We start from the raw sequence: 45,460 nt of genomic DNA, 5'->3' as shown, positions 1-45,460 counted from the left end.
GCTCTACTACCTCCTACGCCCCGCCCAACGAGCCCAGAACCTCACCGCGGCAGCTTGACGATCCATAGGAGCATCCCAGGGCCATAGTGGCCACTTCGGCCCTCAGGGGTGGCGCGCCAGGTGGTCGCGGATCCGCTCCACGACGAGCGCGAGGTCGCGCAGGTCTTGAGCGCTGAGCCGGATGACGCGCCAGCCGGCGGCGACCAGCCGCGCGTAGCGCTCGTCGTCCCGGACGATCTGCTCCTCCTCGAAGTGGTAGGCACCTTCGTACTCGATCGCCAGGCGTGCCTCGGGAAACGCGAGGTCGATCCGTCCCAGGCTCATCCCGTCCACTTGCACCTCGTACTGCGGAACGGGGGACAGCCCGGCGAGGACGCACGCCACGCGGACGCGGGACTCCGGCGGTGATTCGGCCCGTGGGTCGACGAGGGCGGCGGCGCGACGCACCTTCGTGACGCCCCATCGGCCGGCGCCGCGGTCGATGAGGCCCTGGAGCGCCTGCACGTCGAGGCTGCCGGCTCGCACCATCGCGTCCAGTGCGGCGACGGCAGTGCCGACGGGTTCGAGGGCTGTGACATCCCACGCGGTACGGAGGGCCGATGTGACCGGGACACCGTCCCGGTCCTCGATCTCCCCACCGGCCAGCGGTGCCCTGTGTACCTTCGTTCCGCGAGGGCCACGCCACGCGATCGTCGGCGGCCGGACGACCGTGACCAGGTCGTTGGGTGCGGCGAACGGAGCTCCGTGCCAGGCAGCGGCCGAGTGACCGCCGATGGCTGTGCCCCGCGGCAGGAGGAGCGCGACGCCGCGACACCGGAGTCGGTGGTCGAATGGTTGCCCCGGGTCGCTGTAAACCCCTTGGACCAGACGGCGGAAGCCGCGCTCGCGCAGCTGCTTGCGTGTGATCAGGCCTTCCGAGACGGCGTGGCTACCGATGAAGACGCCGGTGAGGTGACGCATGGACACCGAGCGAGGATGCCGCTTCTCGGCGCGCCGCGTCGCCGTCGTCCACAGGGGCCGAAGTGGCGATATTGGCCCAGGTCAGCGGGTCTTGCGCCACGCCTTGACGACGTCCTGGGCGACGACGCCCTCGCGCACCCGCTGCGGGTGGTCGCCCACCGGGACGGTGGCGACCACTGCGGCGGTGTCGTAGTCGATGACGACGACCTCGTCCTCGCCGCTCACCGACACCCAGCACTCGTTGCCGTGGACGCCGTTGGTGGACCAGTACGGCTTCTCCCCGACGTCGACCAGCGTGTGCTCCTCGGTCTCGCGGTCGACGAGGGCCGCGTAGCCGTCCATCGTCCCGGCCGCGCAGAGCGTGGTGCCCTCGGGGTCGATCGCCAGTCCGTGGTGCGCGGAGTCGAGGACGTAGAGCTCGCGGGGCTCCGTGGTCCGCCGGGGCAGGTCGACCACGCGGGTCACGGCGCCGACCGTCGGCTCGCCCTCGTAGGTGACCTCCGGGTCGGCGGCCTGGGTGTCGAACTCGATCCAGCCGTGGAAGAACGACACCTGCAGGTAGACGAAGCGCTCGTCCGGGGCGACGGCCATGGGGCGCACCGCCGAGCTCATGTCCGGGTAGCCGGCCTCCGCGAGCTCCAGACCCATGTCCCACCGGTTCTCGATGGACATGTCGGCGTTGCGCACGATCTGGAAGACCCGCTCGCCCTTGGTGGTGTCGAACAGCGGCCGGTCCGTCGGCGTGTAGACCGTCCCGATGCTGGCGTGGAAGATCCGCTCGCCATCGGCGGTGTAGTTGTTCTCGTGCGGGGTGTCGCCGCTGGGGAACTCCCGCAGCTTCGTGCCGGTGCGGATGTCGAGCTCGTGCACCTTGTTGGCCGTCGAGTCGCTGACCAGCAGGCGTTCCCCGTCGGGCGAGACCCCCATGTGGTCGGCCCGGTAGCCCTCCATCGGGAAGCGCCAGCGGATGGCGCCGGAGGCCAGGTCGATGCCGACGACGTCGGCGAAGCTGGGCCGGCTGACGGCGACCATCCGCCCGTCGTGGGTGGTGAACATGTCGTCGGTGAACTGGTCGTGGCCCTCGCCGACGCCGAGCCGGATCGCCAGGTAGAAGGCCAGCCGGTCGGGCCGGGTGACGATCTCCAGCATCCGCTGCCCGCGGTCGGGGATGGTGCCGATCGTCCGGATCGACCGGTGGGTGGCCGCGTCGACGACGGTCGCGGTGCCCTCCCAGTTGTTCCCGACGAACATCACGTCCCGGAGCCCGCCGCCCTGCCCGGGCGGGTCCGCCGGGCCGGGCCGGGCAGCCGACGTGCCGCCGGCGGTGAGCACCGAGGCGAGGGCGAGGGCGGCGACGAGCGGGGCGGTGCGGCGCATGGGGGCCTCCGGTCCTGGGATCCGCTCTGAGAACGCGCCGATCGGCGACGGGTTACGCCGACGGGCCGGGTGTCGTCGCGGGGTGCGGACGCGCCGGGCGTGACCCGAAGCTGGGAAAAGGCTCGGAGAAGGGGTCCATCGGCCCCCGCGCCTGCCGATATCCACCTCGTGACGCCGCGCCCGAGTTCCTGCCGCTCTGCCGCGCAGGCGCCGTCGGGAAGCGTGTCGTGGTACCGGGGCGGCGGCCGGTGAGCGCGCTGCCCGCCGGTGACGCCGGCGCCCAGACGATGATCCCGCACTGGCTGGACGCCACCGCCCGCGAGCGGCTGGCCGGCACGGTCCGTGCGGCACTCGACGAGCCGTCGGTCCACCCGGTGACGACCATCCACCTCCACGACGTCCTCACCGAGCTGCACGTGGCCACCGCCCGGGAGGCGATCTGGCCCGCGTCGACCGCGCGCGTGCGCCTGGCCACCGGCTGGGACGAGGACGTGCTGCCGGTGCGGTTGAGCTCCGACGAGCTGTCCGCCGTGCTGTCCCTGCCGGGACTGCCCGAATCGGTCCGCGTCCTGCTGGGCGACCGGGACCGTCGCGCATGACGGCCTCGGGACTGTTCGGCGCGACCTCGCCCCGGCTGGTGCGCCGTTTCCGCCCGCCCGTGGACGTCGGCGACCTGCACGACGTGGCGGTCGAGCTCCTGCCCTGCCTCGCCACCCCCCGGCTGCACCTCGGGCTGGTCCGGCGCCCCGGCGCCGGCACCGTCCTCCGGCTGGAGGAGGACGAGCGCAGCCAGGTGGTCCCGCTGGTCGACCTCGCCGACGACATGACCCGCGCGGGCGTGACCGCGACGACGGCCGGCATCACGGCGGCGCTGCGCACCTGGGTGGCCCGCCGGCCGGTCACCGACGAGGCCGCCGCCACCACCGGCGTCGCGGCGCTGGACTGGGCCGACGCGGCGGAGACCACGGTCGGCTGGACGGTGGTGGTCACCCGGGGCCAGCTCGCCGTGCCCTGGGCGCCGTCGCCGGCCGCCCGCACGGTGGCGCTGCACCGGATCCGCTCGGCCGCCACCGGCCGCGCGCACGACGTGCCCGTCGAGCTCCGGATCGAGGGCCCGCTGGCGCTGTGGTCGCACCGGGTGCCGATGCTCGCCACCACCGCGCTCGTCGCCCCGGAGCTGATGCTGCACCGGATCGCCGCTGACGGGCTGGCCCTCCCGGACATGCACGTGGTGATCACGCCGCACCGGCCGGTGGTCTGCGCCTCACCTGGCGTGGCGCGGCGGCTGGCCGGCCAGGCGGGTCAGCCGAGCGTGACGCTGCCGTGGCGCCGCCTCGTCGACCTGCCCTGGATCTAGGGCCCGGTCACCGGGAGGACGATGCGGTCAGGAGATGACGCCGTACTCCCAGTGCCACGGTTCCGGCTTCTCCGCGCCGGGGCGCGCCCAGTCGGGCTGGACGAACCCGAACCGGGCCGCGTTGGCCGTCATCCAGTTCCACTGCGGGGTGAAGGCGACGTTGACGCCACCGCACAGGTCCACGGCCAGCGCCCACCCGTGGTTGGACGTCCCGGGCACGGCGGCCAGCTTCGGCTTGGCGTAGAACGCCGCCACCTGCCCGCCGAAGGAACGGTAGGAATCGGTGATGCACAGCGGTGTCCCGAACTCGGCGGTGTACGCGTCGGCCAGCGCGCCGTAGGACGCGGCGGCGTCGCAGCGCAGCGCGTGCCCGGCGACGCCGAGGCGGCACAGCGCCTCCACCGGGATGCGGCCGTTCAACCAGCCGCCCCAGGCCGGGTTCACCGGGCCGGGTGCGGGCAGCGGCGCCCCGCAGTCGCCCTCGCGGACGGCGGGCAGCGGGGCGTTGGCCTCCGTCGGTGCGGCCAGGGGAACCCGGACGGCGGCCGAGCCGGGCACCATCGCACGCACGCCGACCTGGTAGGAGGCGGCCGAGGCGCCGACGACGTCGCCGTCGCCCAGGTAGATCCCCACGTCCGCACCGCCCGGGGAGAACACCAGGTCGCCGATCTGCAGGTCGCGCAGCGGCACCGCGGCGCCCGACGCCCACTGCGCGGCGGGGGTGCCGGGCAGGGCGTGGCCGCCCATCAGCCAGGCGGCGGCGGTGAAGCCACCGCAGTCGTAGGTCTCCGGTCCGGCGGTGCCGGCCACGAACGGCTTGCCCAGTTGGGAGAGCGCGTTGCTGACCGCCGCAACGGTCTCGGCCGGCAGCACGGTGACCGGCTCGCTGCCGATGATGGCCCACACGACACCGGGAACGGGGTTGCCGTCGGCGTCGAGGGCGGGGGAGAGCCCTGCCGGCAGGTCGTCCAGGTCGGTGAGCTCCGCGGCGGGCGGCGGCGCGATGCCGCCGGCGGTGAGCCTGGCCAGGTAGTCCCGCCAGCGCTGCATGGCCTGCTCGTTGCGGGCCTGCTGCGCGCCCGCGACCGGGATCGTCCCCAGCCCGGCGAGCACGCCGGAGACCTCGGGGGCGAGCTGGTCCACCTCGGCCCGCATGCCGGCCAGGACGGCGTTCGCGCGGTCCTCGGCGTCGGTGAGCGCGGCCCGGGCGGCCGAGACGCGGGCGACGGCGGCATCGAGGGACGCGGCGGTGCGCTCGGCGCGGGCGACGGCGCTCTCCCGCTCGCGCTCGGACCGCTCCGCCAGCGCCTGCTGGTAGAGCACGCCTTCGGCGGCTGCGGCGTTCCGGATGTCCAGGCCGAACACGGGGAGCCGATCGGTGGGACCGGACCGGTAGAGGGCGGCCGCGTCCGCGCCGACGGCCTGCTGCCGGCCGGCGACCCGCTCGCGGGCCTCCTGCTCGGCGGCCCGCGCGTCGGCCAGCCGCTCGCGCCGGCGGTCGACGTCCTCGGCGAGCCGGCGGTAGACGTCGGCCTGCTCGAGCAGGGAGCTGCGCGCGGTCAGGGCCAGGGTGGTGGTGTCCAGGGGACCGGCGGGCTGCTGCGGAGTGGGCAGCATGATCGCCAGGACGGCGGGCAGCAGCAGGGCGCTGGTGGCGACGACGCCCAGCCGGGTCGACCACGGAGTGCCGGTGCGCTCGGCGCGGATCCTCTTCGTCCGGCGCTTCGCCGGGGCGCGGCGCACCGCCTTGCGGCCGGGAGCCGGGCGACCCCGCCCGCGCGAGGGCGCGCCGGAGGAGCGGGCTCCGCCGGGAGCCCGTGCGGCGACCGCCGCGCGGGCCGCGGCCAGCTGCTCGGCGGTGACGCCGGGGCGCGCGGCCGCGGCCTGGCGCAGGGCGAGCGCCTCCCGGAGCGCCATGGCCTCGCGAAGTGCCGTGGCCTCCGCCGGGGTCAGGGGCGGTCGGCCGGTGGCGCGCCCGGCGCCCGTGGTGCGGGGTGCCGGGGCGGATCGGGCAGCGGGAGCGCTGCGGGTCGGAGCGGTACGGGCGGCAGCCGTGCCGCGGGACGGGGTGGTACCGCGGGTCGGGCCGGCGCCGCGGGTCGATCGGGTACGGCCGGTGGAGGCCGCGCGCGCGGGCGTACGCGATGCAGGCACTGCGGCGTCCCCCCGGGGCGTCCTCGTCGTTACGGATGGGGCTCCTGGTGCGCGTGGGCACAGAAGCTGTCGACCATCCATCGACACGCCGGGGGAGGTGCTTGAAGTCGTTCCGGAACGGGTTCACCCGTCCGGGGTGGGGTGAACCTGGGGTGAGGCGGGGAACGGGGCCGGGCTACCGGCTCAGGGCGCCCACCACGCGCCGTGCCGCTCGACGAGGGGGATGCGCAGCTCCTCGCCGTCCTCGGTGGAGACGACGAACTCGAGCTTGGTGATCCGGACCGGCGGTCCGCTGCCGTCGGGCTCCAGCAGCTGGCCCGTCGCCAAGGGCATGGGCGGCAGGACGAGGAAGTCCTCGCCGGGGAGCTCGGCCATGCGCGGTCCTCTCGAGTGCGGGGGCGGATCCACCGTAGGGACCCCACCGGGACACGCAACGGGCCGGGTGACCCTGGAGGGTCACCCGGCCCGGAGGCAGGTCGGTCAGCGGTCGCTGATCGGCACGTAGTCCCGCTCGGTCGCGCCGGTGTAGATCTGGCGCGGCCGGCCGATCTTGGTGGTCGGGTCGGCGATCATCTCGCGCCACTGGGCGATCCAGCCGGGAAGCCGGCCGAGGGCGAACAGCACGGTGAACATCCGGGTCGGGAAGCCCATCGCCTGGTAGATCAGCCCGGTGTAGAAGTCGACGTTCGGGTAGAGCTTCCGCTCCACGAAGTAGTCGTCCTTCAGCGCGATCTCCTCGAGCTGGCGCGCGAGGTCGAGGAGCTCGTTGTTGCCGCCCAGCTTGTCCAGCACGGTGTCGGCGGTCGACTTCACGATGGCCGCGCGCGGGTCGTAGTTCTTGTAGACCCGGTGCCCGAAGCCCATGAGCTTGACGCCCGGCTCCTTGTTCTTCACCCGGGCGACGAACGAGGGGATGTCGCCGCCCTCGCCGCGGATGGACTCCAGCATCTCCAGCACCGACTGGTTGGCGCCGCCGTGCAGCGGGCCGAACAGCGCGTTGATGCCGGCCGAGACCGAGGCGAAGAGGTTCGCGTGCGAGGAGCCCACGAGGCGCACGGTCGACGTCGAGCAGTTCTGCTCGTGGTCGGCGTGCAGCACGAACAGCATGTCCAGGGCCTTCACCAGGTCCGGGTCCATGTCGTAGGGCTCGGCCGGGAAGCCGAACGTCATCCGCAGGAAGTTCTCGACCAGGCCGTAGGAGTTGTCCGGGTAGAGGAACGGCTGCCCGACCGACTTCTTGTACGCGTAGGCCGCGATCGTCGGCACCTTCGCCAGCAGGCGCAGGGTGGAGATCTCCACCTGCTCCTCGTCGAAGGGGTCCAGCGAGTCCTGGTAGAAGGTCGACAGCGCGCTGACCGCCGAGGAGAGCACCGGCATCGGGTGCGCGTCCCGCGGGAACCCGTTGAAGAACTGCTTGAGGTCCTCGTGCAGCAGCGTGTGCCGGCGCAGCTTGCCGTCGAACTCCCCGAGCTGGTCGGCAGTGGGCAGCTCGCCGTAGATCAGCAGGTAGGTGACCTCGAGGAAGCTGGACTTCCCGGCGAGCTGGTCGATCGGGTAGCCGCGGTAGCGCAGCACGCCGGCGTCGCCGTCGATGTAGGTGATCTCCGACGTGCACGACGCCGTGTTGACGAAGCCGATGTCCAGGGCGACCTTGCCGGTCGTGGCCAGCAGCTTGCTGGTGTCGAGGCCGTCGGACCCCTCGGTCCCGTGCTTGACGGCCAGCGGCAGTTCGCCACCGGGGTAGCGGAGGGCTACGTCTGGGGTGCTCGCTGTCTCGGTCATCAGGGAGCCACGCTACTGCGAACGCCCGCATCGGCGCACGACGAATCGACCGCCCACACGGCCTCCGCTCGACCGCCGTGCCAGGTCTGCCCGCGCAGGGCCACCGCCAGCCAGGCGTCGCGCAGGAGGGTCGAGGGGGAGTCGGTGGGCACGAGCTCCACGTCGACGTCGTCGCCCTCGGCCAGCGCCGCCTCCACCAGCGGGACCGCCGCGTCGAGGAGCTCCGGTGCCACGGCCAGCAGGAACCGGTCGGCCGCGCCGGCCTCGCGCACCTCGCGGAACGCCGCCACCAGCGCGGTCGCCTCGGCCGCGTCCGGCGTCGTTGCCGTCAGCGCGGCCAGGGCCACCGGCAGCGGCTGCGACCAGACGTCGAGCTCCTGGGCGAACCGGTCGTACAGGGGGCCGGCGTGGGCCCGCACGGTCAGCGGACGGAGGTCGTCGCCGGCGTCGGGCCGGTTGAGCTCGGTGAGCCGCGCCGTGGCGAGGAAGGTGGCCTCGAGGACCGCCTGGGCCTCGGGGCCGCCGCCGAGCTCGCCGGTGCGGACGGCGGCCATGAGCAGCGCCTTGAGGTTGGCCCGCCGCTGCTGCTGGGGGTCGGCCAGGAAGCCGGCGCGGGTGGCCCAGTCGATGAGCAGCGGCCAGTCCCGCAGCCCGCGCGCCAGCGACCGCGGGTCCTTCGAGCTCTGGCCGCCGTGCACCCGGAACCGGCTGAGCGCGCGCGGGGTGTAGAACGCCGGCCCGCGGGCCAGCAGCCGCAGCCACAGCGCCAGGTCGCCGAGCACCGCGAGCCGCCGGCCGTCGACCTGCCACAGCTCGGCGGGGTCGACGTCCTCCCGCCGGAACAGGACGGTGGTCAGCTCGCCGATGACGTTGTTGCAGTTCTCCAGGACGCCGTCCCCCAGCTCCCGGCCGTCGATCGCGCCCGGACGGTCGAGCAGCGCGGGGAACTCCCCACCGGGGATGGGCCGGCCGTCCTCCCCGATGACCACCCGGCGGGAGAACGCCATGGATGCGCCCGGGGTCGCCTGCATGCCGCGGACCAGTTCCCGGACGCAGTCGGTGGCCAGCACGTCGTCGTGGAGGAGGTACTTCACGTACTCGCCCTGCGCCAGCTCCAGGAGCCGGGCCGGGTTGCCGAAGCCGCCGAGGTTCGTCTCGTGCCGGACCACCCGCACCCGGGGGTCGGTGGCGGCGACGTCGGCCAGGATCGCGGCGGTGCGGTCGGTGGACGCGTCGTCGCCGACGATCACCTCGATCGACCGGTAGCTCTGGTCCAGCGCGGAGCGCAGCGCCGCACGCAGGAAGCGCTCGCCGTTGTAGGTGGGGACGAGGATGCTCACCAGCGGGTCGGTCATGGCCGGAAGCTCTCGATCGCGTCGATCACGGTGTCCTGCTGCTCCTCGGTCAGGTGGGGGCCCATCGGGAGGCTGAGCACCTCGCGGGCCAGGGTGTCGGCTCCCGGCAGGGACGCCGCGGCGACGGGCGTGCCGGCGAAGGCGGGCTGCCGGTGCGGTGGCACCGGGTAGTGCACGAGCGTCTCGACGCCGTGGGCGCCGAGGTGGTCGCGCAGCGCCGCCCGGTGCGGCGTGCGGACGACGTAGAGGTGCCAGACCGCGGTGGCCCGCTCGACGGTGGTGGGCAGGACCAGAGCCGACCCCGCCAGCCGCTCGGTGTACCGGGCCGCGAGCGCGGCGCGGCGGGCGTTGTGCTCGTCCAGCCGGCGCAGCTTCACCGACAGCAGCGCGGCCTGGAGCTCGTCGAGCCGGCTGTTCCAGCCGATCTCCGTGTGCACGTACTTCTCCGCGGACCCGTAGTTGCGCAGCGACCGCAGCCGCTGGGCGACGTCGTCGTCCGACGTGGTCACCGCGCCACCGTCGCCGAGCGCGCCCAGGTTCTTGCCCGGGTAGAAGCTCCAGGCGGTGGCCGAGGTCAGCCCACCGAGCGGACGACCACGGTAGGTCGCGCCGTGCGCCTGGGCGGCGTCGTCGAGGACCGCCAGACCGTGCCGGGCGGCCACGTCGAGGAGCGGGTCGAGGTCCACCGGGTGCCCGTACAGGTGCACCGGGACCATGGCGCGGGTCCGGGCGGTCACCGCCGCCTGGACGGCGTCGGCCTCCCAGGCGCCGGTCAGCGGGGAGACGTCGACGGACACCGGGGTGCCGCCGGCGTGCACGACGGCCAGCCAGGTGGCGACGAAGGTGTGCGAGGGGACCAGCACCTCGTCGCCGGGGCCGACGCCCAGGGCGCGCAGCCCCAGGGTGAGCGCGTCGAGGCCGTTGCCGACCCCGACCGCGTGCCCGGCACCGGTGAACCGGGCCCACTCCTGCTCGAACGCCGCCAGCTCCGGCCCCAGCAGCACCCGGTCGCTGTCGAGCACCCGCAGCGCGGCGGCGGCGAGCTCCTCGCGGAGCTCGACGTGCACGGCCCGCAGGTCCAGGAAGGGCACCCGGGTCCCGGTCGAAGCACCGCTCACCGGGTCGCCCCGTCGGCCGTCCGCCGCGCGGCGAGGAAGTCGTCGTAGTCGCGGTAGTAGTCGTCCTCGCTGTAGGGCAGCGAGGCCAGGACGAGGCAGACGCTGCCGGTGGAGAAGTTGCCGAGCTCCCGCCAGGTCAGCCGGGGGAGGAGCAGGCCGTAGTAGGAGCGGTTGAGGTGGAAGCGCGCCGTATCGGTGCCGTCGGTGACGATGACGTCGAAGCTGCCCGCGGCGGCGATGATCAGCTGCTGCAGGTTCTCGTGCGCGTGCCCACCGCGCGACTCCCCGCCCGGCACGTCGTAGAGGTAGTAGACCCGGGCGACGTCGAACGGGATCTGCGAGCCGCCCTCGATGAAGGTGAGGTTCCCGCGGGGGTCGGTCACGCGGGGGAGTTCCACGATCCGGCAGCCGGCGCCGTTGCCCTCGGGCAGCGGGTTCCAGTCGGACACCCGGCGGCCGGGGTGCATGGATCGGCGGTCGGGGTGCGGACCGAGGGGAGACGTCACGGTCCTTCCATCGGCAGGGGGCAGGATCAGTGGTACGGATCGGGTGACGGGAGAGCGTCGGTGGGGGAGCAGTTGCACGGTGGCGGGGCGTTGTTCGGGGACCCCCGGTTCCACGACCTCAACGAGGTGCCGGAGGCGCAGCGCTGGCGGTACGAGCACCGGGTCGACGGCCGGCTGGTGGGCGTGCTCTCCGGCGTGCTCTCCGACGGGGTGCTGCTCTCCGGGCACAGCGCCCCGTTCGGGGGGCCGGACCTGGTCCGGGACGACCCCACGGTCGACGACGTCGTCGGGCTGGTCGAGGGCGTGCTGGCCCGGGCGCGTGCCGACGGCGTGCGGGAGGTCCGGATCCGGTGCCGGCCCCTGGAGTACTCGGCGGCCGAACCGCTGCTGGAGTACGCGCTGCTGCAGGCCGGTCTCGTGGTCGAGCACTGCGACCTCAACCAGGTGGTGGACCTCGCCGCCCTCGGTCCCGGCGGCGACCTGCTGACCCTCCTGGGCAAGAAGCGGGCACGGGACGTGCGCGCGGACCTGGCGCTGCCCTACGAGCTGACCGAGGCCGGGACGGCGGAGGAGATCGCCGCCTGCCACGCCATCCTGGCGGCGAACCGCGCTGCGCACGGCCGTCCGCCGGGGCTGCCCGCCGAGTACCTGGCCCGGGCCCGGGCGGCGTTCCCGGACCGGGTGCGCCTGTGGCTGCTCCGGTACGAGGGCCGCCCGGTGGCCGCGGCGGTCGTCTACCGGGTGCTGGCCGACGTGGACCTGCTCGTCGCCTGGGGCGACGACGCCGCGCACGGGCTGCAGCGTTCGCCGATGAACCTGCTGGCGCACACGCTTCTCGAGCGCTCGCTGAGGACCGGCGCGCGACTGCTGGACATGGGGCCCTCCAGCGAGAAGGACGGGCGCCCCAACTTCGGGCTCGCGCACTTCAAGCGCAGCGTCGGCGCCCGCCCCGGCACGCGGAAGGTGCTGGCCGTGTCCCTTACCTGACCGGCCGCCGCGTCAGCGGAACTCGGCGGGCACCTTGAAGGAGTCGAACGGGTCGCCGCCGGTGGGCTTGGCCGGGCTGCCGACGTAGACGCCGCGCGGCGCCAGGTCCTTCACCACCACCGCGCCGGCGCCCACGACGCTGTCCGCGCCGATGGTGACGTTGTCGGCGACCGAGGTGTTGACGCCGATGAACGACGAGGAGCCGATCCGGCAGAAGCCGGAGACGACCACGTGCGAGGACACGAACACGTGGTCCTCGATGACCGTCTGGTGCCCGATGTGGTTGCCGCTCCAGAGGATCGTGTTGTCGCCGACGGCCACCCGGTGCTGCAGCACGTTGTTCTCGAAGACGAACGCGTTCTCGCCGATCGTGACGTTGCGCCACACGAAGGCGTGCGGGCTCACGAACGAGGCGCAGGTGTAGCCCTGCTCCTTCACCAGCCGGAACAGTCGCGCCCGGGCCCGGTTGAGCCAGGTCGAGGACAGCGCGACGAACGTGTCCACCTGCGCCGGCGGGTGGGTCTCGGTGAGGTCCTCGAGCGCGACGAACGGCAGGCCGTCGTGGCCCTCGCCGTCGGCCGGGAGGTACTGGCGCTCGACGGCGAAGGCGACGACCTCGCGGTCGGAGTCGACGGTGAAGTACTCGTAGGCGATGTCGGCGGTCTCGCCGGCTCCGACGATGACGATCGGCTTCGTGCGGTCGGTCACGGGTCCTCCGTGGTTCAGGGCATCAGCGTCAACGACCGGTGGAGGACGGCGACGCCGAACCCGTCCCGGCCGTAGCCGTTGCCGTTGTAGAGCAGGAACGTCCCGGCACCTGTGGTCACGACGGCCGGGTAGGCCACCATCTCGGCGTCCCACCCGGACGGGCCGACGTCGAGACCGAGCAGGCCGTCGTGCCGCCGCCACGAGGTGCCGTCGGCGGAGTCGGCGAAGGTGAGGCGGTAGGTGGTGTCCTCGGTGCCGGCGCCGAAGAACATCCGCCAGCCGCCGTCGTGGCGCACGACGTAGGGCCGCCCCACTCGGTGCTCCTCCGGTGTTCCGAGGGGGACCGCGACGGAGCCGGCGTCGGGGAACTCCAGCCCGTCGGGGGAGTCCATCTGGCGGATGTCGTAGACCGGCAGCAGCTTGGTGCGGCCCTGCCGGAACTCGTGCCCGGCGCCGTACCAGCACCGCCAGGTGCCGTCGTCCAGGCGGGCCAGCGAGTGGACGACGCGGAACAGCCGCTCGTCGGCGCTCGTGCGCAGCAGCGGCTCGGCGCGCAGCCGGGTGAAGCTCGCCGGATCGGGGGCCGGGGCGGTCGCGACCCCGGAGAAGACGCGGAACCGCTCGGCAGGGGAGGCGGGCGGTTGGTAGCCCGCGTAGTACAGGCGCAGCGTGCCGCCCACGGGGGCGACGGCGCACGGGACGACCCCGGCGGCGTCGAAGGTCCCCTCGGGGCCGGCGACCAGGGCGGGCGTGCGGGCCTCGCCGACGACGCGGGTGGGGTCCTCCGCGTCGAGGTCGACCCACCAGACGCTGCTCGCGCCGCCGGCGTCGCGGCAGCCGGTGAAGACGCGGATGCGGTCGCCCAGCACCACGGGGGTGGGCTGCAGCGCTCCGCTGAGCCCGCTGCCCTCGGGGGCGGTCCAGACCAGGCCGAGCTTGTCCCACTGCATCGGCAGGGCGGCGTCCTCGCCGCGGCCGGTCGGCACCGGGAGAACCTACACCGGCCGGACCGGCGCACCGGGCCGGCGCGGACCGTGTCCCGGGCGGTGCGGGGGAGCGCCCCGCACCGCCCGGACCCTGCTCAGGGGTGGGTCATGGAGAGGACGTCGAGCGCCTCGTCGAGCTGCTGCTCGGTGAGCTTCCCCTGCTCGACGTAGCCGCGCTCGACCACGACCTGGCGGATGGTCTTCTGCTCGGCCAGCGACTGCTTGGCGACCTTCGCCGCCTCCTCGTAGCCGATGTACTTGTTCAGCGGCGTGACGATCGAGGGGGAGGACTCGGCGTAGGTCCGGCACTGCTCGACGTTGGCCACGATGCCCTCGACGCAGCGGTCGGCCAGCAGCCGGCTGACGTTGGCCAGCAGCCGGATGGACTCCAGCACGTTGCGGGCCATGAGCGGCAGGGTCACGTTGAGTTCGAAGACACCGGTGGTGCCGGCGTAGGTGACCGCCGCGTCGTTGCCGATGACCTGGGCGCCCACCTGGATGACCGCCTCGGGGATCACCGGGTTCACCTTGCCCGGCATGATCGAGCTGCCCGGCTGCAGGTCGGGCAGCTGGATCTCGCCCAGCCCGGTGCGCGGGCCCGACCCCATCCAGCGCAGGTCGTTGGCGATCTTGATCAGCCCGACGGCGATGGTCTTCAGCTGGCCGGAGCCCTCCACCAGCGCGTCGCGGGAGCTCTGCGCCTCGAAGTGGTCGCGGGCCTCCGACAGCGGCAGGTCCAGCTGCGCGGCCAGCTTCTCGATGATCGCCGCGGCGAACCCGGGCGGGGTGTTGATGCCGGTGCCGACCGCCGTGCCGCCGAGGGGCAGCTCGCCGATGCGGGGGAGGGAGGCCTCCAGGCGCTCCACCCCGTAGCGGACGGCGGCGGCGTACCCGCCGAACTCCTGGCCCAGGGTGACCGGGGTGGCGTCCATCAGGTGGGTGCGGCCGCTCTTCACGACCTGGGCGAACTCCTCGGCCTTGCGGGTGAGCGAGGCCTCGAGGTGGCGGAGCGCCGGGATCAGGGTGACGACGATGGCACGGGTGGCGGCGATGTGGATCGCCGACGGGAAGACGTCGTTGGACGACTGCGAGGCGTTCACGTGGTCGTTCGGGTGCACCGGCGCGCCGAGGGACTCGGTGGCCAGCGAGGCGATGACCTCGTTGGTGTTCATGTTGCTCGACGTCCCCGAGCCGGTCTGGAAGACGTCGATGGGGAAGTGGTCGTCCCAGTCGCCGCGGGCCACGGTCGCGGCGGCCTCGGTGACGGCGTCGGCGATCGACCGGTCGAGGACCCCCAGGTCGGCGTTGACGGTGGCGGCCGCGCCCTTGATGGCGGCCAGTGCGCCGATCAGCTCGCGCTCGATCGGGGTGCCGGAGATCGGGAAGTTCTCCACGGCGCGCTGGGTCTGCGCCCGCCACTTGGCCCAGGAGGGGACCCGGACCTCCCCCATGGAGTCGTGCTCGATGCGGAAGTCGGTGCTGTCCTGACCGCTGCCGCCCTGGGCGGCGTCGTTCTGCTGGGCCACGCTGTGCTCCCGGTGGTGTGGATGGTGACGGTGCTCCGCACGGGACCCTAGACACCCCTGGGGGAGGAGTCGGTTCCGCCCCGCGCGCGGTACGCCGAGGAGGGCGTCGAGCGCCGGTGGCGTTCGGTCGATCCGCGTGCCCCCGGCACGAGCCCCGAGGAGGGCCCCATGTCCCAGCCGCCGCAGAACCCCGACGGCACCACCTCCGCGCCGGGGCGGCCGGCTCCCGGCTGGCCGGGCCCGGATTCCTCCTGGCCCGCCCCCGGGGGTCAGGTCACCCCCGACTGGGCCGCCACCACTCCTGCCTGGGGATCGCCCGCCCCCGCGCCGGCCGCCGCGCCGGCGGCCCCGGCGAGCGCGTCCGGCCGGACCCGCTGGGTGCTCGCCGGGACGGCGCTGGCCGGGGTGGCCGCGGGCGCCGTCGCGGCGACCCTCCTGGTGAGCGCGGTCTTCATCGGCAGCGCCGAGGACATCGGCCGCACGATGGCCGAGGAGATGACGCCCGCGATCGCCGAGGGCGTGCGCGACGGCATGGTCGAGGGCAACCAGGAGTCGATGGACGCCCTCATGGGCGGCATGCTCGGCGAGGAGGGCATGGGCTGGTACGCCGGGGGGCCGTCGGAGGACGTCGAGCAGTTCCCGCCGGTCGCGCCGGAGGACCTCGGGCCCGACGGGGAGCTCGACGCCTACGCCCAGAGCTGCTTCGAGGGCGACCTGCAGGCCTGCGACGACCTGATGTACGAGTCGCCCCCGCTGTCGGCCTACGAGGAGTACGCGAGCACCTGCGGCGGCCGGGTCAAGGAGTTCACCGTCCCCGCCTGCACCGAGCTGGAGTGACCTGACCGGCGGGGCGGCGGGCCCGCTCGCCGCCCCGCCGGTCGGCTAGCGTCGGCCGCGTGACAGACGACGACCGGACGCCCGTCGTCCGCGCCTCGGACGCCGAGCGGGAGGCCGTCGTCCTCCGGCTGCAGGCGGCCGTCGGCGAGGGCCGGCTGGACCTCGACGAGTTCGCCCAGCGGGCGGAGGCGGCCTACGCGGCCGTCAGCACCGCCGACCTCGACCGGCTCGCCGCCGACCTCCCGGTGCAGCCGGAGATGGTCGGCGCCCGCGCCCCGGAGTCGGTGCGGGACGTGTTCGGCGACGTCCGGCTCGCCGGGCCGAACCTGCCGCCCCGGCGGATCGCCTCCGTCTTCGGGGACGTGCGGATCGACCTGCGCGGGCTGCGCACCGACGTCCCTGAGGTGGAGCTGCACCTGTCGTCGGTGTTCGGCGACGTCGAGGTGATCGTGTCCGAGGGGGTCGACGCGCTGCTCGAGGGCAGCACCGTGTTCGGCAACCGCCGGGTGGAGCTGGCGTCGGTGCCGCGGCTGGCCGGCACGCCCCGGGTCACCGTGCACGCCCGCAGCGTCTTCGGGAACCTGCGGCTGCGCAGCCTGACCCCGGGCGTCTCGGCCAGCCGCTGGCGGTCGGTGATCGACCGGCTGGACCGCCGCGGGGGGACACCTCCGCCGGGCCTGCCCGGGTGACGACGGAGGGGGCCCGGCCAGGACGGCCGGACCCCCTCGCGCGCCGGGCTCGTGATGCAGGGCGTGGTGGTGGGCGTCAGCCCTCGTCGTCGTTCCGGTCGAAGGGCACCGCGGAGTAGGCGCGCAGCTTCTGCAGCGAGTGCAGGCTGTCGATCGAGCGGATGGTGCCCGACCGGGAGCGCATGACCAGGGACTGCGTGGTGCAGCCGCCGGCGCTGTAGCGGACGCCGCGGAGCAGTTCGCCGTCGGTGATGCCGGTGGCCACGAAGAACACGTCGCCGCGCACCAGGTCGTCGATGTGCAGCACGCGGTCGAGGTCGTGGCCGGCGTCGAGCGCCTTCTGCCGCTCGTCGTCGTCCTTCGGCCAGAGCCGGCCCTGCAGCGCACCGCCCATGCACTTGAGCGCGCAGGCGGCGATGATCCCCTCCGGGGTGCCGCCGATGCCCAGCAGCAGGTCGACGCCGGTGCCCTCGCGGGCCGCGGCGATCGCGCCGGCGACGTCGCCGTCGGTGATGAACTTGATGCGGGCGCCGGCCTCGCGGACCTCGTGCACCAGCTGCTCGTGCCGCGGGCGGTCCAGGATGCAGACGGTGACGTCGCCGACGGAGCCCTTCTTGGCCTTCGCGATGCGGCGGATGTTCTCGGCGACCGGGACGGTGATGTCGACAACGTCGGCGGCGGCGGGGCCGGTGGCCAGCTTCTCCATGTAGAAGACCGCCGACGGGTCGTACATGGCGCCCCGCTCGGCCACGGCCATGACGGCGATGGCGTTGGGCATGCCCTTGGCCATCAGCGTGGTGCCGTCGATCGGGTCGACCGCGACGTCGCAGTCGATGCCCTGGCCGTCACCGACCTGCTCGCCGTTGTAGAGCATGGGCGCCTCGTCCTTCTCGCCCTCCCCGATGACGACGACGCCGTTCATGCGGACCGTGCCGATCAGCGCGCGCATGGCGTCGACGGCCGCGCCGTCGCCGCCGTTCTTGTCGCCTCGGCCCACCCAGCGGCCGGCGGCCATGGCGGCTGCCTCGGTGACGCGCACCAGCTCGAGCGCCAGGTTGCGGTCGGGGGCGGGACGGTCGGTGCTGAAGCTCCGCCCGGCGGTCGTGGAGGGGAGGGGACTTTCGGGGACGGGCAGCGACACGGGTCCTCCAGGAGTTGGACCCCGTCCTTCCCCACCCTTCGCGAGCTCAAAGGGCGGGGCCCGGGACGGAGCCGTGGGCGGCGAAGCCGGAGAGAGAGATTGCCTGCGATCCTAGGGGCATGACCGCAATCGGCCCGACGAGCCAGCGTCCCCAGCGCCCCGACGACGCGGCCGGGAGCGAGCTGCCCCCGCCGGCGCCGTCGGCGGTGGAGCGGGCGAACCGGATGAGCGCGGCCAACATGCTGCGGTCGCTGCTCCCGCTGGTGCTGATCTGCCTGGTCATCGTGGGCTGGACGGCGTTCCGGCAGAACTCGGTGGACCCGGTGCGCGAGGTCGACCCGACCGGCACGATCCGCGCGGCCGACGCGCGCGCCGGCTACACGCTGCTGGTGCCCACCGGCCTGGCCGACGGGTACCGGCCCACCAGCGCCCGGACCGACGCCGGCTCCGCGCCCGAGGGTGGCCCGGTGGCGTTGGAGATCGGCTACGTGACGCCGTCGGACGCGTTCGCCGGGTTCGCCGTCAGCGACTTCGCCGGGGCCGAGCCGGTGCGCGAGGTGCTCGAGGGCGCCACCGCGGAGGGGACCGTCGAGCTGGCGGGCGAGGAGTGGACCCGGTCGACCACCGGACGGGGCGAGACCGCCCTGTCGCGGGTCGAGGAGGGCGTGACTGTGGTGGTCAGCGGGTCCGCGACCGACGGGGAGCTGGAGACGGTGGCCGCCGCGGTGCGGCCGTACGCCGGCTCCTGACGACCCGGGTCCCGACGACCCCGGCTGGTCGGCGACTACTCCGGCTGGTCCTGGGGCGCGGCGGCGGCCAGGCGCTCGCGGGCGCGGTCCAGCCAGTGCTGGCACAGCGTGGCCAGCTCCTCGCCGCGCTCCCACAGGGCGAGCGACTCCTCCAGGGTGAGACCGCCGGCCTCCAGCCGGCGGACGACGTCGGCCAGCTCCTCGCGCGCCTGCTCGTAGGTGGTGGTCGGCTCCGGGGCGCGCTCGTCGGTGCTGCTCATGCGGGGTCCTCCTGGTCGGTGCTGCGGTCGACGCGGACGGGGAGCCGGCCGCCGGCTACGCGGACCCGCAGCGGCTCGTCGTCGGCCACCTCCGCGGGGTCGCGCACCAGCGAGCCGTCGGCCCGCTGGACGACGGCGTACCCGCGCTCCAGCGTCGCGGCGGGGGAGAGGGCGGCCACGCGGGCGCGGGCGTGCTCGAGGTCCTGCTCGGCGGACTCGACCCGGTGGGTGAGGGTGCGCCGGGCGCGGCTGCGCAGGGCCAGGACGTCGTCCTCCCGGCCGTGCAGCAGGCGTTCGGGGTCGGCCAGCGCCGGGCGGGTGCGCACCGACTCCAGCCAGCGCACCTGCTGCTCCAGCCGGGTGCTCACCAGGTGGCGGGCGCGGGCGCGCAGACCGTCGACCAGCCGCCGCTGCTCGCCGATCTCCGGGACGATGCGGTGCGCGGCGTCGGTCGGGGTGGCGGCCCGCACGTCGGCGACGTGGTCGACCAGCGTGGTGTCGGTCTCGTGCCCGACCGCGGTGACCACGGGCGTACGGCAGGCGGCGATCGCCCGGACCAGGCCCTCGTCGGAGAAGGGCAGCAGGTCCTCCACCGAGCCGCCGCCGCGGGCGAGGACGATGACCTCCACGGCGGGGTCGGCGTCCAGCCGGCGCAGGCCGTCGATGACGTTCGCCGCGGCGTTGGGCCCCTGGACGACGCAGTGGTGGGTGGTGAAGCGCACCGCGGGCCACCGGCGGCGGGCGGTGACCAGGACGTCGCGCTCGGCGGCGCTGTCCCGGCCGGTGATCAGGCCGACCGTGGCGGGGGCGAAGGGCAACGGGCGCTTGCGCGCGGGGTCGAAGAGTCCTTCGGCGCCGAGCAGCCGGCGGATCCGCTCGATGCGGGCCAGCAGCTCACCGAGGCCGACGGCGCGGATCTCCGTGGCCCGCAGCGAGAAGGACCCGCGGGCGACGTAGTAGTCCGGCCGGGCACGCACGATGACACGGGCGCCCTCGGTCAGCTCGAGGCCCGGCCGCTCGGCGACGTCCCGGTGGCAGGTGACCGGCACCGACAGGTCGGCGGCCGGATCGCGCAGGGTGAGGAACACGGTCGCCGCGCCGCTGCGGCGGGAGAGCTGGGCGACCTGGCCCTCGACCCACACCTCGCCCAGCCGGCCGATCCAGTCGGCCACCTTGCGGGCCACCGTGCGCACCGGCCACGGCGACTCGGAGGACGACGGCGCGGTCATGGCCCGAGCGTGTCAGACGGCGCCGACATGGCTCTGGACGGCCCCGTCCGCGCGACCCGGTCGGGGGCCGCGCGGACGGGGGGCGGCATCACATGCCGCGGGGCGCCAGCGGGCTGCTCTCGACCGCCTGCTCCTCGAGCTTCTCCAGCCGGTTGCGCAGCATCCGCAGGTACGGCTCGCGGGCCTGGTTGGCCGCCTCGTAGGCGACCAGGTCGGCGACGGTGCTCAGCGTGTAGCCGCGCAGCCGGCCGCGGAGCTGGGCGACGGAGAAGGTGTCGTAGCCGTCCACCGGCTCGGTGGCGGGCGCCTGGGTACCGGCATCCGCGGTGTCGTCGGTGGCGGTGCCGCCGTCCGTGGTGGCCGCGGCGACGGGGCTGCCGCTCTCGTCGACGGCCTCGGCCGTGCCTCCGTCGGTGGTGTCGGCAGCGGTGGTGTCGTCGGTGGCGGCACCGTCGGTGGTGGCGACGGTCTGGTCGTCGCCCCCGCCGTCCTGGGGGGCCTCGACCGCGGCGACGCCCTCGTCGGTGACGGCGCCCTCCACGGTCTCGATGTCGCCGTCGGGGGTGATGACGTCCACCGTCGCGGCGCCGTCCTCGCTCGGGTCGCTGACGCCGGTGTCGCCGGACTCCAGCAGGGCCGACTCGAGGGCGTCGGCGTCCTCGGTCGCCGCGGCATCGGTCGCGGGGGTGAGCGGGTCGGTGTCGGCCACCTCGGGCACGGCCTCGTCGATGGCCAGCTCGTCGAGCACCTCCTCGGTGCTCGGGGCGTCCTCGGCCACCGCGTCGACGGTGCGCTCCGCGGTCGCCACGGCGTCCGCGGAGTCGACGACCGAGTCGTCCACGTCGATGCCAGCGTCCGCGGCGGCGGCGAGCACGGGGGCGACGTCGGTGTCGGTGACCCGGTCGAACGCCGAGTCGCGGAAGCCGGCCGCGGGGGCGCCGTCGTCGGCGTCGTCTTCGTCGAAGGTGGCCAGCCCGGGCTCCGCGTCACCGCGCAGGCCGGTGAGCAGCTCGTCGCCGCGGGCGACGAACCCGGCGTAGGTCTGCTGCACCTTCATGGCGTGCTGCATGGCGACGCCGATGACGCGGACGGGCAGGCCCGGCAGCGTCTCGGGCAGCTTGCGCGCCTCGTCGAGAACGGTTGCCGCCAGACCGGCGGCGGCGCGGACGACCTCGGGGATCTCTCGGGACATGCGCACAGCGTGCCCCAGAACTCCGTAACCGACACACGGACCAGCGAGGATGCCGCTCGACCGAGCGTAGGACGTGGCCTGAACCACTTCCTGGCCGACGGCATCGACGCTCCGCGGACCTACCATGGGTGCATGGCTGATCAGCGCGGACGTGTCCTGCTGGCCGATCCCCGGGGGTACTGCGCCGGCGTGGACCGGGCGGTGGTCGCGGTCGAGCGCGCGCTGGACATCCACGGCGCGCCCGTCTACGTCCGCAAGCAGATCGTCCACAACAAGCACGTGGTGGCAACGCTGGAGCGGCGGGGGGCCATCTTCGTGGAGGAGACCGACGAGGTCCCCGAGGGCTCGGTCGTCGTCTTCAGCGCGCACGGGGTCTCGCCCGCGGTGCACGAGGAGGCGGCCACCCGTCAGCTGCGCACCATCGACGCCACCTGCCCGCTGGTGACCAAGGTCCACCAGGAGGCCAAGCGGTTCGCGCGCGACGACTACGACATCCTGCTGATCGGCCACCGCGGGCACGAGGAGGTCGAGGGCACCTTCGGCGAGGCGCCGGCGCACATGCAGGTGGTGGACGGTCCCGAGGACGTCGCCGGCGTGCAGGTGCGCGACCCCGACAAGGTGGTCTGGCTGTCGCAGACGACGCTGTCGGTGGACGAGACGCTGGCGACGGTGGACCAGCTGAAGGGCCGGTTCCCGGGTCTGCAGTCCCCGCCCAGCGACGACATCTGCTACGCCACGCAGAACCGGCAGCAGGCCGTGAAGCAGATGGCCGGGGAGTGCGATCTCGTGCTGGTCGTCGGCTCGACGAACTCCTCGAACTCGGTGCGGCTGGTCGAGGTGGCGCTCGACGCCGGCGCCCGCGCCAGCTACTTGGTCGACTACGCCTCGGAGATCGACGAGGCGTGGCTCGACGGCGTCTCGACCGTGGGTGTCACCAGCGGTGCCTCGGTTCCGGAGATCCTGGTCAGCGAGGTCCTCGACTGGCTCGCCGCCCGCGGCTTCCCCGACGTGGAGACGGTCAAGGCGGCCGAGGAGCGGCTCGTCTTCGCCCTGCCGCACGAGCTGCGCCGCGCCGAGAAGGCCGCTCAGAAGCCCACTGACTGAACTCACCCCAGGCACGACGAAGCCCCGGTCCGCAGCTGCGGACCGGGGCTTCGTCGTTCGTGCTCGGAGAGCGGCTCAGCGGCGGGTGGCCATCCGGAAGACCGCGAGGACGATGGCCGCGACGGTGGCCGCCGCCATGGTCGGGAAGCCCCGGACCAGCAGCGTGGCCATCGTGGGCAGGTTGAGCGTGGCCGAGGGGGCCATGGCGACGTTCACCGCGGCGACGGCCGCGAAGACCAGCGGCGGTGCCACGATGACCGACAGCAGGTCGCGGCGACGGACGAGCAGGACGGCGGCCGCGGTGCTCGCGGTCAGCGCGACCAGCGTGATCAGGCCCAGGCCCGAGCCGACGAAGGAGTCGACGGCGCAGCCGGCCAGCGTCAGGAGGAAGACCGCGACGAGGGCGAGGAAGCCACGGAGCCGGCTGTCCGGGGCCGAGCCGGCACGGGCCGGGGCCATGGACCGCTCGGCGGGGCGGTCGGCCGCGCGGTCGGCCGGGTGGGGACGGCCCGTGCCCCGCTGGACCGGGGCGGACTGCTCGTAGCGGTCACGGACGCGGTCGCGCTCGACGGGGCGGGCCCGGTCGCCGGAGCGCCCGGGGCCCGGGGCACCGGACCGCGAGCTGCTGCGCATCGGGCGGTCCGCCGCGGCGGAGGGGCGCGGAGCGCGGGCGGGGTACGGCCGCTCCGGCCGTGCGCCGCTCTGCCAGGCGCCCGCTGTGCTCGTGGCCATGGCGCTTCTCCGTCCCGTTGCCCGACCCACCCGAGTGGTGTGCCGTCGCCGATCACGGTAGCGACAGAAGTCGCCAGTCAGCCGTAGGACGTCGCCGCGTCGTCCGCGTCCAGTGGTGATCCAGCGACAGGGAGTGATGGTTGGGACACGCGGTGCGAACGAGTTGCCAGTCCCCGGAGTCGGCCGGCGACGAACCGTTTAGCCAGATGTGCCGTCGCGCTCCTGATCCAGGTCGTCGAAGAGGGGCGGGGGGCCGAACGGCTCGTCGGGGCCGGGGAGTTCCACCGGACGCAGCGTCCGCACGGTCGCCTCCACCTGGGCTGGCTCGGGCACCGGGGACTCGGCCACGCCCAGGTCGTCGAACCGGCGGGCCGCGGTGAGCACCGAGCGCTCGTAGGAGCCGACCGTCTCGTTGTAGCGGGTGAGCGTGGTCGACAGTGCGGACCCCAGGCGGGTCAGGTGCCCGGACAGCGTGCTGAGCCGGGCGTGCAGCCGCCGGCCCACCTCCAGCACCTGGTCGGCGTCGCGGGCCAGCCGCTCCTGGCGCCAGGAGTAGGCGACCGTGCGCAGCAGGGCCAGCAGGGTGCTGGGTGTGGCGAGCACGACGTCGCGGGTGAAGCCGTACTCGAGCAACCCGGGCTCCGCCTCCAGGGCGGTGGTGAGGAAGCCGTCGGACGGGACGAAGAGGACGGTGAAGGGCGCAGCCGGCCGGAAGGCGGTCGGGTAGCGGCGGGCGGCCAGCTGGTCGATGTGCGTGCGCAGCTGGCGGGCGTGCGCGGTGACGCGCTCGGCCCGCACCGCGCGGTCGTCGGCCTGGACCGCCTCGATGTAGCCGGTGAACGGCACCTTCGCGTCGACGATGACCTGGCGCCCGTCGGCCAGCGTGACCACCAGGTCCGGGCGCACGCCGGCGCCGGCGTCGTTGGTGCCGGACGGCTGCTCCACGAAGTCGCAGTGCTCGAGCAGGCCGGCCACCTCGACGACCCGGCGCAGCTGCACCTCCCCCCAGCGGCCGCGCACGTGCGGCGTGCGGAGCGCGGTGACCAGCGCGGCCGTCTCGTGCTTGAGCTGCGCCGAGGCCTGGCCGACCGTGCCCATCTGCTCCCGCAGCTCCCCGTGGGCGGTGGCGCGGGCCCGCTCCATGCCGGCCAGCAGCCGGTGGAGGTGGTCCAGCGACTCGTGCACCGGTTCCAGGCCGGTGTCCTCGGGCCGGCGACGGGCCAGCAGGGTGACCACGCCGAGGGTGACGGCGGTGGCCAGCAGCGCCCCGAGGAGGAGTCCGAGGAGCAGGGAAGCGGCGTCCATGTCCGGGAGGGTGCCGGAGGGGTCCGACAGAACCGGTGAGGTCAGGCCGGTTCGGCCAGGAGATCGGACTCCACGGTCATCGTGATCGTCGGCAGCCGTTCGGCCACGGCCTCGGCCATGAGCCGCTCGCCGTCGGCCTCCGCGTGGTCGCACCGGTCCCGGGTCGCGGCGTCCGGCCACCGCGCGTAGGCCACCCCGTGCCGTCGTCGCCGCGGTGCAGCCGGGAGCCGTAGCTGCCGCAGGTCTCATGGATGGCCCGGGTCACGAGCTCCCAGCCGCGGGTGAACGACTCCTCGTGCCCCGGCTTCAGGCGCCAGCGGTAGATGACGGCGAACATGGGCTCCGCTCCTCGAGCTGGTCGGGTCAGGCGGCGAGCGGAGCGTGCTCCGTCTCGTGGTCGAGCAACCAGCGCTTCACCGGAGTTCCCCAGCGGAAGCCGCCCAGCCCGCCGTCGGAGCCGAGCACCCGGTGGCAGGGCACGAACAGCGCGGCGGCGTTGCGCGCGCAGGCGTTCGCCGCGGCCCGCACGGCGGCGGGCCGGCCGCAGCGGGCGGCGAAGGCCGCGTAGGTGTCGGGCTGACCCGCGGGCACCGTGCGCAGCACCTGCCAGGCCTCCTCGAGGAAGGGGCCCGAGCGCTGCGCCACCGGCACGCCGTCGATCGCCGTGACGTCACCGGCCACGAAGGCCTCCACGGCGGTGAGGACGGGCAGCCGGGGGTCCTCGTCGGCGCCGCTGGGTCGCAGCGAGCGGTGGATCACCGGCCAGAGCTCGCCGAGCTCCGCCGTCCAGCCGCTGGCGAGGACGACGTCGCGGCCGTCGGCGTCCTCGCCGACGACGACGGTGAACGGGCCGGGCGGCGTGGCCACCGTCGCGTAGCGGACGCGCGGGGCACCGGGGTCGAGCAGGGCGATCATCACGCGCTCCTGGAGAGGTCGGGTGCGGGGGTGCGGGTTGTGGTCGGGCGGGGGGAGGGGAGGCCCGGGCAGGTGGTGGGCGGGGATGGGCGGGTGAACAAGGAAGGCACGGCGAGCGCCCAGAGGTGCAGGACGGCGTAGGAGCTCCACGGGCGCCAGCGGGTGGCGGCGGCGGTGTCGCTGCTGCCGAGGGCCGCCAGCGACCTGCGCAGGGCGAGGTCACCGGGCAGCCAGACGTCGGGGTCGGCCAGCCCGCGCAGTCCCACGAGCGCGGCGGTCCACGGGCCGATGCCGGGCACCGCACGCAGTTCCCGCTCGGCCTGGGTGCGCTCCGCACCCGGACCCAGGGTCACCGCGCCGTCGGCCAGCGCGGTGGCCAGCGCGTGCACCGTCCGGCGCCGCGCACCGGTGAGCCCCACCGCGGTCAGGTCGGCGTCGGCCAGGGCCTCCGGCCGGGGGAAGGCGTGCGTCAGCGTGCCCACCGGCTCCGGCAGCGGCGTACCCGCCGCGGTCAGCAGTCGCGCGGTGAGGGTGCGGGCGCCGGCGACCGACACCTGCTGCCCGAGGACGGCGCGCACGGCGAGCTCGTCGGCATCGGGCGAGGCGGGGACCCGGCGTCCGGGTGCGCCGGCCACGAGTGGGCCCAGAGCGGGGTCGGCGCCCAGCACGTCGTCCACGGCCGCCGGGTCGGCATCCAGGTCGAGCATCCGCCGGCACCGGCTGACGGCGACCCCGAGGTCGCGCAGCTCGGTGAGCCGGAGTCGCGCGGTCACGGCGGCCGCGCCGTCGGCCGCGGGGGAGAGGTGCACGACGGCGGGGCCGTGCGGCAGGTCGAGGACCCGGGAGAACGTCGTCCCGTCCCACTCCTCGAGCCCCGGCACGGCGTGCGCGCCCAGGAAGAGCAGGACCTCGTCGGCCGCGTACGGGGCCCGGGCCGCCAGGCGGAGGCTGAGCCAGCCGGGCTGCCCCCCGGGGGCGGCGCGGCGGCTGCGGCGCAGCTCCGTGGGTGTCAGCGCGAAGACCTCGCGGACGGTGTCGTTGAACTGCCGGATGCTGGCGAAGCCGGCCGCGAAGGCGACGTCGGCCATCGGCAGGTCCGTGGTCTCGATCAGCAGCCGCGCGGTCTGGGCCCGCTGCGCCCGGGCCAGGGCCAGCGGTCCGACGCCCAGCTCGCCCACCAGCAGCCGGTTCAGCTGCCGTTCGGAGTAGCCGAGGCGGGCGGCGAGGCCCGGGACGCCGGACCGCTCGACCTCACCGTCGGCGATCAGGCGCATGGCGCGGGCGACGACGTCGGCGCGGACGTCCCAGTCCGGAGACCCGGGTGCCGCGTCCGGCCGGCAGCGGCGGCAGGCGCGGAAACCGGCGCCCTGCGCGGCCGCCGCGGTGCTGAAGAAGGAGACGTTGCGGGCCAGCGGGGTGCGGGCCGGGCAGGACGGCCGGCAGTAGATGCCCGTGGTGCGCACGGCGGTGAAGAACCAGCCGTCGAAGCGCGCGTCCCGGCCGGCGACGGCGCGGTAGCAGCGCTCGTGGTCCAGGAACTCGCTCATGCCGACGAGCATGCCAGTGGGGGACGATGACTTCTGGCGGTTTTCGGACGTCGCCGTGACGCCGCTCCCGACGCCGGCCGACGGCGCTCGCCCGTCCCGCCGTGCGGTCCTGCGCAGGGCGCGAGGGGTGCCGGGCCGGACCGAGCCGGAATGGAGTCGCGACGGTCGGCCCCGTATCGTCCTGCCCAGCACGTCCACCGGCGTGTCCCGTCCAGATCCCGCGGGGTGAGTTCACCGCGGGCTGGGGGCGGCATGGTCGACGAGGACACGCTGTCGTCGGTGCTGAGCGACTTCGCTCGCACCCTGACCACGGACTTCCCCATCCAGGGGATCCTGGACCACCTGGTCGAGCGGATCGTCGACGTCCTGGACGTCACGGCGGCCGGTGTCACGCTGATCTCACCCGGCGCGGCCCCGCACTACGTCGCGGCGTCCGACGCCGACGCGCTCGCCTTCGAGCAGCTGCAGACCGAGCTGGGACACGGTCCGTGTCTGGCCGCCTACGAGACCGGCGAGGCCGTGTCGGTCCCCGACCTGCGGCGCGACGGTCGCTTCGTCGACTTCATCCCCACGGCGCTGGCCGCAGGGGTGCAGGCGGTCTTCGCGTTCCCGCTCCGGCACGGCGACGGACGGCTCGGAGCGCTGGACCTGTACCGGGACCGGGCCGGGGTGCTGGACCCGAGGGACACGGCGGCTGCCCAGACCCTGGCCGACGTCGCGGCGGCATACCTGCTCAACGCGCAGGCGCGTCAGGAGGCCCTGGAGGTCTCCGACCGCTTTCGCGCCAGTGCGCTGCACGACGCGTTGACCGGGCTGCCGAACCGTGCGCTGCTGCAGCAGCGGATCGAGCACGCCGCCCAGCGCGCCCACCGGTCGCGCACCCAGGCTGCCGTGCTGTTCGCCGACCTCGACCGGTTCAAGTGGGTCAACGACACATACGGGCACCGCATCGGGGACGAGCTGCTGGTGGCGGTGGCCCGCCGGCTGTCGGAGGTCGTGCGCCCCGGGGACACGCTCGCCCGGGTGTCGGGCGACGAGTTCGTCATCCTGTGCGAGGACCTGCAGGAGGTCGCCCACGTGCTGCGCCTGGCCGCCCGGGTCGGCGAGGCGTTCACCGTCCCCTTCGTGGTGGCCGATCAGGAGATCGCCTGCTCGGTGAGCGTCGGCATCGCCTACTCCGGACCGGGGGAGGGGGTGACCGACAAGCTGATCACCCACGCCGACTTCGCGATGTACCAGGCCAAGCGCATGGGGGGCGCCACCCACCAGGTGCTCGACCTGCGCGGCGCGAACGTGGCCGGTGACCGCGACCGGCTGGACCGCGACCTGCGCACCGCGCTGGCGGCCGGGCACCTGGACCTGGCGTACCAGCCGATCGTCCGTACCGGCGACGGCTCCGTCGTCGGGGTGGAGGCGCTGCTGCGCTGGGCCCACCCCGAGCACGGGAAGGTCCCGGCGCTGACCACGGTCGGCATCGCCGAGCAGAACGGCCTGATCCGGGAGATCGGCGCCTGGGCGCTGGAGCGCAGTTGCGCCGATCGTGGCCGCTGGCTCGCCGAGCACCCCGACCAGCCGCTGGACGTGTCGGTGAACGTGTCGGTCCGTCAGCTCATGGATCCGAGCTTCGCCGACGTCGTCGCCGACGTCCTGGAGCGGACCCGGATGGATCCCGCGGCCCTCGTCCTGGAGCTGACGGAGGGCATCTTCATCGAGGACGGCAGCCGCGACACGGCGGTGCTGGTCGACCTGAAGGCGCTCGGGGTCCGGCTGACCTTGGACGACTTCGGGACGGGGTACTGCTCGCTGGGCTACCTGCGACGCTTCCCCGTGGACGCCATCAAGATCGACCAGGGGTTCGTCGCGGACATCGGGCACGACCCGTCGGGCGCCGCCATCGTGGCGGCGGTCAGCGATCTGGCGCACGCCCTGGGCCTGCACGTCACTGCGGAGGGCGTCGAGCGCCGGGAGCAGCACGACGTCGTCACCGGGATCGGCTGCGAACTCGCGCAGGGCTTCCTCTACAGCCGACCGCTGCCCGCTCCGGACGTCCGCGACCTGCTCCGCGGTGGCCGGGACCTGCGCCCGCCGCGGTCGGTCCGGCGGTCGAGCGCGTCGTGATCGCGCGACCGCGCCCGCGCGATGACAGACGGTGAGCCGGGCGGGCGCGGCGCGGCAGAAACGGCGCGGCGCCGCCATGGCGGCATCCGACGTGCTGACAGGGCCCGTCGCTCGCCGTAGCGTTGCGCCCATCGCCGCATCGACGGCGCTGTTGCTCCGGCCCCTGGTGACGCTCGCCCGCATGCGATGACCAGGAGACGACCGTGCATCCGTTCCCCCCGCCGAAGCGCCTGCCCTTCTCCCCGCTGTCCGTCACTGCCTCGCCGCCCGGCGGGGACCTGGTGATCGTCGTGGCGGGGGAGGCGGACTGGACGACGGCCGACCGGCTCCTCGACCAGGTCCTCGACGCACTCGGTCCCCCGGTCGAGCGGCTGACCCTCGAGCTCGGTGGCCTGACGTTCTGCAACCTGCGCGGCCTCGGCGCCCTGCACCAAGCCGTCGAGGCGGCCCGGGGATTCGGCATCGACGTGACGGTGCGCGGGATGTCGGGGCAGCTCGCGTGGCTGCACGCCTCCTTCCCGGACCGCCTCTCGACCGGGGGGAGGCAGGACCTCGTGTGGTGGTCCGCCGCCCGCCGGGGATCCCTCGTCGTGGAATCCGCCCCGAGCCAGGGGCGGCCGTGGGAGAGTTCCGGCACGGGGTGACCCGAGGAGGAGGCGACATCAGCGACGGCGAGGAGCTCCGCGCGGCGTTGGCCACGGCCATGGCCGGCGCCGACACCGCGCTGGCGGCGGCCGACCTGCTCTGCCGGGCCTGCGTCCGGCTGCTCGAGGTGGACGGTGCCTCGGTCTCGCTGACCCATGAGGGCAGCACGCAGGGGACGTTCGGTTCCAGCGGAGAGACGAGCCGGCAGCTCGACGAGCTGCAGTTCACCTTCGGCGAGGGCCCGTGCCTGGACGCCGTGCGGCAGGGGGCGCCGGTCCTGGTCGCGGACCTGGGCGATCCCGCCGAGACCCGCTGGCCCGCCTTCGCCGGCGCCCTGGTGCGCTCGGGGATCAACGCCGTGTTCGCGTTGCCGGTCACGATCGCCTCCAAGCCGATCGGCGCCCTCGACCTGTTCCGGCGTTCCGCCGGGACGCTGGGTGCGGCGGCGCTCACCGGCGGGCTGCTCGCCGCCGAGCTGGCTGCCCTGCCGCTCATGGACCTGATGGGTTCGGACCTCGACTGGGACGTCGCCGCGCAGGGCGGCGACGGCTGGGAGCAGCTCGCGTCGCTGTCGCGGATCGAGGTCTACCAGGCGACCGGCATGCTCATCGGGGCGCTGGACGTGGGGCAGACCGAGGCACTGCTGCGGCTGCGCGCGTACGCATTCGCCCACGACATGACCGCAGCCGACACGGCCTGGGCGATCCTGGAGGGACGGGTCTCCCTGGACCCGGACGACTGGCTCGAGCCGGGTGGCCCTCGAAGGGAGCCCGGATGAGCGACTCCCGCGAGCGGGACATCACCGGTTCGTTCGTCCGGCTGGCCAGCAGCCTGGCCAAGGGCCACGACGTCGTCGACCTGCTGAGCGAGCTGACGGAGGACTGCGCGCACCTGCTCGGCATCGCGTCGGCCGGCTTGCTCCTGGCCGACGATCGCGGGGTGCTGCACGTCATGGCGGCGTCGACGGAGCGCACGCGGCAGCTCGAGGTCTTCCAGGTGCAGCGCGCCGACGGCCCGTGCCGGGACTGCTACCTCGACGGCGCCCCGGTCAGCGCGCCGGATCTGCGCACCGAGGCGGAGCGCTGGCCGCAGTTCGCTCCGGCCGCGCTCGGGGCCGGCTTCGCCAGCGTCCACGCGCTGCCGATGCGTCTGCGCGACCAGGTCCTCGGGGCCCTCGGCCTGTTCGGGACGTCCCCGGGGGCGCTGGACCCCGACGACCTGTCGCTCGGTCAGGCGCTCGCCGACGTCGCGAGCGTCGCGATCGTGCAGGACAAGGTGAAGTCCGACCAGCGCACCGTGAACGAGCAGCTGCAGGCGGCGCTGCAGAGCCGGATCGTCCTCGAGCAGGCGAAGGGGGTCCTCGCCCAGAAGGGGTCGCTGCAGATGGACGAGGCCTTCGCGGCGCTGCGGCGGTACGCCCGCGACCACAACCTGCGGCTGACCGCCGTCGCGGAGGCGGTGGTGACGCGTGCGCTGCCCGCCCAGCAGTTGCTCGCGCACGCCCGGGGCGCCGGCCGGAGCTGACCTGGCCGTCGCGGCGTCCGTCCGGTCGCCGTCGTCCGCCGAGCGGTGCTCGTCGGGCCGCTCGGGTCAGCCGAGCGAAGCCGTCATGGAGATGCTCTCCTCGGAGACCGTCGTGCACTCCAGCGTCAGGGGACCGGCCTCGACCGACTCGCCCTCCGCGCAGGTCACGGTCCTGTTGCCGACCGCGATGGTGGCCTCGCCGTCCTGGACGCCCTCGTAGGCCAGCCGCGTGCCGAGCACCTCGACCTCCGCGGCGTCGGGACTCAGGGACACGGTGCAGGAGGTCCCGGAGCAGTCCACGTCCGCGTTGGCGTCCTCAGCGGCCGACGCCGCCGCGGAGGTGGCCGACTCGACCCCCTCGCTGGCGCTCGGGAGGACCGATGAGCCGGTGTTCTCCTCGGCGCCCGAGCACGCGGCCAGGGGAGCGATGAGGAGGCCGCCGGCGAGGACGATCGCTGATCTTCGGCTGTGTCTGGTACCCATGGTTCCAGGCTAGGGTGATCCAGGTCACAGGAGCGGCCGTCGAGGGCAATCGCCACACACCTGTCATCAACCCTGACCGGGGGTGCGGGAGGGGTTCCGCGGGGGTCATGGCTCGACGAGCAACCCGTCGCCACCGGCCTCGATCTCGAAGGCCGTCTCGCCGGTGGTGATCCCCTCGATCCGCTGACCGAAGGGCAGCGGGTCCATGGGCACCAGGAAGGTGAACCGCTGGCGCAGGAGGGCCTGGCCGGCCGCGTCGAGGACGGTGCCCGTCTCCAGCCCCGTCGGCCGGACCGACAGGCTGCCGTCGTCGGCGCCGACGACGACACGGGACGACGCCGACACCTCCCGGCCGAAGACCTCCACCGTCCCGGTCAGCAGCACCTCGCCGGCAGGGGCGCTCTCGACCCTGACCGGTCGCCCGGTGGCGTCGAGGTAGTGGTTGAGGTCCTCGAACGTGAGGGTGGCGCGCTCCTCGCTCTCCTCGATGTAGATCGGGACGACGTCCTGCCCGACGAGGTCGGCGAAGGAGACGTGCACGCCGCTGAGGTCCGCCGTCATGCGCTCGAGCCGCAGCGGGCCCGAGCGCAGGTCCTCGACGGCGATCTCCACGTGCTCGTACCGGCCGCTGAGCACCTGCGGCAGGAAGAAGGTGCCGTGGACCTCGACCGCCGGGAGCTCCAGCACGCCGGTGAGCGCCTGGACCTGCCTGGCCACATAGCTCTCCGCGGTCCACCGGGCGAGGGCGTCGGCGCCCCACAGCAGCAGGGCCGTGCCCAGCAGGACGCTGGCGGCGAGCACCGCGGTCGAGATCCGGATCCGGAGGGCCGAGAGGACGTTCATCGCCTCGTCACCTCGGCCAGCTCGAGCGCCTCACCGCTGCCGGTGCTGCCACTCGGGTCGCGGGCCGCTGCCAGGGCGGTGCGCCGCAGCTCGTCGGCGGACACGGTCTCGGTGCGCACCCTCCGGCTCGGCCAGCTCGCGGCGCGACCGAGCAGCACGAGTACGGCGGGTGTGAGCACCGGCCGGATGAGGAAGGTGTCCAGGAGCAGGCCGACCGCCATGGTGAAGGCCACCTGTCGGAAGGTGTCCAGCGGGATGATCCCGACCATGGCGAAGGTGGTGGCCAGGATGAGGCCCGCGGCGCTGATCGCCCGGGCGGTGCTCGGCATCGCGACGGCGATGGCCCGGCTGAGCGGGAGCCGGCGGGCCGCCTCCCAGATGGAGCCGACCGCGAAGACGTTGTAGTCCGAGCCGAGGGCCACCAGCAGCACCGCCGTCGCGAACGGTGCGTAGAAGGTGATCCCGGGGTCGCCGAGCAGGTACTGGAACACGACCACGGTCAGCCCCAGGGCCGCCGCCACACCCAGCGCGCTGGTGATCAGCAGGGCGATCGGTGCCAGCAGCGCGCGCAGGTAGGCGACGAGGATGACCAGCTCGACCGCCAGCGCCGCCAGCAGCGTCAGTCGCAGGTTGTCCTCGGTCAGCTCGGCCAGCTCCCCGGCGATCGCGGTCTGGCCGGTGAGGGAGACGGTCGCGTCGCCGAGGCCGGCCTCGGCGGCGAGCACCCCGAGCCGGGAGTCCAGTGCCCGGAGGTCGTCGATGGCCGGCGCGGCGAGCGGGTCGCTGTCCAGGATCACCACGAAACGCGCCGTGTCCCCGTCGGCGGAGAAGACGACGCCGTAGTTGTCGGGAAGCGGGTTCTGGGCGGGACCGAGCACCTCCGCCACCCCGGGCTGGGCGGCGATGGCGTCCTGCAGCCGTGCGAGGTCGTCGCGACGGTCGGCGACCCCTGGCTCCTCCACGAGGATCTCGGTGGGCGCCTCCACGCCGCGGAGCCCGGCCTCCTCCAGGACCTCTGCCCCGCGGGCCACCGGGTCGCCCGCGGGCAGGCCTCCGGTGAACGACAGGTCCAGGCGGAGGCTCGTCAGGGGCAGTGCGGCGAGCGCGAGGAACGCCACGCTGAGCGCGGCGGCGACCGCGGCCCCACGCCGGTCGACGATGATCCGGACGAGCGTCCCCACCCCGCGCCCGGCCTTCTCCCGCGACAGACGTGAGCCGCCCGGTGCGAACAGGCGCCCCCCGAGGATCGCCATCAACGCCGGCACGAGGGTGAGCGAGACCAGCACCCCCACGACCACGGTGAGCGACAGCGCGGGGCCGAACGCCCGGAACAGCTCGAAGTCGGCCGCGAGCAGCGCCGCAGTCCCCGCGGCGACCGTGATGCCGGCGACGGCGATGATGGGCGCCTCGACCCGGGTGGCCTCGCGGGCGGCCGCCAGCCGGGGGCGACCCCGCTCGAGCTGCTGGCGCATGCCGGAGAAGAAGAGGACGCAGTAGTCGGTGATGACGCCGATGAGCAGGGCGGCGATCAGCGGTTGCAACTGGTCGGGCAGCGCGAAGCCGAGTGACGAGGCCAGCAGCCCCAGGCTCCGGATCGCGACCAGGTAGCCCAGGCCTGCGGTGAGGAGGACGACGAAGGGTGCGACGACGGAGCGGAAGGCCAGGCCGACCACCATCGCGATCAGCACCAGCGTCGCGATCTCGAAGATGTGGATGCGGGACTGCAGGTAGAACGCCTGCCGCACCTGGGCTGGGACCACGCCGGTGACGTAGGTCTGCACGGACGGCTGGTTGTCGAAGTGCGCCGCGTACTGCTGGGCTAGCGCTGCGGTGGCGTTGAGCGACGTCCCGCCGGTGACGTACAGGTAGGTGACCGCCGTCGTGGGTGACGAGGTGGGGATGGGGATGGCGGCCACGATGTTGCCGTCGCCCGACGGCGCGGTGCCGTCGAGGTAGGCCTCGGTGTAGGTGAGCGCCCACAGTGCGATGTCGGCGCGGGTGAGGACGCTCAGGCCGTCGGGGTCGTGGACGACCACGGAGGTCTCGGACAGCACCGGTACGCGGAACGACGCCAGGCTGCGCGCCTGGGTGGCCACCGCTTCGCTCTCGGCCGGCAGCAGGCTGCCGATCCGGCCGCCGCCTCCTCCGCCGGAGGTCGGCAGGGCCATGGAGACGACGACGGTGGCGAGGATCCAGCCGACGACCACGAACCACCGACCGGTCACCACCGCCGAGCGGTAGCCACGCGCGAGGCCGGCGAGAGGCGAGGAGCGCGCCGGTCGGGGCCCGGGGGTGGTCATGCCTGCGACCGAGCTCTGCTCTCGGGCACCCGCACCTGGGCCTCCCCGCCGGGCCGCCGTCTGGCCGCCGCACTGGCAGGGTAAGGGCCCCGACGAGACGCCGCTCGACGCGAGGAGCGCCCATGTCCGAGCAAGGCACCAGGTCACCGGAGACAGGCGGCGTACTGCGTCGGGCACTGCGCTGGTGGGCGCTCACGGGAGTTTTCCTCCTGGGACTGGTCATCGGCGCGGTCACCATCGCCCTGCTGGCCGGGCGAACGCCGGTGCCACCGAGCGCCGCTCCTGGCGCCGCCGGGACGTCCGCCCCGGGAGGGCCGGCGGCAGCGACGCCCGGCTCGCCGGCAGGCGTCACCGGGGAACTGGCGGTGAACGCCGCCTGCCTGCGGGCGATCAACGCCGCGCAGGACACCGTGGAGGTCGTCGACGACATCGGCGAGGCCATCGCCGAGATCAACGCGGCTCGCCTCGACGAGGTCGTCCGACGGCTGCAACCGCTCCAGGAACGGTTGCAGGTGAACATCGAGGACTGCCAGGTCGTGGGTCAGCTGCCGACCCGGTCGCCCGGGGAGGGCCCCGCCGCCCCCGGGAGCCCGGGTGCGTCGGAGGCCCCGGCGTCACCGACCGACTGACCCCGGCCGCGGCGCTGCGACCGGCCCGTACGCTGGATCCTCGTGAGCCTCACCATCGGGATCGTCGGCCTGCCCAACGTCGGCAAGTCCACGCTGTTCAACGCGCTGACCAAGAACGACGTCCTGGCGGCCAACTACCCGTTCGCGACGATCGAGCCGAACGTGGGCGTGGTGGGCGTGCCCGACCCGCGGCTGGCCACGCTGGCCGGGATCTTCGGCAGCCAGAAGATCATCCCGGCGACGGTCTCCTTCGTCGACATCGCCGGCATCGTCCGCGGCGCCAGCGAGGGTGCCGGCATGGGCAACAAGTTCCTCGCCAACATCCGCGAGAGCGACGCGATCTGCCAGGTCATCCGGGTCTTCACCGACCCCGACGTCGTGCACGTCGAGGGCAAGGTCAGCCCGGCCGACGACATCGAGACCATCAACACCGAGCTCGTGCTGGCCGACATGCAGACGCTGGAGAAGGCCGTCCCGCGGCTGGAGAAGGAAGCCAAGAAGGACAAGGAGCGCGCCGGGCTGCTGTCCGCCGCGCAGGCCGCGCAGAAGATCCTCGACGAGGGGCGCACCCTGTTCGCCGCCGGCGTGGACCCCGAGCCGCTGCGCGAGCTGAGCCTCATGACGACCAAGCCGTTCCTGTACGTCTTCAACGTCGACGCCGACGAGCTGGCCAACACCGAGCTGCTCGACGAGCTGCGCGGCCTGGTCGCGCCGGCCGAGGCGATCTTCCTGGACGCGCAGACCGAGTCCGAGCTGATCGAGCTGCCCGCCGAGGAGGCGGCCGAGCTGCTGGCCTCCATCGGCCAGGACGAGCCGGGCCTGGACCAGCTGGCCAAGGTCGGCTTCCGCACCCTCGGACTGCAGACCTACCTGACCGCCGGCCCCAAGGAGTCGCGCGCCTGGACCATCCCGGTCGGGGCGACCGCACCGCAGGCCGCCGGTGTCATCCACACCGACTTCCAGCGTGGCTTCATCAAGGCCGAGATCGTCAGCTTCGACCAGCTGGTCGAAGCGGGCTCCATGGCCGAGGCCAAGTCCAAGGGCTGGGTCCGCATGGAGGGCAAGGAGTACGTCATGGCCGATGGCGACGTCGTGGAGTTCCGCTTCAACGTCTGACGGCTGCTGAAGCCGCTGGTCAGGCGCTTGTCAGCGTCGTCCGGTCCGCAGAGAGTCCGCAGAAAAGTCGAGTGCTGCGGACATGAGACCGTCCGTGGCGGCTCGGGTGCGGTCCTCCGCGTCGGGCCACAGGTGTCCATAGGTGTTCAGCGTCGTGGTCGCCGAGGCGTGCCCGAGGGCGCGCTGCACGGTGACGACGTCGCATCCGGAGGCGATGAGCCCGGAGGCGAAGAAGTGCCGCAGGACGTGCAGCCGCAAGCCCGTCAGGCCGGCTGCTGACGTCGCCTTGCGCCAAAGGTGGCCGACGGTGTTCTGGTGTGGCGGGGTGCCGGTCGGGGTGGGGAAGAGCCAGCGTTCCGGACCGCCGCCGGCCAGGTGCTGCTCCACGTGCCCGGCGAGCAGGGTGAGGAGTCGGTCGGGGACGACGATCGTCCGTTCCGAGCCGTGCTTGGGTGCCCGCAGTTCGACCGTGCCGCCGGGTCCTCGCTGGACTTGCCGGCTGATGACCACTCGGCGCCGGAGGAAGGCGACGTCGCCGATTTGCAGCGCAGCCGCCTCGCCGAGTCGGAGGCCGCCGAAGGCGCAGATGGCGATGTACGCGGCGAACCGGTCGTCGGCTGCGGTGAGCAGTGCGCCGACCTGGGGCGGCGTGGGGATGCTCATGGCGTGTTCGCGGCGCCGGCGGCGGGGGAGTGTCACCCCGTCGCTGGGGTCGGTGGCGATCACCCGGTCGCGGACGGCGCCGCGCAGCACCGCGCGCACGTTCTGCACCCGGGTGTGGACGGTGCCCGGGGCCAGGCCGGCCGCGGTCATCTACTTGACCCACGACTCGACGTGCGACCGGCGGAGCAGGCGGAGCTCGACATCGGTGAAGGTCGCCGTTCGCACCGCGAGACTCATGGCCAGCTCGGTGCCGGGAGCCCACACCTGACGGGCGGCCCAGACGGCGTAGAACGCCGAGAGGGTGATCCGGCCGGCCTTGGGGTCGACGTAGGTGCCGGTGACGACGGTGGCGGTGACCTCGTCCAGCCAGCGTTGGGCGTCGGCCTTCCGCTTGAAGTGCCGGGCGTGCTCCTTGCCGTCGGCGTCGCGGTACCGGGGGCGGTACGTGCCGTCGGGGCGCCGCGCGATGCTCGCCATGTCTCTCCTCGATCGCCGGAGTGCCGCCCCGGAGCCAGCCTGCCGCGAGTGGACGACAGTGCGCTACGCCGTAGGCCGGCTCCTGTGGATCACCGGTCGCTGTTCGCGACCTTGCTCTGCCACCAGCGGTCGCACTCAGCCTCGTCGTAGAGCACGCGGCGGCCGACGCGCACCCCGGCGGGGCCGATGCCGATGTGGCGCCAGTAGCGGACGGTGGCCGGGCTGGTGCGGAACCGGTCGGCCACCTCCTCGGTGGTCAGCAGTCGGACGACCATGGCTTCTCCTCGTCGTTCGCGGTCGGACACGCACCCGTCATGAGGGAGAAGGCGCCAAAGGGCGCCGATTGCTGTCAGGGGTGACCAAGAAACTTTCGATCCCTGATGGCTGTTCGGTCGGTCGGGGAGTGTCACCCCGGCTTGTCACCCCCTAACGGTTGGCGGACCCGGGAACGTCAGCGGTGTCGAAGGCGGCGTTTGAAGGCAGCCAGCGCCTCGTCGAGTGCGGGGGCCAGGCCCGGTAGATCCCGGTCGTAGACGACGCCGCGGTCGAGCTGGCGGCTCAGCTCTCCGAGGAGGTCGATCCAGGCATCGCGCCGAGGCGTCGTTGCGACCGGTGCCGCTGCTGGGGTGACGACGATCCGCTCGACGATCTGGACGGCGGCGCGACCGGAGGCCGCCGCTCGGGACTGCTCCCATGCTCGGTGCCGGCAGGTCGCCGAACACCACTTCGGGATCGGTCCCCGCGACCGAAGGGTGATCGGTCCGCCGCACCACCCGCATGTCATCGCGGAGGCCCGTCGTGCCTGGCTCGCTGGCGAGTGCGGGACCGGGGCCTCGGAGGCTTGCTGCTCCGGCTCGGACGCTTGTTTCGGCTGTCGCCGTCGTCGACGTTCCCGCTCCCGCTGCCGAGCGCGGTGCTCACTGCTTCCCTTGCTGCCCATGGGCTTGAGCGTCCGAGGAGACGTTCGCCTACCTGTCACCACGAATGGGGCCGCCTTGATGCACCAGGTGTGTCGCCTCGTGTTCCTGCGGATCCAGCGTTGAGGGCCTCGCGTCACCGGGCCGCGGCGACTCGAACATTTTGGTGGTGGCGGCACGTGGTGGGCGGTGTCCCTGGAGGCCGGGCGAGCGAGACGCCTGCAGTGCCAGCCGCTTTGGTCGTACCGATCCCGCAAGATGCGCCGCGCAGTCCTCGAACCCGGCCGAGCGGTTCGCCTCGACCTCAGGCGCGGACTGCCGAAGCACTCATCGGAAGCCTTGCTGGCCTCCCCGTAGAGTCAAACTGACCCACTGGCAGCGGAGGCAACGTGGCGCGATCGGACTTGCTCATCGACCTGGTCGATGCGCAGCGCCGTGGCGACGGCTCACGGTTCCGTCTCCTAGTCGAGACGATCATCGCGGAGGAGCGCAGCAACCAGCACCATCTGGTTGCCGATCGTCTATCAGAGCTCATCACGACGTCTGGCTCGACGGAGCTGCTGGCGAGGGACGACAGCGCGCGTCCTGTGGCCGACCTGCTACATGAGGTTGTGCCCCGACGCAGGCTCTCTGCCCTACAGCTCGATGGCCATGTGGCGGCGGCGGCTGGCGAGCTAATTGAGGAACACCACCGAGCGGAACTTCTCCGGAGCCACGGCATAGAGCCGCGGAACCGAGTGCTCTTGGAGGGGCCCCCCGGCAATGGCAAGACGTCCCTGGCTGAGGCGATCGCCGCCGAGTGCATGCTGCCCTTCTACGCCGTGCGCTACGAGGGCATCGTGTCGAGTTTCCTGGGGGAGACCACCAGTCGACTGGACCACGTTTTCGAGTTCGTCCGTACCCGACGGTGCGTGTTGTTCTTCGACGAGTTCGACACGATCGCCAAGGAGCGGGCGGACAACCACGAGACGGGCGAGATCAAGCGAGTGGTCTCGACTCTCCTGCTGCAGATCGACAGGTTGCCCCCGCACGTGATTGTCGTCTGTGCGACCAACCATGGAGAGTTGCTCGACCGTGCGGCCTGGCGCCGCTTCCAGCTTCGACTGGCGCTAGAAGCGCCTTCCCGGGCTGAGGCGACGGCGTTCCTTGAATCGATGCGCGCTCGCTTGGGAGGCGACCTTGGGTTGGCGCCTCGCACGCTGGCTGATCGCCTGAAAGGGGCCAGTTACGCCGAACTCGAGCAGTTCGCACAGGACATCCGGCGTCGGTACGTCCTGGCGCTGCCCGACAGCGACCTCGGCGGCATCGTCCGGACCCGGCTTGAGCAATGGCGCAGCCAGGCCCACCAGTGACTGATCCACGTCCACTGCTGTCCTTCGGCGGTCCAGACGCCAGTCCCATCCCCCCGCTTCCGGACGGTTCACGCTCGGTCCCACCCAGCCCGCGTGGGCCTGGGCCGGCGCGACAGGGCGCTCGCCTCACTCCACAGTTCGACGCGCTTCAGGACGCCATGCAAGCCGGCCGGGCCGCCTTGAGCAGAACCGCCAGCGACCCAGATCCCGAATTGGTCGTTGTCTTCGATCTAGCCGGCAGCGTGGAGGAGTTCGCCCGCGCTGTGAGCGGAGTGCCCGGGCTCGAGTTCCTCGCTGAGCACGAGGAGGAGGACGTCGACCCCGACGCCGACTTCCACATGGTCAGCAAAGACGGCCGCACCGACAAGGCCGTCCCCGAGTCCCTCTACATGATCATGACCAACGCGCGCGCGGTCACTCAACTCATCGCACTCTTCCACCGCTGGGAGGCGGACCCCGAGGAGAAGTTCGCCCGGGGACTCAACCCGTTGCGGAGAGTATTTGCACTGCTGCGGGAGATCCGGCGCTGGGGCCCCGAAGACCGCGTCCGGGAAACGGGTCTCTTGGAGGACTGGGCGGACACGCTCCAAGCTATCGGCGGGGCCCGGAGCAGCGTCCGCATCGAGATCGAGCTTTGGTTCCGTGCGGATCCGGCCCGGCGAGCCGCCGCCCAGTCCGAGGTGGCACGCCTGATTGGAAACGCCGGCGGCACCGTCGTGCACACTTCCACGATTGCCAGCATTGACTACCACGGTGTGCTCGCCGACCTGCCCCACCGGGAGGTCCAGGCAGTGCTCACTGACGGGCCTCACGCCATCGAGTTACTCACGACGGACGCGATCATGTTCGTTGCACCTGCTCAACCGATGGCGATCCCTGGCCTGGAGCTTGCGGCCGATACTCCTGCGCCGGCCGTCGCCGATGGGCCTGTGGGCGACGCGCCGCGGGTCGCGCTACTCGACGGAGTTCCACTCGCCAACCACAGCTCGCTCGCAGGTCGATTAGTACTAGATGACCCGGACAACATCGCGGCCCGCTACGTCAGCTCACAGCAGCAGCACGGGACGGCTATGGCGTCCCTGATCGTCCACGGCGACCTGGGAAGGCCACGGGCGCCGCTGTCGGCAAGGCTGTACGTCCGCCCCATCTTCGAGCCCCACCCGAGCGGCAACGGCGAGACGGTGATCCAAGACCAGCTGCAGGTTGACCTCGTCCACCGTGCGTTTCACCGAATGTTCGAGGGCGATGGTGACCAACCACCAGCGGCCCCCAGCGTGCGGATCGTCAACTTGTCCATCGGGGATCCCGCCCGCGTCTTCGTGCGCCGGCTAAGCCCCATGGCGAAGCTACTGGACTGGCTGGCCCACCGCTACAACCTTCTCGTGCTCGTAAGCGCGGGCAATCATCCCATCGCCACAACCGTGCCAACCGACGCGATCTCCGACCCTGGCTCGCTGGGACGGGTGCTCGTTGCCGACGGGCGGGATCGAGCGCTCCATCGCCGCTTGCTGGCGCCGGCCGAGGCAGTCAACGTGGTCACCGTCGGGGCCCTACATGCGGATGCATGGTCCGGCGACCTGCCAGACACCGTCCTTGACGGGTTGGAAGACGGCATGCCCGCGCTGTATAGCGCCGTCGGTTTCGGATATCGCCGCTCAGTCAAGCCAGAGGTTCTGCTGCCGGGCGGCCGCAGTCTTTTCCAGCGGCCGCCTGCGGTCACGTCCACCACGGTTCCGCTTTCACCAGCCAGGACCAGCGCCCGTGGGCCGGGCATGCTCGTCGCCGCCCCAGGTCGCGATCGGGACGCCACGGCGTACTTGTATGGCACGAGCAACGCCACAGCACTGGCGAGCCGATCCGCCAGTCACATCTTTGATGTTCTCGCAGGACTCCCCGACCGAGCAGGCGAGTTCCCATTTCCTGATGCGCAGTACCACCCCGTGCTGGCCAAGACACTGCTGGTCCATGCCGCGACGTGGGGCGCGCTGAGCACGGCGTTGCGGGACGCATTGGACCTGGAGACCAGTACCGAGCGGCGAGACATCACCCAGATGCTCGGCTACGGCGCTGTCGATCCCCACCACGTCGCTTCAGCCAGCCGCACACGTGTGGTGCTGCTTGGAGCCGGGTCCATCACCAAGGACCAACGACACCGGTTCAGTTTCCCAATGCCGCCCGCATTAGCAGCCACCACCGAGTGGCGCCGGCTGACAGTCACCCTTGGCTGGCTGTCCCCGGTCAACACCCGTACGCAGCGGCACCGCATGGCTCGGCTCTTCTTCCAGCCGCCACAGACAGAGCTGGGCGTGAAGCGCGTCCAGGCCCAGCACCAGACCGTGCGCAAGGGAACGGTGCAGCACGAGGTTCTCGAAGGTGCGGCTGCAGTCGCCTTCGCCGCGGGTGACGCGCTCACGGTCGACGTTGACTGTCGCGTGGACGCCGGCAGGCTCGATGCGCCGGTTCGGTACGGACTTGCCGTCTCTCTGGAGGTAGCGGCCACCGTGCAGGCAGACATCCACGCCCAGGTCCGGGAACAGCTCCAGGCTCGGCTTCGCCAGCGGGCCGCTGCACAAGTTACCGCAGTGCGTGGGTGACCACCTTCGGACTAACCGTTCTTGCCACCGCTTCCTCCGCTCGCTCAGCTGGTCGACCCGCCGGGCGCGCTCGTGTGAGTGGTCGTGAGGGTTCCCGCGACGCCCGCATGGAAGTGCCCGGCGGGAGCGTGGCGTCGCGCTGCTGCGCGCGGCGCAGCGTTCTAAACTGACCGATGACCACGCCAGCGCCCCCCAGCGACGCGCAGGACCCAGCAGCCGTCCCGGCTCTCGGTGGCCTCGCTGCTGGCTACGAGCACTTTTTGGAACAGCGCGGGGACGCGTTCGCCGCCGACTGGGTGGAGACGACTGTCGTGCTCGACACGAACGTCTTGCTCAACCTGTACCGGAGCCCGGACGCGGCTCGCGAGGAGCTGCTGGTCGCGCTTGAGGGGATAGCCTCCTCGCTGTTCATGCCGGCTCAGGTCCAGCGCGAGTTCTGGCGCCACCGCGATTCGGTGCTGCGGGAGAACGCCGCGCTGGACGAAGTGGCGAACGAGCTGCGCAGAATGCTGCGGGACGCGAAGAAGTCTTTGACCCGGCTCGGTCAGGGCAAGATCGGAGCCGCTCCCGCGAAGGACCTCACCGAACAGCTCGAGTCGACGCTCGAGGACGTGATCAAGGCCGCGTCCGGACATCAGCCGACGTTCAACTGGAGGACGGCGCTGAGCGCGCCCGAGCACGACACCGTCCTGTCGAGGCTGACCGAGCTCTACAACGGTCGAGTCGGCGCGGCGTACGGGCCGACGGAGTTCGCGGCTGCTGTCACGGAGGCGACCAGCCGGTTCCGGCGTCGCGTGCCGCCCGGGTACGAGGACGCGCATAAAGCTGAGCACGAGGAGGAGGGCGCCGGTGACTACCTCCTCTGGCGGCAGACCATCGAGCACGCCAGGCGGGCCGGCAAGGACGTCGTCATCGTCACGCAGGACGCTAAGCAGGACTGGTGGCGGCTCGACGCTCGCAACGAGCCGATCAACGCGCGCTTCGAGCTCGTCGACGAAATGCGTCGCGAGGCTGGTGTGGGCGCGCGGCTCGTCCTCACGGCCGACTTCCTCAAGGCGCTCGGCGAGACCACGGACTCGCCGGTGAGCGAGCGGACGGTTGACCAGGTAGACGAGCTCGACACGGCCGACGCGGCGGGCGACGAGCCGGTGGGCGGGAGCTGGACCCGGGCCATGCTCGATGCGCTGCAGGACCGTCTCCGCGAGAACGGTTACGAGGACCGGGCGCTGGTCATCGAGCGGGGCATCGATTCGCCCACCGGCCTGCTGAGCCGCGCGGACGTCCTGGGGCTGCTCGGCCGTCCGGCCGACGCGAAGTTGACCGGCTTCACGCGCCCCATCGCCAGGGCGACCAGGCAGCTCATCGCCGAGGGTGTTCTGCCGCCTGTGGCGGCGCCTGCCCTGCGGCCCGAGTACGACGGACCGGGCAAGGCGGTCAGGTTCTCCGCGCCGGAACTTGTCGAAGAACGACCGTCTGCCGACAGCACCGACCGTTGAGCACGGCTCCAAGGCGGCGTGTTGACCAAGCCGGCGCCTGAGACGCCCGGGCGACGACTGCACGGTGCCGGTCGCGCCCGGCCGGCGTTCCCGGCCGGGCAGCTCATGAAGGCGGGCCGGCGAGCACCTGCACGACTGGCCGCTCGGCCAACGTTCCTGCCTAACCCGCGCGGAGTCACGGCGTTGAGCGCGGCCAACGTTCCGAGCCTCTTCTACCTCCGAGCCACACCTGGGCGGACCTGACGTCCCGGACGGGCGTCAGCCGGCCGGAGTCTGACCGACCAGCTCCTACGCATCGAGGTGCCGCGGCCAGGCAGCCGGCAACGGACAGCTCGGTCAGTCTGCAGCAAGTCCGCAGGACGTTCACTTTCGCCCCTGAACGACCATGCGCGTCCAACTGTAAAACGGCTGCTCAGAGGGCGTTGTCAACGCCAGCTGTTCAAGATCGAACACCCCGGATTCGTTCCGCGACGACGTCGTGAGCGTCGCCCGCAACCGCGAGCCGGGCACCCGCGATGGACCGGCCGACGATCCGGTTGGAGTGCACGTCTTTGCCTGGTGCGACACGATGAGCCGGTGATGCCAGTGGACGATCCGCTCACCTTCTCGGACCCGGCGTATGACGCAGCAGCAGATGCGTACAACGAAAACCTCGCTCCGCCGGCCTGGTTCTATCCACTGGTTGGCGAGGTGGCCTCCGACACGGTATTGCTTGAACTCTGCATGACCGAGGCCGCCCTTGAGCTCACACGGACTGAGGGTGACGCGCGTGAACTGATCAGAAGCTCAGAAAGCATGCTGGCGATCATCAAGGCCGCAAAGGACCTCAACGATCAGTTCGATGCTCTCGTGCCGCGTTTCCATACCGCTCGAGAGGATCGGAACAGAATCGTGCACGCACTGCTCTCGTGGAGGGAAGCTGATGGCAACGAAGCTGATTACTGGATTCAGCACCATCCGAAGACCAAGAGGGAAATAGTCCTACCGACGGACGAGGCGCCTAGGTCGATGACTGACGCTCTCAGGAGAATTAAAGATGTCACGCAGCAGGCGGACGAGTTGACCATCGCTCTCCGCGCGTCCGACTCGGCAGGCCAATCCCCAAACCCGTGGTGATGCCAAACTTGTAGTGGCGCCAGGTTCCGGACTCGGATGCGTTGATGACCGCGACGCGGGTCCTCCGGTCATCGCCTGTCCACCGGGTCTGGCCGCGGCCGCCGGCGCGAGTCAGCGGCCGCGGCGATGTGGTCGTCAGCGGGTGCCGTGGTAGGTGAACGACGCGGCGGTGTCCGGCTGGAACACCGCCCTGGGCACGGTGCCGTTGCGAGTGAGCACGGGGTCGTTGGGGATGTACCAGTACCCCTCGAAGCTCGCGGAGGAGACAACGATGCGATCGCCGAGGAGCACGTGCTGCTCGACCTTGATCTTGGTGTCCTCGAAGCGGCCCAGGGCCGCCTCCAGCACTACCTCGTAGGGCACATCGATGAAGGTGGTGGAGGGTGTCTTGCTCGGGAGTGTGTGCACGGCTAGGACGATCCTCACGATCGGCACTAACGTCGCCCTCTCACGCCAGCTCGCCTCGCCCGCCGGTGGGAGTCCGGTCAGACAGCAGCCGGTACCCGACCCAGGAGTCCTCGGGCGCCAGCGGTGGGGGCTGCGCCGCGGAGGCGGCGGCATCGGGCACCACGTCCCCGCGAAACCACCAGCTGACGGTCAAGTCCGCTGGCGTGGTGTGTGACGGCTTCCGCGTGATCTTCGGTTCGGTCAGGCGCTGAGCGCCGGAATGT

General features: G+C 72.8%; 45 protein-coding genes. 17 read left to right on the top strand and 28 right to left on the bottom strand.

The window, feature by feature from the left end; all coding sequences use genetic code 11:
- Positions 1-102: 102 nt before the first annotated feature.
- Positions 103-528, bottom strand: a complete 426-nt coding sequence (locus GCU60_RS17705) for an endonuclease domain-containing protein (protein WP_163207681.1) — start codon at positions 526-528, stop codon at positions 103-105.
- Between the two features lie 513 nt (positions 529-1,041).
- Complete coding sequence (locus GCU60_RS17700) at positions 1,042-2,337, bottom strand: YncE family protein (protein WP_163207679.1); 1,296 nt, start codon at positions 2,335-2,337, stop codon at positions 1,042-1,044.
- 248 nt (positions 2,338-2,585) lie between these two features.
- On the opposite strand from GCU60_RS17700, the gene GCU60_RS17695 reads away from it, so the two are divergent.
- Complete coding sequence (locus GCU60_RS17695; RefSeq protein ID WP_163207677.1) at positions 2,586-2,936, top strand: hypothetical protein; 351 nt, start codon at positions 2,586-2,588, stop codon at positions 2,934-2,936.
- The gene (locus GCU60_RS17690; RefSeq protein WP_163207675.1) at positions 2,933-3,694 is read left to right on the top strand and encodes a hypothetical protein; all 762 of its coding nucleotides are present in this window, start codon (positions 2,933-2,935) and stop codon (positions 3,692-3,694) included. The genes GCU60_RS17695 and GCU60_RS17690 overlap by 4 nt, the downstream gene beginning before the upstream one ends.
- 27 nt (positions 3,695-3,721) lie before the next feature.
- On the opposite strand, the gene GCU60_RS17685 is transcribed toward GCU60_RS17690, so the two are convergent.
- The 6 genes from GCU60_RS17685 to GCU60_RS17660 all read right to left on the bottom strand — a co-directional run bounded on the left by GCU60_RS17685 (position 3,722) and on the right by GCU60_RS17660 (position 10,609).
- Positions 3,722-5,611 (bottom strand): NlpC/P60 family protein, encoded by a 1,890-nt coding sequence (locus GCU60_RS17685; RefSeq protein ID WP_239521383.1) that lies wholly within the window; start codon positions 5,609-5,611, stop codon positions 3,722-3,724.
- A 420-nt stretch (positions 5,612-6,031) separates the two neighbouring features.
- Complete coding sequence (locus tag GCU60_RS17680; RefSeq protein ID WP_163207673.1) at positions 6,032-6,223, bottom strand: hypothetical protein; 192 nt, start codon at positions 6,221-6,223, stop codon at positions 6,032-6,034.
- Between the two features lie 105 nt (positions 6,224-6,328).
- Entirely contained in the window at positions 6,329-7,630 is a 1,302-nt protein-coding gene (locus GCU60_RS17675; protein ID WP_163207671.1) for a citrate synthase, read from the bottom strand.
- Positions 7,630-8,985: a glycosyltransferase family 2 protein gene (locus GCU60_RS17670; RefSeq protein ID WP_163207669.1), complete on the bottom strand. Its 1,356-nt coding sequence runs from the start codon at positions 8,983-8,985 to the stop codon at positions 7,630-7,632. Before GCU60_RS17670 ends, GCU60_RS17675 begins: the two co-directional genes overlap by 1 nt.
- Positions 8,982-10,103 carry a DegT/DnrJ/EryC1/StrS family aminotransferase gene (locus GCU60_RS17665; protein WP_345770674.1) on the bottom strand — a complete coding sequence of 374 codons (1,122 nt, stop codon included), beginning with the start codon at positions 10,101-10,103 and terminating at the stop codon, positions 8,982-8,984. The genes GCU60_RS17670 and GCU60_RS17665 overlap by 4 nt, the downstream gene beginning before the upstream one ends.
- On the bottom strand, positions 10,100-10,609 hold the full coding sequence (locus GCU60_RS17660; protein ID WP_345770673.1) for a sugar 3,4-ketoisomerase: 510 nt from the start codon (positions 10,607-10,609) through the stop codon (positions 10,100-10,102). Before GCU60_RS17660 ends, GCU60_RS17665 begins: the two co-directional genes overlap by 4 nt.
- Positions 10,610-10,669: 60 nt before the next feature.
- Between GCU60_RS17660 and GCU60_RS17655 the strand changes: the two genes are divergently transcribed.
- Complete coding sequence (locus GCU60_RS17655) at positions 10,670-11,596, top strand: GNAT family N-acetyltransferase (protein ID WP_163207667.1); 927 nt, start codon at positions 10,670-10,672, stop codon at positions 11,594-11,596.
- Between the two features lie 12 nt (positions 11,597-11,608).
- On the opposite strand, the gene GCU60_RS17650 is transcribed toward GCU60_RS17655, so the two are convergent.
- The 3 genes from GCU60_RS17650 to GCU60_RS17640 form a co-directional block, all read right to left on the bottom strand.
- Positions 11,609-12,304, bottom strand: coding sequence for a NeuD/PglB/VioB family sugar acetyltransferase (locus tag GCU60_RS17650; protein ID WP_163207665.1), 696 nt, complete (start codon positions 12,302-12,304; stop codon positions 11,609-11,611).
- A gap of 14 nt (positions 12,305-12,318) precedes the next feature.
- Positions 12,319-13,290 (bottom strand): hypothetical protein, encoded by a 972-nt coding sequence (locus GCU60_RS17645; protein WP_163207663.1) that lies wholly within the window; start codon positions 13,288-13,290, stop codon positions 12,319-12,321.
- Between the two features lie 95 nt (positions 13,291-13,385).
- Complete coding sequence (locus GCU60_RS17640; protein ID WP_163207661.1) at positions 13,386-14,816, bottom strand: aspartate ammonia-lyase; 1,431 nt, start codon at positions 14,814-14,816, stop codon at positions 13,386-13,388.
- 168 nt (positions 14,817-14,984) lie between these two features.
- Between GCU60_RS17640 and GCU60_RS17635 the strand changes: the two genes are divergently transcribed.
- Together GCU60_RS17635 and GCU60_RS17630 are read left to right on the top strand one after the other, a co-directional pair.
- Positions 14,985-15,653 (top strand): hypothetical protein, encoded by a 669-nt coding sequence (locus tag GCU60_RS17635; RefSeq protein WP_163207659.1) that lies wholly within the window; start codon positions 14,985-14,987, stop codon positions 15,651-15,653.
- A 59-nt stretch (positions 15,654-15,712) separates the two neighbouring features.
- Positions 15,713-16,342 (top strand): DUF1707 domain-containing protein, encoded by a 630-nt coding sequence (locus GCU60_RS17630; RefSeq protein WP_163207657.1) that lies wholly within the window; start codon positions 15,713-15,715, stop codon positions 16,340-16,342.
- Positions 16,343-16,418: 76 nt separating this feature from the next.
- Here GCU60_RS17630 and glpX read toward each other — a convergent pair whose 3' ends face one another.
- Complete coding sequence (gene glpX, locus GCU60_RS17625; RefSeq protein WP_345770672.1) at positions 16,419-17,483, bottom strand: class II fructose-bisphosphatase; 1,065 nt, start codon at positions 17,481-17,483, stop codon at positions 16,419-16,421.
- Between the two features lie 119 nt (positions 17,484-17,602).
- Here glpX and GCU60_RS17620 point away from each other — a divergent pair, with 119 nt between their 5' ends.
- Complete coding sequence (locus GCU60_RS17620) at positions 17,603-18,232, top strand: DUF4245 domain-containing protein (RefSeq protein ID WP_163207655.1); 630 nt, start codon at positions 17,603-17,605, stop codon at positions 18,230-18,232.
- 35 nt (positions 18,233-18,267) lie between these two features.
- On the opposite strand, the gene GCU60_RS17615 is transcribed toward GCU60_RS17620, so the two are convergent.
- From GCU60_RS17615 to GCU60_RS17605, 3 genes are all read right to left on the bottom strand, one after another.
- A complete protein-coding gene (locus GCU60_RS17615; protein WP_163207653.1) occupies positions 18,268-18,492 on the bottom strand; it encodes an exodeoxyribonuclease VII small subunit in 225 nt (74 codons plus the stop codon).
- Complete coding sequence (gene xseA / locus GCU60_RS17610; RefSeq protein ID WP_163207651.1) at positions 18,489-19,721, bottom strand: exodeoxyribonuclease VII large subunit; 1,233 nt, start codon at positions 19,719-19,721, stop codon at positions 18,489-18,491. The genes GCU60_RS17615 and xseA overlap by 4 nt, the downstream gene beginning before the upstream one ends.
- 88 nt (positions 19,722-19,809) lie before the next feature.
- On the bottom strand, positions 19,810-20,913 hold the full coding sequence (locus GCU60_RS17605; protein ID WP_163207649.1) for a hypothetical protein: 1,104 nt from the start codon (positions 20,911-20,913) through the stop codon (positions 19,810-19,812).
- A 132-nt stretch (positions 20,914-21,045) separates the two neighbouring features.
- On the opposite strand from GCU60_RS17605, the gene GCU60_RS17600 reads away from it, so the two are divergent.
- A complete protein-coding gene (locus tag GCU60_RS17600) occupies positions 21,046-22,017 on the top strand; it encodes a 4-hydroxy-3-methylbut-2-enyl diphosphate reductase (protein ID WP_163207647.1) in 972 nt (323 codons plus the stop codon).
- 75 nt (positions 22,018-22,092) lie between these two features.
- Here GCU60_RS17600 and GCU60_RS17595 read toward each other — a convergent pair whose 3' ends face one another.
- The 5 genes from GCU60_RS17595 to GCU60_RS17575 form a co-directional block, all read right to left on the bottom strand.
- Positions 22,093-22,749, bottom strand: a complete 657-nt coding sequence (locus GCU60_RS17595) for a DUF6542 domain-containing protein (RefSeq protein ID WP_163207645.1) — start codon at positions 22,747-22,749, stop codon at positions 22,093-22,095.
- 198 nt (positions 22,750-22,947) lie between these two features.
- Positions 22,948-24,054 (bottom strand): DNA recombination protein RmuC, encoded by a 1,107-nt coding sequence (locus GCU60_RS17590; protein WP_239521382.1) that lies wholly within the window; start codon positions 24,052-24,054, stop codon positions 22,948-22,950.
- Positions 24,055-24,095: 41 nt separating this feature from the next.
- Entirely contained in the window at positions 24,096-24,248 is a 153-nt protein-coding gene (locus GCU60_RS19960) for a hypothetical protein (RefSeq protein WP_204262256.1), read from the bottom strand.
- Between the two features lie 169 nt (positions 24,249-24,417).
- Entirely contained in the window at positions 24,418-24,969 is a 552-nt protein-coding gene (locus tag GCU60_RS17580) for a methylated-DNA--[protein]-cysteine S-methyltransferase (RefSeq protein WP_163207643.1), read from the bottom strand.
- Complete coding sequence (locus GCU60_RS17575) at positions 24,969-26,516, bottom strand: AlkA N-terminal domain-containing protein (RefSeq protein ID WP_239521381.1); 1,548 nt, start codon at positions 26,514-26,516, stop codon at positions 24,969-24,971. Before GCU60_RS17575 ends, GCU60_RS17580 begins: the two co-directional genes overlap by 1 nt.
- Positions 26,517-26,768: 252 nt before the next feature.
- Here GCU60_RS17575 and GCU60_RS17570 point away from each other — a divergent pair, with 252 nt between their 5' ends.
- The 4 genes from GCU60_RS17570 (at position 26,769) to GCU60_RS17555 (ending at position 30,803) form a co-directional block, all read left to right on the top strand.
- Complete coding sequence (locus GCU60_RS17570; RefSeq protein WP_163207641.1) at positions 26,769-28,634, top strand: putative bifunctional diguanylate cyclase/phosphodiesterase; 1,866 nt, start codon at positions 26,769-26,771, stop codon at positions 28,632-28,634.
- Positions 28,635-28,837: 203 nt separating this feature from the next.
- Complete coding sequence (locus GCU60_RS17565; protein WP_163207639.1) at positions 28,838-29,278, top strand: STAS domain-containing protein; 441 nt, start codon at positions 28,838-28,840, stop codon at positions 29,276-29,278.
- Positions 29,275-30,057 (top strand): GAF domain-containing protein, encoded by a 783-nt coding sequence (locus GCU60_RS17560; RefSeq protein ID WP_204262255.1) that lies wholly within the window; start codon positions 29,275-29,277, stop codon positions 30,055-30,057. Before GCU60_RS17565 ends, GCU60_RS17560 begins: the two co-directional genes overlap by 4 nt.
- Positions 30,054-30,803: a GAF and ANTAR domain-containing protein gene (locus GCU60_RS17555; protein ID WP_163207637.1), complete on the top strand. Its 750-nt coding sequence runs from the start codon at positions 30,054-30,056 to the stop codon at positions 30,801-30,803. The genes GCU60_RS17560 and GCU60_RS17555 overlap by 4 nt, the downstream gene beginning before the upstream one ends.
- Positions 30,804-30,869: 66 nt before the next feature.
- Here the strand turns inward: GCU60_RS17555 and GCU60_RS17550 are convergent, their stop codons facing one another.
- From GCU60_RS17550 to GCU60_RS17540, 3 genes are all read right to left on the bottom strand, one after another.
- The gene (locus tag GCU60_RS17550) at positions 30,870-31,286 is read right to left on the bottom strand and encodes a hypothetical protein (RefSeq protein ID WP_163207635.1); all 417 of its coding nucleotides are present in this window, start codon (positions 31,284-31,286) and stop codon (positions 30,870-30,872) included.
- A gap of 105 nt (positions 31,287-31,391) precedes the next feature.
- Positions 31,392-32,129, bottom strand: coding sequence for an LmeA family phospholipid-binding protein (locus tag GCU60_RS17545; RefSeq protein WP_163207633.1), 738 nt, complete (start codon positions 32,127-32,129; stop codon positions 31,392-31,394).
- Complete coding sequence (locus GCU60_RS17540; protein ID WP_163207631.1) at positions 32,126-34,429, bottom strand: MMPL family transporter; 2,304 nt, start codon at positions 34,427-34,429, stop codon at positions 32,126-32,128. The genes GCU60_RS17545 and GCU60_RS17540 overlap by 4 nt, the downstream gene beginning before the upstream one ends.
- Positions 34,430-34,551: 122 nt before the next feature.
- Here GCU60_RS17540 and GCU60_RS17535 point away from each other — a divergent pair, with 122 nt between their 5' ends.
- Positions 34,552-35,058, top strand: coding sequence for a hypothetical protein (locus GCU60_RS17535; RefSeq protein WP_163207629.1), 507 nt, complete (start codon positions 34,552-34,554; stop codon positions 35,056-35,058).
- A 42-nt stretch (positions 35,059-35,100) separates the two neighbouring features.
- On the top strand, positions 35,101-36,174 hold the full coding sequence (ychF, locus tag GCU60_RS17530) for a redox-regulated ATPase YchF (protein WP_163207627.1): 1,074 nt from the start codon (positions 35,101-35,103) through the stop codon (positions 36,172-36,174).
- Positions 36,175-36,204: 30 nt separating this feature from the next.
- On the opposite strand, the gene GCU60_RS17525 is transcribed toward ychF, so the two are convergent.
- From GCU60_RS17525 to GCU60_RS17520, 3 genes are all read right to left on the bottom strand, one after another.
- Positions 36,205-36,987 carry a tyrosine-type recombinase/integrase gene (locus tag GCU60_RS17525; RefSeq protein WP_239521380.1) on the bottom strand — a complete coding sequence of 261 codons (783 nt, stop codon included), beginning with the start codon at positions 36,985-36,987 and terminating at the stop codon, positions 36,205-36,207.
- Positions 36,988-37,314 (bottom strand): hypothetical protein, encoded by a 327-nt coding sequence (locus tag GCU60_RS20555; protein ID WP_239521379.1) that lies wholly within the window; start codon positions 37,312-37,314, stop codon positions 36,988-36,990.
- A gap of 89 nt (positions 37,315-37,403) precedes the next feature.
- A complete protein-coding gene (locus GCU60_RS17520; RefSeq protein WP_163207625.1) occupies positions 37,404-37,589 on the bottom strand; it encodes a helix-turn-helix transcriptional regulator in 186 nt (61 codons plus the stop codon).
- A 1,031-nt stretch (positions 37,590-38,620) separates the two neighbouring features.
- On the opposite strand from GCU60_RS17520, the gene GCU60_RS21745 reads away from it, so the two are divergent.
- The 4 genes from GCU60_RS21745 to GCU60_RS17500 all read left to right on the top strand — a co-directional run bounded on the left by GCU60_RS21745 (position 38,621) and on the right by GCU60_RS17500 (position 44,789).
- Positions 38,621-39,583, top strand: a complete 963-nt coding sequence (locus tag GCU60_RS21745; protein ID WP_163207623.1) for an AAA family ATPase — start codon at positions 38,621-38,623, stop codon at positions 39,581-39,583.
- A gap of 242 nt (positions 39,584-39,825) precedes the next feature.
- Positions 39,826-42,177: a S8 family serine peptidase gene (locus tag GCU60_RS20545; RefSeq protein WP_204262254.1), complete on the top strand. Its 2,352-nt coding sequence runs from the start codon at positions 39,826-39,828 to the stop codon at positions 42,175-42,177.
- 173 nt (positions 42,178-42,350) lie between these two features.
- Positions 42,351-43,673 carry a PIN-like domain-containing protein gene (locus GCU60_RS17505; RefSeq protein WP_163207618.1) on the top strand — a complete coding sequence of 441 codons (1,323 nt, stop codon included), beginning with the start codon at positions 42,351-42,353 and terminating at the stop codon, positions 43,671-43,673.
- A gap of 576 nt (positions 43,674-44,249) precedes the next feature.
- Positions 44,250-44,789: a hypothetical protein gene (locus GCU60_RS17500; protein WP_163207616.1), complete on the top strand. Its 540-nt coding sequence runs from the start codon at positions 44,250-44,252 to the stop codon at positions 44,787-44,789.
- Positions 44,790-44,924: 135 nt separating this feature from the next.
- On the opposite strand, the gene GCU60_RS17495 is transcribed toward GCU60_RS17500, so the two are convergent.
- Positions 44,925-45,197: a hypothetical protein gene (locus GCU60_RS17495; RefSeq protein WP_163207614.1), complete on the bottom strand. Its 273-nt coding sequence runs from the start codon at positions 45,195-45,197 to the stop codon at positions 44,925-44,927.
- Positions 45,198-45,237: 40 nt separating this feature from the next.
- Positions 45,238-45,460 (bottom strand): hypothetical protein (locus tag GCU60_RS19955; RefSeq protein ID WP_204262253.1); only part of this gene is annotated, 223 nt, incomplete at its 5' end.

The organism is Blastococcus saxobsidens (assembly GCF_010682065.1).
Lineage (GTDB): Bacteria > Actinomycetota > Actinomycetes > Mycobacteriales > Geodermatophilaceae > Blastococcus > Blastococcus saxobsidens_B.
The sequence above is the reverse complement of the archived record's forward strand: the minus strand, read 5'-3'. Positions and strand labels throughout refer to the sequence as shown.

What these genes read in the sequence shown, in the direction of transcription:
- GCU60_RS17705 (WP_163207681.1), bottom strand. Translation starts at nt 528, where the DNA reads ATGGTGCGAGCCGGCAGCCTCGACGTGCAGGCGCTCCAGGGCCTCATC.
- GCU60_RS17700 (WP_163207679.1), bottom strand. Translation starts at nt 2,337, where the DNA reads ATGCGCCGCACCGCCCCGCTCGTCGCCGCCCTCGCCCTCGCCTCGGTG.
- GCU60_RS17690 (WP_163207675.1), top strand. Translation starts at nt 2,933, where the DNA reads ATGACGGCCTCGGGACTGTTCGGCGCGACCTCGCCCCGGCTGGTGCGC.
- GCU60_RS17685 (WP_239521383.1), bottom strand. Translation starts at nt 5,611, where the DNA reads ATGGCGCTCCGGGAGGCGCTCGCCCTGCGCCAGGCCGCGGCCGCGCGC.
- GCU60_RS17680 (WP_163207673.1), bottom strand. Translation starts at nt 6,223, where the DNA reads ATGGCCGAGCTCCCCGGCGAGGACTTCCTCGTCCTGCCGCCCATGCCC.
- GCU60_RS17675 (WP_163207671.1), bottom strand. Translation starts at nt 7,630, where the DNA reads ATGACCGAGACAGCGAGCACCCCAGACGTAGCCCTCCGCTACCCCGGT.
- GCU60_RS17670 (WP_163207669.1), bottom strand. Translation starts at nt 8,985, where the DNA reads ATGACCGACCCGCTGGTGAGCATCCTCGTCCCCACCTACAACGGCGAG.
- GCU60_RS17635 (WP_163207659.1), top strand. Translation starts at nt 14,985, where the DNA reads ATGTCCCAGCCGCCGCAGAACCCCGACGGCACCACCTCCGCGCCGGGG.
- GCU60_RS17620 (WP_163207655.1), top strand. Translation starts at nt 17,603, where the DNA reads ATGACCGCAATCGGCCCGACGAGCCAGCGTCCCCAGCGCCCCGACGAC.
- GCU60_RS17615 (WP_163207653.1), bottom strand. Translation starts at nt 18,492, where the DNA reads ATGAGCAGCACCGACGAGCGCGCCCCGGAGCCGACCACCACCTACGAG.
- xseA (WP_163207651.1), bottom strand. Translation starts at nt 19,721, where the DNA reads ATGACCGCGCCGTCGTCCTCCGAGTCGCCGTGGCCGGTGCGCACGGTG.
- GCU60_RS17605 (WP_163207649.1), bottom strand. Translation starts at nt 20,913, where the DNA reads ATGTCCCGAGAGATCCCCGAGGTCGTCCGCGCCGCCGCCGGTCTGGCG.
- GCU60_RS17600 (WP_163207647.1), top strand. Translation starts at nt 21,046, where the DNA reads ATGGCTGATCAGCGCGGACGTGTCCTGCTGGCCGATCCCCGGGGGTAC.
- GCU60_RS17595 (WP_163207645.1), bottom strand. Translation starts at nt 22,749, where the DNA reads ATGGCCACGAGCACAGCGGGCGCCTGGCAGAGCGGCGCACGGCCGGAG.
- GCU60_RS17590 (WP_239521382.1), bottom strand. Translation starts at nt 24,054, where the DNA reads ATGGACGCCGCTTCCCTGCTCCTCGGACTCCTCCTCGGGGCGCTGCTG.
- GCU60_RS17580 (WP_163207643.1), bottom strand. Translation starts at nt 24,969, where the DNA reads ATGATCGCCCTGCTCGACCCCGGTGCCCCGCGCGTCCGCTACGCGACG.
- GCU60_RS17575 (WP_239521381.1), bottom strand. Translation starts at nt 26,516, where the DNA reads ATGAGCGAGTTCCTGGACCACGAGCGCTGCTACCGCGCCGTCGCCGGC.
- GCU60_RS17570 (WP_163207641.1), top strand. Translation starts at nt 26,769, where the DNA reads ATGGTCGACGAGGACACGCTGTCGTCGGTGCTGAGCGACTTCGCTCGC.
- GCU60_RS17555 (WP_163207637.1), top strand. Translation starts at nt 30,054, where the DNA reads ATGAGCGACTCCCGCGAGCGGGACATCACCGGTTCGTTCGTCCGGCTG.
- GCU60_RS17550 (WP_163207635.1), bottom strand. Translation starts at nt 31,286, where the DNA reads ATGGGTACCAGACACAGCCGAAGATCAGCGATCGTCCTCGCCGGCGGC.
- GCU60_RS17545 (WP_163207633.1), bottom strand. Translation starts at nt 32,129, where the DNA reads ATGAACGTCCTCTCGGCCCTCCGGATCCGGATCTCGACCGCGGTGCTC.
- GCU60_RS17540 (WP_163207631.1), bottom strand. Translation starts at nt 34,429, where the DNA reads ATGACCACCCCCGGGCCCCGACCGGCGCGCTCCTCGCCTCTCGCCGGC.
- GCU60_RS17535 (WP_163207629.1), top strand. Translation starts at nt 34,552, where the DNA reads ATGTCCGAGCAAGGCACCAGGTCACCGGAGACAGGCGGCGTACTGCGT.
- GCU60_RS17525 (WP_239521380.1), bottom strand. Translation starts at nt 36,987, where the DNA reads ATGACCGCGGCCGGCCTGGCCCCGGGCACCGTCCACACCCGGGTGCAG.
- GCU60_RS20555 (WP_239521379.1), bottom strand. Translation starts at nt 37,314, where the DNA reads ATGGCGAGCATCGCGCGGCGCCCCGACGGCACGTACCGCCCCCGGTAC.
- GCU60_RS17520 (WP_163207625.1), bottom strand. Translation starts at nt 37,589, where the DNA reads ATGGTCGTCCGACTGCTGACCACCGAGGAGGTGGCCGACCGGTTCCGC.
- GCU60_RS17505 (WP_163207618.1), top strand. Translation starts at nt 42,351, where the DNA reads ATGACCACGCCAGCGCCCCCCAGCGACGCGCAGGACCCAGCAGCCGTC.